Here is a 57,671-nt window from a genome sequence, read left to right as displayed (position 1 = left end):
ATAATACCCACGTCTTTACCCTGAGCTTCTGAACATTCACGGGTACAGCCGGAGACACCAAACTTCATTTTGTGCGGCGTACGGATGCCTTTGTAGCGGTTTTCCAGTTCCACGCCGAGGCCGACGCTGTCGCCAACGCCGTAGCGGCACCAGGTGCTACCCACGCAGGTTTTCGCCATACGCAGTGCTTTCGCATAGGCATGACCGGTTTCGAAGCCGGCTTCAATCAGCTGACGCCAGATCTCCGGCAGATCGTCTTTCTGTGCGCCAAACATCGCCAGGCGCTGGGAGCCGGTGATTTTGGTGTAGAGATTAAATTCACGCGCGATACGACCTACCGCCATCAGCCCTTCCGGGGTGATTTCACCGCCCGGAGAACGCGGGATCACCGAGTAGGTGCCGTCTTTCTGGATGTTAGCGAGGAAGTTGTCGTTAGAATCCTGCAGCGGAGTATGTTCCGGCTTCAGAATGTATTCGTTCCAGCAGGAGGCCAGCAGCGAACCGACGGTTGGTTTACAAACTTCACAACCGTAGCCTTTGCCGTGTTTCGCCAGCAGTTCTTCGAAGGTTTTAATGCCTTCAACGCGGATCAAATGGAACAGTTCCTGACGCGAATAAGCAAAGTGTTCGCACAGGTTGTTGTTAACTTCGATGCCCTGTTTCGCCAGTTCCGCGTTCAGTACCTGAGTGACCAGCGGGATACAGCCACCGCAGCCAGTACCTGCTTTGGTTTCGGCTTTCAGCGCCGCAACGGTGTGGCAGCCTTTGTTGATGGCAGCAATCAGGTCGCCTTTAGTGACGTCGAAGCAGGAGCAGATTTGCGCGCTGTCCGGCAGTTTATCAACACCGATAGACGGCTTACCGCTACCAGAGTGCGCTGGCAGGATCAGTGAATCCGGGTTTTCCGGCAGCTCGATAGCGTTCAGCACCAGTTGCAGCAGGTTACCGTAATCGCTGGTATCGCCCACCAGTACCGCACCGAGCAGGGTTTTGTTGTCTTCGCTGACAATCAGGCGTTTGTAGATCTCTTTGCTTTCGTCGAGGTAAACGTAGCTACGTGCGCCAGGCGTGCGACCGTGCGCATCACCAATACCGCCTACGTCTACGCCCAGCAGTTTCAGCTTGGCGCTAAGGTCAGCACCTTCAAAGGCGTTTTCGCTACCGAGAATATGGTCAACGGCGACCTGCGCCATTTTGTAGCCAGGTGCTACCAGACCAAATACACGGTTGTTCCAGCTTGCGCATTCACCGATGGCGTAGATATCCGGATCGGAAGTCTGGCAGGAATCATTAATGACGATACCCCCACGCGGCGCTACGTCCAGACCACACTGGGTTGCCAGCTTATCGCGCGGACGGATACCGGTAGAGAAGACGATAAAGTCAACTTCCAGCTCGCTGCCGTCGGCAAAACGCATGGTTTTACGCGCTTCGACACCTTCCTGCACAATCTCAAGGGTGTTTTTGCTGGTGTGAACGCGTACACCCATGCTCTCGATTTTGCGACGCAGCTGCTCGCCACCCATCTGATCAAGCTGTTCCGCCATCAGCATAGGGGCAAATTCGATAACGTGGGTTTCAATGCCTAAGTTTTTCAGCGCGCCAGCGGCTTCCAGACCTAACAGGCCGCCACCAACAACGGCACCGCGCTTGCTGCGACGGGCGCAGGATTCAATGGCGTTGAGGTCTTCAATGGTGCGATAGACAAAGCAGTCCTGAGTATCAGAACCTTTGATTGGCGGGATCCACGGATAGGAACCGGTCGCCATGATCAGCTTGTCATAAAAAACGGTACGCCCGGCGCTGGAGTGGATCACCTTCTCCTGACGGTTAATGGTGATAGCGCGTTCGCCGACCAGAACTTTGATGCCGTGTTTCTCGTAGAAGCCTTCGCGCACCAGCGACAGCTCTTCGGCGGTGTGGTGAGAGAAGTAAGACGAGAGGTGTACGCGGTCATAAGCGATGCGCGGTTCTTCACAGAAAACGGTAATATCAAAGTTGGCCGCATCAGATTTATCAAGAAGATCTTCGATAAAGCGATGGCCGACCATACCGTTACCGATAATTGCGAGTCTGACTTTGCTCATTTTTGCCTCGATTTCTTTTTTATTACCGCCTACCTTAACGATTCAGCAACCCCGCTTATTGATGTAAATCAAATTCACCTTTATATACTCCTTAAGTGGTATATTGCTGATTTGTATAAATTTTCTTAAGTCACGGAATTGTCTGACATTTCATGTTTGTGTAAAAAACACACAAAATGAAAGGTTTTATAGAGATGAAGGCACGTTGCGGGGGAAGAGAAGAAAAGGCCGGACGACGATAGCGCCGCCCGGCATGAGCAATTAATGAGAGGTCAGGGTGTTGTGCTGACGGTGACGGCTGACAAAACCTAACAGGAAGCACATCACGAATACCACAGCGTACAGACCGTTTGCAGTGAGCAGTGCTGCCTGTGGACCGCTATGTTCAACAATCGGTCCGGTAACCACAAAGGTCAACATGGTGCCGATGGTCCCGCAGGTCAGGACAAAGTTAACCAGTTTTGGCGACGGTACTTTGGTCTGCTGTGAACCCAGGGTGATGATGGTGGTATAGATCGCGCTGGAGAAGAAGCCCAGGGCGAGAATTGACCACGCCATATGTGCCGGTGTTCCGGTGTTAAAGACATACATCAGAATCGCAGCCAGACCAGCCAGTACGGTCAGAATGCGTTGCAGATCAAAGAAGCGAAGAATAAAGCTGAATGCCCACATGCCAACCATGTACGACATCCAGAAGTTGCTTACCAGCGTACCTGCATCGTTCAGGCTCATGCCCAGACCTTTGGCATACTCCGGCACCCAGGAGATAAAACCTAACTGGCCGAGGATGTAGCACAGTGCCGCAATGGAGAGAAACAGCACGCCGATCCCCCATTTTTCTTTCGCTACCGGAGCGTCAGTTTTTGGCGCATGTTTACCCAGTGCCGGGAACTCACAGCCGAAGGTCAGAATAAAGATAGCGACGTACACCAGCCCGATGCAGGCATAAACCCAGTACCACTCAATGCTGCGTGCCAGCAGATACGCGGCAATCATCGGGAAAATCATCCCGGCCATGCTGAAGAAGGAGTCGGTAAATAACAGGCGGGAACCGCGCTGACGTCCTTCATACATTTGCGTTATCAGGAACGTACCAATCGACATGGTGATGCCGCTAACCACCCCGAGAATGAACATCGCCGCCGAGAACAGCGCCAGGCTGTGGCTGAACATCAAACCGGCAACCGCCAGCACCATCAGGAGAAAGCCAAAACGTAACTGCGTTTTCAACGGGACGATTTCCATCAGCCAGGCGTTGAGGAAGATAGAGATTAAAATGCCGGCATTGAGGAAGGTGAAGGTATTACTCATACTGGAAACAGGCAGATTGAAATAATCGGCGATGTTTCCCATCACCATCCCGGTGACAATAACCAACGCACCGGTCAGTGCGTAGGAGAGAAAGCTAATCCATGTGAGCTTGATGCGATTGCTGTTAGTCATGATTGGCCTGCGTTAAAAGATAAAATGGCATAGTGGATATGCTGCGAGCGGGCGATTTTAGGTGATTTTGTGATCTGATTAAATATTTAATTGCAAACGGTTGCTAATTTGCAATATTTAAGGTGATTCTCATCACGAAATATACGTGATCATCAGGTTACATATATTTCAAATGCGTAAAATTAGGTAAAGGAATGGCCTTGTCATTGAAGGCTATTTAGAATCTCTCCACTTGCTTTTTTTCTGCTCTGTTAAGGAAATCTCATGTTCAAATCGACCCTGGCAGCTGTTGTAGCTGTTTTCGCTCTTTCTGCTCTCTCACCTGAAGCAATGGCAGCGAAAGGGGATCCGCACGTATTGTTAACAACCTCTGCTGGTAATATCGAACTGGAGCTGGATAGCCAGAAAGCGCCAGTATCAGTGCAAAATTTCGTCGATTATGTGAACAGCGGCTTTTATAACAACACCACTTTTCACCGGGTGATCCCGGGCTTTATGATTCAGGGTGGTGGATTTACCGAGCAGATGCAGCAGAAAAAACCGAATCCGCCGATCAAAAATGAGGCTGATAACGGTCTGCGTAACACCCGTGGCACCATCGCGATGGCGCGTACTGCCGACAAAGACAGCGCCACCAGCCAGTTCTTTATCAACGTTGCCGATAACGCCTTCCTCGACCACGGTCAGCGTGATTTCGGTTACGCGGTATTTGGTAAAGTGGTGAAAGGCATGGATGTTGCTGACAAGATTTCCCAGGTCCCAACCCATGATGTTGGCCCGTACCAGAATGTGCCGTCAAAACCGGTAGTTATCCTTTCCGCTAAAGTCCTGCCGTAAGGATTTCTCGCGCGGGTAATCTTGCCCGCGCCTCTGCTCTCCCGGCGTAACCTGGATTTGCCGCTTATACTTGTGGCAAACGGACACGTTCAGGGAGGCATCAAGTGAAGAAACTCACCGATAAGCAAAAGTTCCGTCTCTGGGAGCTTCAGCGTAATCGTAATTTCCAGGCCAGCCGCCGCCTTGAAGGCGTCGAGATGCCATTAGTCACTCTTACTGCCGCAGAGGCTTTAGCACGCCTTGAAGAGCTGAGGAGGCATTATGAGCGATAAATTTGGCGAAGGGCGCGACCCGTATCTTTATCCTGGCCTTGATATCATGCGTAATCGACTGAACATTCGCCAGCAGCAGCGTCTGGAACAGGCCGCTTACGAAATGACGGCACTGCGTGCCGCGACCATTGAGCTTGGTCCACTGGTGCGCGGTTTACCGCATTTGCGTGCTATTCACCGCCAGCTGTATCAGGATATTTTCGACTGGGCAGGGCAACTGCGTGAAGTTGATATTTATCAGGGCGATACGCCGTTCTGCCACTTTGCCTATATCGAAAAAGAGGGCAATGCCCTGATGCAGGATTTGGAGGAAGAAGGTTATCTGGTTGGCCTGGAGAAAGCGAAGTTCGTCGAGCGGCTGGCGCACTACTATTGTGAAATCAACGTCCTGCACCCATTCCGTGCGGGAAGTGGCCTGGCACAGCGGATCTTCTTCGAGCAACTGGCGATTCATGCCGGCTATCAACTGAACTGGCAAGGTATTGGTGAAGAGGCCTGGAATCAGGCGAATCAGAATGGGGCAATAGGGGACCTTACGGCTCTGCAGACGATATTTAGCAAAGTGGTAAGCGAAGCCGGGGAATCTGAGTAAAATAGCGCGGTTTTTTCGTACCGGAGCCGCCATGATCCTGCTTATTGATAACTACGATTCTTTCACCTGGAACCTCTACCAGTACTTTTGTGAACTGGGGGCCGATGTGCTGGTTAAGCGCAACGATGCGTTGACACTGGTGGATATCGACGCCCTTAAACCAAAAAAAATTGTCATATCACCCGGCCCCTGTACGCCAGATGAAGCCGGGATCTCCCTTGACGTTATTCGCCACTATGCCGGGCGCTTGCCGATTCTTGGCGTCTGCCTCGGTCATCAGGCGATGGCGCAGGCTTTTGGTGGCAAAGTTGTGCGTGCCGCAAAGGTCATGCACGGTAAAACCTCACCGATTACGCATAACGGCCAGGGCGTATTCCAGGGGCTGGCGAATCCACTCACCGTGACGCGCTACCATTCGCTGGTGGTGGAACCTGACTCATTGCCAGCGTGCTTTGACGTGACTGCCTGGAGCGAAACCGGGGAGATTATGGGGATTCGTCATCGCCAGTGGGATCTTGAAGGTGTGCAGTTCCATCCGGAAAGCATTCTCAGCGAGCAGGGGCATCAACTGCTGGCGAATTTTCTGCATCGCTGATTTCTGGTTGCTATCTGGTGATTTTTTATGCATATTTTGTGATTATAATTTCACATTGGTTTATGCGTAACAGGGTGATCATGAGATGGCAATTGAACAAATAGCAATTACACGCGCGACTTTCGATGAAGTGATCCTGCCGATTTATGCACCGGCAGAGTTTATTCCGGTAAAAGGTCAGGGCAGCCGAGTCTGGGATCAGCAAGGCAAGGAGTATGTCGATTTCGCGGGTGGAATTGCGGTAACGGCGTTAGGCCATTGCCATCCGGCGCTGGTGGAAGCGTTAAAAACCCAGGGGGAAACCCTGTGGCATATCAGCAACGTTTTCACCAATGAACCGGCGCTGCGTCTTGGGCGTAAACTGATTGAGACGACGTTTGCCGAACGCGTGGTGTTTATGAACTCCGGTACGGAAGCCAACGAAACCGCCTTTAAACTGGCGCGTCACTACGCCTGCGTACGTCATAGCCCGTTCAAAACCAAAATCATCGCCTTCCATAACGCCTTTCATGGTCGCTCGTTGTTTACCGTTTCTGTGGGCGGGCAGCCGAAATATTCCGACGGCTTTGGGCCAAAACCGGCAGATATTATCCACGTGCCTTTTAATGATCTTCACGCAGTGAAAGCGGTGATGGATGACCATACCTGCGCGGTGGTGGTTGAGCCGATTCAGGGCGAGGGCGGCGTGACGGCGGCGACGCCAGCGTTTTTGCAGGGCTTACGTGAGTTGTGCGATCAGCATCAGGTATTGCTGGTGTTTGATGAAGTGCAGTGCGGAATGGGGCGGACTGGCGATTTGTTTGCCTATATGCACTACGGCGTGACGCCAGATATTTTGACCACTGCGAAAGCCCTGGGCGGCGGCTTCCCGATTAGCGCCATGCTGACCACGGCGGAGATTGCTTCAGCGTTTCATCCTGGTTCTCACGGTTCCACCTACGGCGGTAATCCACTGGCCTGTGCGGTCGCGGGTGCGGCATTTGATATCATCAATACCCCTGAAGTGCTGGAAGACATTCAGGCGAAACGCCAGCGTTTTGTTGACCATTTGCAGAAGATCGATCAGCAGTTTGATGTGTTTAGCGATATTCGCGGCATGGGGTTGTTGATTGGCGCGGAGCTGAAACCTCAGTACAAAGGTCAGGCGCGTGATTTCCTTTATGCGGGCGCAGAGGCTGGCGTAATGGTGCTGAACGCCGGGCCGGATGTGATGCGTTTTGCGCCGTCGCTGGTGGTGGAAGATGCGGATATCGATGAAGGGATGCAACGTTTCGCCCACGCGGTGGCGAAGGTGGTCGGGGCGTAAATAAGACGCGTCAGCGTCGTATCAGGCAAAGGGTGTCGCTTCTGGCAATGAATTGATTACGCCTTCGAATCCCGCAACTTGCGACTCAACCAAATCCCGTGATGCGGTCGCTGACGCCACGCCATCGACGATATGGTGTGCATGGTATTCAGATGGCCAATAACCCGTTGTAAATGCTGTTCCAGGGTACCAGCCGCGCCTTCGTGCGGCAGCATCTCTGGCGCGTCTATGATATTGGCGTCACCAGACCCGCCCGGCTCGTCATATTCCAGCCGCTGTTGACAGCGTTGAATAGCGATTTCACAAGACTGCAAATACTCTTGCGCCAGCTCCTGTGGTAATGTCCGGTGTTCTCGCGCCAGCGTGGTCATGGCATTAATATGTTCAACAATAAACTGACTATGTGTTACCCACAGTTTCATGTCAGCCAGATAATGGCTGTTAAATGCGGGTTCCTGCATCGCCTGATTTAATGAGTTATACAGAGTGTTATGTGCCTGATTAACCCGCATTCGCTGCCAGGCCAGTGGTGTTGGTTGCGGATCTTTACTCAGGATCAGACGAATCGCTTCCTGGTAGGTTTCTAAAGCATCATGGGCGTTCTTACGCAATAACCCGCTCTGCCACTGCGGCCACAGCCATACCGTGCCACCGAAGGCAATCAAACAACCAATAATGGTATCGATAAGACGCGGAATGATGTATTGCTCGCCGTTCAGCCACAACAGTTGCAGGGTATACACCGCAGTAATGGTAAAGCCGACCGTTGCCCAGCCGTAGTTTTTGCGCAATATCAGGTAGCTGGCGAGGGTGGTAAACAGCATCAGCGTCAGGGTGTAACCTTCGGGAATTTTAAAGTGCAGCGCCACGCCCGCAATGATTAACCCGACCACGGTTCCCACGGAGCGATTCACAATCCTCAGACGGGTCGCGCCGTAACCATTTTGTGTCACCAGCAACACCGTCATCAGGATCCAATACGACTTCGGCAGATGCAGCGCGGTCCCCATCAAACTGGCGACGCTTAACATCACACTGAGTCGCCCGGCATTGCGCAGTGCCGGAGATTTCAATGAAAGATAACTTTTTAACGCCGGAAGTAATGGCATCCGCCGCTGTTTATCCGCCAGCAGATCGCGGGCATAGAGTGGTTTCTGGGTACGCAGCACACGAGCGATGCGGCTGAAGTGCCAGTAGCAGAATTGCCCAACAGGATTATCCGGGTGCTGACGGGCGATTTTCTCCAGTGCGCCAATTTGCTTCTCCATCGTAAAACGCGTCGGCAGGCGATGGTAAAGAATGTCATCAGCCAGCACGCGCAGGCGAGCGGCGACGGTTTGCGCATTCCAGCGGATAACTTCCTCCGCATGGCTACGCTCGACCAACTTTTGCACCTCTTCAGGTTGATGCAAACTGACCGAAATATGTTCCTGTAAATCCAGAGCTTCCTGGAAAATGCGCAACATCCGCTTGTAGTCAGTATTATTTTGCGCGGAAAGCATGTGCATTTGCTGATAGCACTGGGTAATTAAATCGACCGCTTTTTGCTGACGTACCAGTAGTGGCGGGAGCGCTTTTTCGGGATCGGTGTGCTGAGTGAGCAGACTGTATTTGATTTCACAGTAATCAGCCAGTTCACGGTAGAGCAGACTAAGTGATTCGCGTAGGGGTTGTTCGCGCCAGATCCAGAACCAAAACCAGTTAAACAGCCCGTACCAGAGTGTGCCTAACGCATAAATGAGCAATGGCTCCCATACCGGCATATATCCCGCCAGACTGAGGGTAAAAATGGCAGCCAGCAGCGATGCAGGAAGCAATTTTGCGTGTAATGGCCCAAGCTCGGCAGTGACGCCAAGTACCAGCGTTAACCCGGTCAGCAGAAAGGGCAGGGGGATATCTTTTTCCAACAGCAGCTGTGTCAATAAGCTACAGGTAGCAAACAGCGACGCGCCAATAATCAAGCGTTTGGAAAAAACGTTTATGGGGGGTATCAAGCCCCGCAATATTGCAACAGGCAGGGACGAGTGAAAACAGCAGGCCGAGTCTTAATTCGCCAAACAACAGACCAACGGCCACGGGCAAACATAGCACCAGTGTTTGTCGTAGTGCATAGTTGATATCAGGATGATAAATCAGTCTGCGCCACATCGGTTTAAACAAAATGGCGCGCTACCAGGTAACGCGCCACTCCGATGGGGTTAACGGGTGCCGTAAACGACGATGGTTTTCCCGTGTGCGGAGATCAGGTTCTGATCTTCCAGCATCTTCAGAATGCGCCCCACGGTTTCACGAGAACAGCCGACAATTTGACCAATTTCCTGACGGGTAATTTTAATTTGCATACCGTCCGGGTGAGTCATGGCATCGGGTTGTTTCGCCAGATTCAGCAGCGTCTGTGCGATGCGACCTGTAACGTCGAGGAAAGCGAGGTTGCCCACTTTCTCTGAAGTGACTTGCAGACGACGCGCCATCTGCGCGGAGAGACGCATCAGAATATCCGGGTTAACCTGAATTAATTGACGAAATTTTTTGTAGGAAATTTCAGCTACTTCACAGGCGGTTTTTGCACGTACCCATGCGCTACGTTCCTGGCCTTCTTCAAACAGGCCCAATTCGCCAATAAAATCACCCTGATTCAGATAGGAGAGGATCATTTCTTTACCCTCCTCGTCTTTGATCAGCACTGCCACAGAGCCTTTAACGATGTAGTACAGCGTTTCCGCTTTTTCACCCTGGTGAATAAGCGTGCTCTTGGATGGATACTTATGAATGTGGCAATGAGACAAGAACCATTCGAGAGTCGGGTCTGTTTGCGGTTTGCCAAGCACCATGCGCGGTTATCCTCTGTTATAAGCTTTCTCCAGAGCCAGAAAACGGCGCTGTCTCTGGGTTGCCGAAATGTGCTTCCCGCTACCTGGGAAGGGGCTATCAACTGAACTGCACGGTAATGTGACGTCCTTTACATACATGCAGTACATCAATGTATTACTGTAGCATCCTGACTGTTTTAGCATAGCTTTCGCTCTGTGTCTCCTGGTGTCTCGCTTCAGCATGACCCAGGTCGCCTTCCGTTGCGCGATTTGGTCAGTACGCGTACTCTGTCAGGAAAATTGACGCAATGGAGTTCCGATTATGCAAGCGCGTGTGAAGTGGGTTGAAGGGTTAACTTTTTTGGGCGAATCCGCCTCTGGTCACCAGATTTTAATGGATGGCAACTCCGGCGATAAAGCGCCCAGCCCGATGGAAATGGTGCTGATGGCGGCGGGTGGCTGTAGCGCCATTGATGTGGTTTCTATCCTGCAAAAAGGGCGTCAGGATGTGGTTGATTGTGAAGTAAAACTGACCTCTGAACGCCGCGAAGAGGCCCCGCGCCTGTTTACCCATATCAATTTGCATTTTATCGTCACAGGTCGCGACCTGAAGGACGCAGCGGTTGCGCGTGCGGTGGATCTCTCTGCTGAGAAATATTGTTCAGTGGCGCTGATGCTGGAAAAAGCCGTGAATATTACCCACTCGTATGAAGTGGTCGCCGCGTGATTTAACTACCCCGTTGTGACGCCGGATAGTATTTTATCCGGCTTATTAGCGGCGCTACTCGATTTTCTTCCCTTCCATCAGTCGTTGCACCAGCGGCAGCATAATTAACTCCATTGCCAGACCCATTTTGCCGCCCGGCACCACTAATGTATTGATGTGGGAAATGAATGAGCCCTGCAACATCGCCAGTAGCCAGGGGAAATCGATCCCTTCCAGATTACGAAAATGGATCACCACAAAGCTTTCATCCAGCGATGGAATGCCTTTTGCCGCGAACGGGTTTGAAGTGTCGACGGTGGGAACGCGCTGGAAGTTAAGATGGGTGCGGGAAAACTGCGGCGTGATGTAGTTGATATAGTCTTCCATTGAACGCACTACAGAGTCCATCACCGCTTCTCGTGAGTGCCCGCGCTCGCTGGTGTCGCGGATCAGTTTTTGAATCCACTCAAGGTTAACGATAGGCACCACGCCAACCAGTAAGTCTACATGCTGCGCAACGTTATGCTGTGGCGTGACTACGCCGCCGTGTAAACCTTCATAAAACAGTACATCAGTCGGTTCCGGTAAAGGTTGCCAGGGGGTGAATGTCCCCGGTACCTGATTCCACGGTACGGCTTCGTCGTAGGTATGCAGATATTTGCGAGATTTCCCTTTGCCGCTCTGGCCGTATTCAATAAAGGTCTGTTCCAGCAGGCCGAAGTCGTTGGCTTCGGGACCGAAGTAGCTGATATGCCGCCCGGCGTCGCGCGCTTTGCGGATCGCCATGTCCATTTCCGGGCGGGTGTAGCGGTGAAAACTGTCGCCTTCCACCTCGGCGGCTTGCAGATTTAACTGGGCGAATATTTTACGAAACGCGAGGCTGGTGGTAGTAGTCCCCGCGCCGCTGGATCCTGTTACCGCAATGACCGGATGTTTGGCAGACATAGTAACTCCATGACTTGGCTATCATTATTATTTCGTCCGCCGACGGTTGCAGGTTATTCGCGAAACTGACTGCGCGGCATGATATTGACCGTCTCGTGCAGTTCCGACCAGACCAGTACCGCTTCTCCGCACTGTAGCTGGCGTTTGACGTCGGCGACTTTCTGTTCAAGCGTACGCTCTTGTTCACCATAATCGGTGCCTTCACGTAACACAAAGCTTTCAATTAAATTTTCCAGCGTTTCAGGGGAGATGTCTTGCCAGGGAATCAACATGATTTCGCCTCCAGATACGTTGTTAACCAGTCAGGAATGCGTGACTCCAGCCACATTTGCGGGTGAAGTAATGTACCGCCAATAAAACCAACATGACCCCCATGTTCGGTCAGTTGATACTCTACTTGCGGAGGAAGATTTTCCGGTTTCGGGATCACCTGATGATCCATAAACGGATCGTCTTTGGCGTGAATAATCAGCGTCGGTTTAGCGATCCGATTGAGCATCGGCATGGCGCTACACTGACGATAATAGTCGATAGCGTCGGCGTAGCCGTGAATTCTGGCGGTGATCAGATCGTCAAATTCACGGATGCGACGTACCGATTTTAACTGTGCGAGATTAATCGGCAGCGTACCGGGGTAGGCCGCCAGCTTGCGCGCAGCATTGGCTTTTAGCAGGTTCAGCAAATAACGCTGATAAACGCGGGAAAAGCCCTTTTCCATATGGTAACTACAGGCTTCCAGCACAAACGGCGCAGAGACAATCACCGCCGCATCAATCGGGAGATCATTGCCTTCTTTTGCCAGCAAACAGGCCAGCATATTACCGCCGAGCGAATAGCCGACGGCAGCCGTTGGCGCATGACCAAACTCGCGTTGCAGCCAGCGTAAAAACCAACTGGCGTCTTCGGTTTCGCCCGAATGGTAAATGCGGTGCATGCGGTTAGGTTCACCGCTGCATCCGCGAAAATGCATCACCACACCCAGCCAGCCGCGCTTTTTCGCCGCATCAACCAGGCCGTGTGCGTAAGGGCTATTGAGGCTGCCTTCGAGCCCGTGAAACACCACTAAACGCGGTTTATGTCTCGCCTGTGCAGGATCTTCACTCCACGCGAGATCGACAAAATCGCCGTCGGGCAACTCCAGCCGCTGCCAGTGCGGAGTGAATTTCACCTGACGACGAAACAGACGCGGCAGCATGGTTTGTAGATGGCAATTGCTGAAACCACGCATAGGGATGAATTCAGCACTGCTGCTGAATTCATTGGCATCGGTCGTCGTTATCTGCGCCATCAGTTGCTTTGGCCTTCCTGCAGCATCTGCTCAAGCTGCTCCTGGGCCTCCAGCCATGCCATTTCGCACTCTTCCAGCCCGGATTTAGCGCTCGCTTGTTGTTGCAGGCAGGCGGTCAGTTCCGCTTTACGGCTCTGGTCGTACAGCTCGCTGTCGCCGAGTTTCTCTTCCGCCTGCGCCAGTTGCGCATTCAGCTTCTCCATCTCTTTTTCCAGACGGGCGATCTCTTTACGCAGTGGCTGGGTTTGCGCACGCAGCTCCGCTTCCCGACGCTTCTGATCTTTACGTGCCTGGGCGCTGTTCGCGTTCTCTTTTGGCGCGTCGTCGGTTTGGTTTTCTTGCTTTTGTACGTCGCTCAACCACTGTTGATAATCTTCCAGATCGCCGTCGAACGGTTCGACTTTACGATCGTGAACCAGATAGAGATCGTCAGTGGTGGAACGCAGCAAATGACGGTCGTGCGAAACGACAACCAGCGCGCCTTCAAACTCGATCAACGCTTCAGTCAGTGCCTGACGCATGTCGAGGTCAAGGTGGTTAGTCGGTTCGTCGAGCAGCAGCAGATTCGGACGCTGCCAGACGATTAATGCCAGCACCAGGCGGGCTTTTTCACCACCGGAAAAGCGGCGCGTTTCTTCCGTCACTTTATCGCCCTGGAAACCAAAGCCGCCGAGATAGTCACGCAGTTTTTGCTCCAGCTCCTGCGGCGCTAAACGTGCCAGATGTTGAATAGGCGATTCGTCGGCGCGCAGGTATTCAAGTTGATGCTGGGCGAAGTAGCCGAGCTTGATCCCTTTCGCCAGACCAATTTCACCGCTGACTGGCGCAAGTTCACCGGCTAACAGTTTGATTAATGTCGATTTACCCGCGCCGTTGCGGCCTAACAGACCAATGCGCGAGCCGGGGACCAGATTCAGTTTAATCGAGTCGAGAATAATGCGATCGCCATAGCCTGCGCTGACTTTTTCCATCTTCAGTAACGGATTTGGCAGACTTTCCGGCGCGCGGAAGCTAAAACGGAACGGGTTGTCGACGTGCGCCGGGGCAATCAGCTCCATACGCTCGAGCATCTTAATGCGGCTCTGGGCCTGCTTCGCTTTGGTGGCTTTGGCACGGAAACGGTCGATATAACTTTGCAGATGCGCTACGCGTTCCTGCTGGCTTTCATACATCGCTTGTTGCTGCGCCAGACGGGTGGCGCGCTGTACTTCAAACGAACTGTAGTTACCGGTGTACTCGAACATGCTTTGTTGTTCGATATGAATAATTTTATCCACTATCGGATCGAGGAAGTCGCGGTCGTGAGAGATCAGGATCAGCGTGCCCTGATAGCTCTTCAGCCATTTTTCCAGCCAGATAACGGCATCGAGATCGAGGTGGTTAGTCGGTTCGTCGAGCAGCAGCAAGTCTGAACGGCAAATCAGCGCCTGGGCAAGGTTAAGACGCATACGCCAGCCACCGGAGAAATCACTCACCGGGCGCTCCAGTTGTTCATTGCTGAAACCGAGGCCGTGCAGCAGGCTGGCGGCACGGGAACGAATACTCCATGCGTCAATAGCATCCAGCTTGCCATGAATGGTGGCGATGGCGTGTCCGTCGTTACGTTCGTTGGCGTCGTGTAGCTGCGCTTCCAGTTGGCGATATTCTCGGTCGCCATCAATGACATATTCCAGCGCCGCTTGCGGTAGCGCTGGTGTTTCCTGATTCACCCACGCCAGTTGCCAGCTTCCCGGAAAGGTGTAGCTGCCGCCGTCGGCGCTGATTTCATTTTTCAGCAATGCCAGCAGGGTAGATTTACCACAGCCGTTTTTACCCACCAGGCCGACTTTCTGCCCGGGGTTGATGGTGGCGGTGGCATTATCCAGCAGGACGCGCACGCCGCGACGAATTTGTAACGAGGAGAAAACAATCATAAGGCGCCGTATGTTCAGACTATGTTAACTTATCATTATGATAATGTAATGTATGGGCGAGCTGCCGCACCGGGCGCAATGGTAGCCCAAAACAGCGACTATACACAAAAACCATACCGGGAGGGGGATGATGTCTCAGCCAGCGAAAGTTTTGCTGCTGTATGCCCATCCGGAATCTCAGGACTCGGTGGCAAACCGGGTACTGCTTAAACCGGCCACGCAGCTCAGCAATGTTACCGTGCACGACCTTTACGCGCACTATCCCGATTTTTTTATTGATATCCCCCGTGAGCAGGCATTACTGCGCGAGCACGAGGTGATTGTCTTTCAGCATCCTCTTTATACCTATAGCTGCCCGGCGCTACTGAAAGAGTGGCTGGACCGGGTATTAAGTCGTGGTTTTGCCAGCGGGCCGGGGGGAAACCAACTGGCGGGAAAGTACTGGCGTAGCGTGATTACCACCGGCGAGCCGGAAAGTGCTTACCGTTATGACGCATTGAATCGCTACCCGATGAGCGATGTTCTGCGCCCCTTTGAACTGGCGGCGGGCATGTGCCGGATGCATTGGTTAAGCCCCATCATTATTTACTGGGCGAGACGGCAAAGCGCACAGGAGCTGGCGAGCCACGCCAGAGCCTACAGTGACTGGCTGGCAAATCCGCTGTCTCCAGGAGGCCGCTGATGGAAGGTTCCGATTTTTTACTCGCAGGAGTGCTGTTTCTCTTCGCGGCGGTGGCTGCGGTGCCGCTGGCATCGCGGCTGGGTATTGGCGCTGTGTTGGGATATTTGCTGGCAGGGATTGCAATTGGCCCGTGGGGGCTGGGGTTTATTAGCGACGTCGATGAGATCCTCCACTTTTCGGAACTCGGCGTGGTGTTCCTGATGTTTATCATCGGCCTGGAGTTGAATCCTTCCAAACTTTGGCAATTGCGACGCTCGATTTTTGGCGTAGGCGCGGCACAGGTGCTGTTAAGCGCGGCGTTGCTGGCGGGATTATTGATGCTGACGGATTTCGCCTGGCAGGCGGCAGTGGTCGGTGGCATTGGCCTTGCGATGTCTTCAACCGCAATGGCACTGCAACTGATGCGCGAAAAAGGGATGAATCGCAGCGAATCCGGGCAGTTAGGCTTCTCGGTGTTACTGTTTCAGGATCTGGCGGTGATCCCGGCACTGGCGTTAGTGCCGTTGTTGGCGGGATCGGCTGACGAACATTTCGACTGGATGAAGATCGGCATGAAGGTGCTGGCGTTTGTCGGCATGCTGATTGGCGGGCGCTATTTACTGCGTCCGGTATTCCGCTTTATTGCAGCTTCTGGCGTGCGGGAAGTGTTCACCGCCGCGACGCTGCTGCTGGTGTTGGGTTCCGCATTGTTTATGGATGCGCTGGGACTGTCGATGGCGCTCGGTACGTTTATTGCAGGCGTGCTGCTGGCGGAAAGTGAATATCGCCATGAACTGGAAACGGCTATCGATCCGTTTAAGGGGTTGCTGCTCGGGCTATTTTTTATCTCGGTCGGGATGTCGCTCAACCTCGGGGTGCTTTATACCCATCTGTTGTGGGTAGTGATAAGCGTGGTTGTGCTGGTGGCGGTGAAAATTCTCGTGCTGTATCTACTGGCGCGACTGTATGGCGTGCGTAGCTCAGAGCGAATGCAGTTTGCTGGTGTATTGAGTCAGGGTGGTGAGTTTGCCTTTGTACTCTTTTCTACCGCTTCTTCACAACGCTTATTCCAGGGCGACCAGATGGCGCTGTTGCTGGTGACGGTGACTCTTTCCATGATGACCACGCCGCTGCTGATGAAGCAGGTAGATAAATGGCTATCCCGCCAGTTTAACGGACCGGAAGAAGAAGACGAAAAACCGTGGGTCAACGATGATAAACCGCAGGTCATTGTCGTGGGCTTTGGGCGTTTTGGTCAGGTGATTGGTCGTTTGCTGATGGCAAATAAAATGCGCATTACTGTGCTGGAGCGGGATATCAGCGCTGTTAACCTGATGCGTAAATATGGCTACAAAGTTTATTACGGCGACGCCACGCAGGTAGATCTTTTACGTTCTGCGGGTGCAGAGGCCGCAGAGTCTATTGTCATTACCTGTAACGAGCCGGAAGACACCATGAAGCTGGTGGAGATTTGCCAGCAACACTTCCCGCATTTGCATATTCTTGCGCGAGCGCGCGGACGTGTGGAAGCGCATGAGTTATTACAGGCCGGGGTGACGCAGTTTTCCCGTGAGACATTCTCCAGTGCGTTAGAGCTGGGGCGCAAAACGCTGGTCACGCTTGGCATGCATCCGCATCAGGCGCAGCGCGCGCAACTGCATTTTCGTCGCCTGGATATGCGAATGCTGCGGGAGTTAATCCCGATGCATGCTGATACCGTACAAATTTCTCGCGCCAGGGAAGCCCGACGCGAACTGGAAGAGATTTTCCAGCGTGAGATGCAACAAGAACGACGCCAGCTGGACGGCTGGGATGAATTTGAGTAGAGGGTAAAGATGGCAATCCGAAAACGTTTTATCGCGGGCGCAAAATGCCCGGCCTGTCAGGCGCAAGATTCCATGGCGATGTGGCGCGAAAATAATATTGATATTGTTGAATGTGTTAAGTGCGGACACCAGATGCGTGAAGTCGATAAAGAAGCCCGCGATCACGTTCGCAAAGATGAGCAAGTGATCGGGATTTTTCATCCGGACTAGCGATATGCGCCGAGTTTTTTTAAGCTAGTGAGTACACGGCTGCAGAATTCCGCTACAATCTGCGCCACTATTCTTCCCATGCTCAGGAGATATCATGAAAGTAGCAAAAGACCTGGTGGTCAGCCTGGCCTATCAGGTACGTACAGAAGACGGTGTGTTGGTTGATGAGTCTCCGGTGAGTGCGCCGCTGGACTATCTGCATGGTCACGGTTCCCTGATCTCTGGCCTGGAAACAGCGCTGGAAGGTCATGAAGTTGGCGATAAATTTGATGTCGCTGTTGGCGCGAACGACGCTTACGGTCAGTACGACGAAAACCTGGTGCAGCGCGTTCCTAAAGACGTATTTATGGGCGTTGATGAACTGCAGGTAGGTATGCGTTTCCTGGCTGAAACCGACCAGGGTCCAGTACCGGTTGAAATCACTGCGGTTGAAGACGATCACGTTGTGGTTGACGGTAACCACATGCTGGCTGGTCAGAATCTGAAATTCAACGTTGAAGTTGTGGCGATTCGCGAAGCGACCGAAGAAGAACTGGCTCATGGTCACGTTCACGGTGCGCACGATCATCACCACGATCACGACCACGACGGTTGCTGCGGCGGTCATGGCCACGATCACGGTCATGAACACGGTGGCGAAGGCTGCTGTGGCGGTAAAGGTAACGGCGGTTGCGGTTGCCACTAATACCGAAAAAGTGACAAAAAAGCGGGGAATCCCCGCTTTTTTTACGCCTCAATAATGTGGCGGTGGCGTTTCTTCAGCCTGCGACGCGATGTTCGACGGCTGGCTGGCTTTTAACTTCTCGGTCAGCAGACGCAGATGATCGCGCAGTTTCGCCATCTCCATTTCATGAGCGGTCACCGTGACGTTCAGTTCTTCAATGGTGATTTCCTGAAAAGCCAGCCGGCTCTCCAGTTCTGCCAGGCGTGCTTCCAATGTTAAATCCTGCATGATTCACCTCTTTTGTCGAATGGTCGCCGCGGATTCTACTTAACTTTGCTGCCCGAGACAGCACTCATTTCGAAGTCATCGAAACTAATTTAAACAAAAAGAGTCTGAAAATAGATGATAATAGGGCGTATCTGTATGTAGATTTGTTCGACAACGTTTTATAGTACCTTTCTGATAATAGTTAACCCAGGGGTGAGATGCCCCGATCCTGGAGATATGGATGAAATCACTGTTTAAAGTAACGCTGCTGGCGACCACAATGGCCGTTGCCCTGCATGCACCAATCACTTTTGCTGCCGAAGCGGCGAAACCAACTGCAACTGCTGACAGCAAAGCAGCGTTCAAAAATGACGATCAGAAATCAGCTTACGCGCTGGGTGCTTCGCTCGGTCGTTACATGGACAATTCTCTGAAAGAACAAGAAAAGCTGGGCATCAAACTGGATAAAGATCAGCTAATCGCGGGTGTTCAGGATGCATTTGCTGATAAAAGCAAACTCTCCGATCAAGAGATCGAACAGACTCTGCAAGCGTTTGAAGCACGCGTGAAGTCCTCCGCTCAGGCGAAGATGGAAAAAGATGCTGCTGATAACGAAGCGAAAGGTAAAGAGTACCGCGAGAAATTTGCCAAAGAGAAAGGTGTTAAAACCTCTTCAACTGGCCTGGTTTATCAGGTAGTGGAAGCCGGTAAAGGTGAAGCACCGAAAGACAGCGATACTGTAGTAGTGAACTACAAAGGTACGCTGATCGACGGTAAAGAGTTCGATAACTCATACACCCGTGGTGAACCGCTCTCGTTCCGTCTGGACGGCGTGATCCCTGGCTGGACTGAAGGTCTGAAGAACATCAAGAAAGGCGGTAAGATCAAACTGGTTATTCCACCAGAGCTGGCTTACGGCAAAGCGGGCGTTCCGGGGATCCCACCGAACTCTACTCTGGTATTTGACGTAGAACTGCTGGATGTGAAACCAGCACCGAAGGCTGATACGAAGCCAGAAGCAGATGCTAAAGCAGCAGATTCTGCTAAAAAATAAGCATTAAAAACCGCCGCCTGACCAGGCGGCGGTTTTTTTATTGCAGGCCGGATATAATTAGTGCTGGAAAGCGGAACCTCCGCTGTATTAATTTAATTACCCGCATCATTAATGAGCCTGCCCTGAAAAGTTAACGACAGGCTCCTGAAAAGGAGTGTTTTTTTTCATGTCCAGGTCGCTTTTAACCAACGAAACCAGTGAGTTGGATTTACTGGATCAACGTCCTTTCGACCAGACCGATTTTGATATTCTGAAATCCTACGAAGCGGTGGTGGACGGGTTAGCGATGCTCATTGGTTCCCACTGTGAAATCGTTTTGCACTCTTTGCAGGATTTAAAATGTTCAGCCATTCGTATTGCCAACGGCGAACATACAGGCCGGAAGATTGGCTCGCCAATTACCGATCTGGCACTGCGAATGCTGCACGACATGACGGGAGCGGATAGCAGCGTTTCTAAATGCTACTTTACTCGCGCCAAAAGCGGCGTATTAATGAAGTCCCTGACCATCGCGATTCGTAACCGCGAACAGCGTGTAATTGGTCTGCTGTGCATCAATATGAATCTTGATGTTCCTTTCTCGCAGATTATGAGCACTTTTGTGCCGCCAGAAACCCCGGACGTCGGTTCAAGTGTCAACTTTGCGTCTTCGGTTGAAGATCTGGTTACCCAAACACTGGAGTTCACCATTGAAGAAGTGAACGCCGATCGTAATGTTTCTAATAACGCCAAAAATCGTCAAATCGTGTTGAATCTTTACGAGAAAGGCATTTTCGATATCAAAGATGCGATCAACCAGGTTGCTGATCGTCTCAACATCTCCAAACATACTGTTTATCTCTATATCCGTCAGTTCAAGAGCGGTGATTTCCAGGGGCAAGATAAGTAATGCGTTTTGCCATCGTGGTAACCGGGCCAGCATACGGAACGCAACAGGCGAGTAGTGCTTTTCAGTTTGCACAGGCGCTGATAGCAGAAGGCCATGAGTTGAGTAGCGTCTTTTTCTACCGGGAAGGGGTCTATAACGCTAACCAATTGACCTCACCGGCAAGCGACGAATTTGACCTTGTGCGCGGCTGGCAACAGTTGAACGCGCAACATGGTGTGGCGCTGAATATCTGCGTAGCGGCAGCGTTACGCCGCGGTATCGTCGATGAAACTGAAGCAGGAAGACTGGGGCTGGCCTCGTCAAACCTTCAGCCGGGATTTACCTTAAGCGGACTTGGCGCTCTGGCAGAAGCCTCGCTAACCTGTGACAGGGTGGTACAGTTCTGATGAAACGAATAGCGTTTGTCTTTTCTACTGCGCCTCATGGCACCGCGGCTGGTCGTGAGGGATTAGATGCTTTACTCGCAACTTCCGCTTTAACTGACGATCTCGCCGTCTTCTTTATCGCCGATGGCGTTTTTTCAGCTTCTGCCAGGACAAAAGCCCGATGCGGTGCTGGCGCGTGATTACATTGCCACTTTTAAATTGCTGGGTCTGTATGACATTGAACAGTGCTGGGTTTGTGCGGCTTCTCTGCGCGAACGAGGGTTAGGTCCGCAGACACCCTTTGTTGTCGAAGCCACGCCGCTCGAAGCAGATGCCTTACGCCGCGAACTCGCCAACTACGATGTTATTTTGAAATTTTTGAGGCGTACATGTTGCACACATTACATCGCTCTCCCTGGCTGACAGATTTTCCTGCGTTGCTGCGTCTGCTCAGTGAGGGTGACGAACTGCTGTTATTACAGGATGGCGTAACTGCTGCAGTTGACGGCAACCGCTACCTTGAAAGTCTGCGTAATGCCCCCATTAAGGTTTATGCCCTGAACGAAGACCTCATTGCCCGCGGTTTGACTGCTCAAATTTCGAACGATATCATCCCAATTGACTATACTGATTTCGTCAGACTTACGGTTAAGCACACCAGCCAGATGGCCTGGTGACGGCGGGATCGTTGTATATTTCTTGACACCTTTTCGACACCGCCCTAAAATTCGGCGTCCTCATATTGTGTGAGGACGTTTTATTACGTGTTTACGAAGCAAAAGCTAAAACCAGGAGCTATTTAATGGCAACAGTTAACCAGCTGGTACGCAAACCACGTGCTCGCAAAGTTGCGAAAAGCAACGTGCCTGCGCTGGAAGCATGCCCGCAAAAACGTGGCGTATGTACCCGTGTATATACTACCACCCCTAAAAAACCGAACTCCGCACTGCGTAAAGTATGCCGTGTTCGTCTGACTAACGGTTTCGAAGTGACTTCCTACATCGGTGGTGAAGGTCACAACCTGCAGGAGCACTCCGTGATCCTGATCCGTGGCGGTCGTGTTAAAGACCTCCCGGGTGTTCGTTACCACACCGTACGTGGTGCGCTTGACTGCTCCGGCGTTAAAGACCGTAAGCAGGCTCGTTCCAAGTATGGCGTGAAGCGTCCTAAGGCTTAATGGTTCTCCGTTAAGTAAGGCCAAACGTTTTAACTTAAATGTCAAACTAAACTCGTAGAGTTTTGGACAATCCTGAATTAACAACGGAGTATTTCCATGCCACGTCGTCGCGTCATTGGTCAGCGTAAAATTCTGCCGGATCCGAAGTTCGGATCAGAACTGCTGGCTAAATTTGTAAATATCCTGATGGTAGATGGTAAAAAATCTACTGCCGAATCTATCGTATACAGCGCGCTGGAGACCCTGGCTCAGCGCTCTGGTAAATCTGAACTGGAAGCATTCGAAGTAGCTCTCGAAAACGTGCGCCCGACTGTAGAAGTTAAGTCTCGCCGCGTTGGTGGTTCTACTTATCAGGTACCAGTTGAAGTCCGTCCGGTTCGTCGTAATGCTCTGGCAATGCGTTGGATCGTTGAAGCTGCTCGTAAACGCGGTGATAAATCCATGGCTCTGCGCCTGGCGAACGAACTTTCCGATGCTGCAGAAAACAAAGGTACTGCAGTTAAGAAACGTGAAGACGTTCACCGTATGGCCGAAGCCAACAAGGCGTTCGCACACTACCGTTGGTAATCCCTTCGGAGTTTTAGTCACCAGGCGGGCGCTTCCAGTAAGCAGCCCGCTTTGGGCTACTTAAATTGAACGCCTAAAAGATAAACGAGGAAACAAATGGCTCGTACAACACCCATCGCACGTTACCGTAACATCGGTATCAGTGCGCACATCGACGCCGGTAAAACCACTACTACCGAACGTATTCTGTTCTACACCGGTGTAAACCATAAAATCGGTGAAGTTCATGACGGCGCTGCAACCATGGACTGGATGGAGCAGGAGCAGGAACGTGGTATTACCATCACTTCCGCTGCAACTACTGCATTCTGGTCTGGTATGGCTAAGCAGTATGAGCCGCATCGCATCAACATCATCGACACCCCGGGGCACGTTGACTTCACAATCGAAGTAGAACGTTCCATGCGTGTTCTCGATGGTGCGGTAATGGTTTACTGCGCAGTTGGTGGTGTTCAGCCGCAGTCTGAAACCGTATGGCGTCAGGCAAACAAATATAAAGTTCCGCGCATTGCGTTCGTTAACAAAATGGACCGCATGGGTGCGAACTTCCTGAAAGTTGTTAACCAGATCAAAACCCGTCTGGGCGCGAACCCGGTTCCGCTGCAGCTGGCGATTGGTGCTGAAGAACATTTCACCGGTGTTGTTGACCTGGTGAAAATGAAAGCTATCAACTGGAACGACGCTGACCAGGGCGTAACCTTCGAATACGAAGATATCCCGGCAGACATGGTTGAACTGGCTAACGAATGGCACCAGTACCTGATCGAATCCGCAGCTGAAGCTTCTGAAGAGCTGATGGAAAAATACTTGGGTGGTGAAGAACTGACTGAAGCAGAAATCAAAGGTGCTCTGCGTCAGCGCGTTCTGAACAACGAAATCATCCTGGTAACCTGTGGTTCTGCGTTCAAGAACAAAGGTGTTCAGGCGATGCTGGATGCGGTAATTGATTACCTGCCATCCCCGGTTGACGTACCTGCGATCAACGGTATCCTGGACGACGGTAAAGACACTCCGGCTGAACGTCACGCAAGTGATGACGAGCCGTTCTCTGCACTGGCGTTCAAAATCGCTACCGACCCGTTTGTTGGTAACCTGACCTTCTTCCGTGTTTACTCCGGTGTGGTTAACTCTGGTGATACCGTACTGAACTCCGTGAAAGCTGCACGTGAGCGTTTCGGTCGTATCGTTCAGATGCACGCTAACAAACGTGAAGAGATCAAAGAAGTTCGCGCGGGCGACATCGCTGCTGCAATCGGTCTGAAAGACGTAACCACTGGTGACACCCTGTGTGACCCGGATGCGCCGATCATTCTGGAACGTATGGAATTCCCTGAGCCGGTAATCTCCATCGCAGTTGAACCGAAAACCAAAGCTGACCAGGAAAAAATGGGTCTGGCTCTGGGCCGTCTGGCTAAAGAAGACCCGTCTTTCCGTGTATGGACTGACGAAGAATCTAACCAGACCATCATCGCGGGTATGGGCGAACTGCACCTCGACATCATCGTTGACCGTATGAAGCGTGAATTCAACGTTGAAGCGAACGTAGGTAAACCGCAGGTTGCTTACCGTGAAACTATCCGCCAGAAAGTTACCGATGTTGAAGGTAAACACGCGAAACAGTCTGGTGGTCGTGGTCAGTATGGTCATGTTGTTATCGACATGTACCCGCTGGAGCCGGGTTCAAACCCGAAAGGCTACGAGTTCATCAACGACATTAAAGGTGGTGTAATCCCTGGCGAATACATCCCGGCCGTTGATAAAGGTATCCAGGAACAGCTGAAAGCAGGTCCGCTGGCAGGCTACCCGGTAGTAGACATGGGTATTCGTCTGCACTTCGGTTCTTACCATGACGTTGACTCCTCTGAACTGGCGTTTAAACTGGCTGCTTCTATCGCCTTTAAAGAAGGCTTTAAGAAAGCGAAACCAGTTCTGCTTGAGCCGATCATGAAGGTTGAAGTAGAAACTCCTGAAGAGAACACCGGTGACGTTATCGGTGACTTGAGTCGTCGTCGTGGTATGCTCAAAGGTCAGGAATCTGAAGTTACTGGCGTTAAGATCCACGCTGAAGTACCGCTGTCTGAAATGTTCGGATACGCAACTCAGCTGCGTTCTCTGACCAAAGGTCGTGCATCATACACCATGGAATTCCTGAAGTATGATGAAGCGCCGAGTAACGTTGCTCAGGCCGTAATTGAAGCCCGTGGTAAATAAGCCTAAGGGTTAATACCAAAGTCCCGTGCTCTCTCCTGAAGGGGAGAGCACTATAGTAAGGAATATAGCCGTGTCTAAAGAAAAATTTGAACGTACAAAACCGCACGTTAACGTTGGTACTATCGGCCACGTTGACCACGGTAAAACTACTCTGACCGCTGCAATCACCACCGTACTGGCTAAAACCTACGGCGGTGCTGCTCGTGCATTCGACCAGATCGATAACGCGCCGGAAGAAAAAGCTCGTGGTATCACCATCAACACTTCTCACGTTGAATATGACACCCCGACCCGTCACTACGCACACGTAGACTGCCCGGGGCACGCCGACTATGTTAAAAACATGATCACTGGTGCTGCTCAGATGGACGGCGCGATCCTGGTAGTTGCTGCGACTGACGGCCCGATGCCGCAGACTCGTGAGCACATCCTGCTGGGTCGTCAGGTAGGCGTTCCGTACATCATCGTGTTCCTGAACAAATGCGACATGGTTGATGACGAAGAGCTGCTGGAACTGGTTGAAATGGAAGTTCGTGAACTTCTGTCTCAGTACGACTTCCCGGGCGACGACACTCCGATCGTTCGTGGTTCTGCTCTGAAAGCGCTGGAAGGCGACGCAGAGTGGGAAGCGAAAATCCTGGAGCTGGCTGGCTTCCTGGATTCTTACATTCCGGAACCAGAGCGTGCGATTGACAAGCCGTTCCTGCTGCCGATCGAAGACGTATTCTCCATCTCCGGTCGTGGTACCGTTGTTACCGGTCGTGTAGAACGCGGTATCATCAAAGTTGGTGAAGAAGTTGAAATCGTTGGTATCAAAGAGACTCAGAAGTCTACCTGTACTGGCGTTGAAATGTTCCGCAAACTGCTGGACGAAGGCCGTGCTGGTGAGAACGTAGGTGTTCTGCTGCGTGGTATCAAACGTGAAGAAATCGAACGTGGTCAGGTACTGGCTAAGCCGGGCACCATCAAGCCGCACACCAAGTTCGAATCTGAAGTGTACATTCTGTCCAAAGATGAAGGCGGTCGTCATACTCCGTTCTTCAAAGGCTACCGTCCGCAGTTCTATTTCCGTACTACTGACGTGACTGGTACCATCGAACTGCCGGAAGGCGTAGAGATGGTAATGCCGGGCGACAACATCAAAATGGTTGTTACCCTGATCCACCCGATCGCGATGGACGACGGTCTGCGTTTCGCAATCCGTGAAGGCGGCCGTACCGTTGGCGCGGGCGTTGTAGCAAAAGTTCTGAGCTAATTGCCGATAACATTTGACGCAATGCGCACTAAAAGGGCATCATTTGATGCCCTTTTTGCACGCTTTCGTACCAGAACCTGGCTCATCAGTGATTTTCTTTGTCATAATCATTGCTGAGACAGGCTCTGTTGAGGGCGTATAATCCGAAAAGCTAATACGCGTTTCGATTTGGTTTGCCTCGCGATCGCGGGGTGAAAATGTTTGTAGAATACTTCTGACAGGTTGGTTTATGAGTGCGAATACCGAAGCTCAAGGAAGCGGGCGCGGCCTGGAAGCGATGAAGTGGGTCGTTGTGGTGGCATTGCTCCTGGTGGCAATTGTCGGCAACTACCTTTATCGCGACATTATGCTGCCGCTGCGTGCGCTGGCCGTAGTAATTCTGATTGCTGCAGCGGGTGGTGTCGCGCTGTTAACGACAAAAGGTAAAGCAACCGTTGCTTTTGCCCGTGAAGCGCGTACCGAAGTCCGTAAGGTCATTTGGCCGACTCGCCAGGAAACATTGCACACCACGCTGATTGTGGCTGCGGTTACCGCAGTAATGTCACTGATCCTGTGGGGACTGGATGGTATTCTGGTTCGCCTGGTATCCTTTATCACTGGCCTGAGGTTCTGAGATGTCTGAAGCTCCTAAAAAGCGCTGGTACGTCGTTCAGGCGTTTTCCGGTTTTGAAGGCCGCGTAGCAACGTCGCTGCGTGAGCATATCAAATTACATAACATGGAAGATTTGTTTGGTGAAGTCATGGTACCAACCGAAGAAGTGGTTGAAATCCGTGGCGGTCAGCGTCGCAAAAGCGAACGCAAATTCTTCCCTGGCTACGTCCTCGTTCAGATGGTGATGAACGACGCGAGCTGGCACCTGGTGCGCAGCGTACCGCGTGTGATGGGCTTCATCGGCGGTACTTCCGATCGTCCTGCGCCAATCAGCGATAAAGAAGTCGATGCGATTATGAATCGACTGCAGCAGGTTGGTGATAAGCCGCGTCCGAAAACGCTGTTTGAACCGGGTGAAATGGTCCGTGTTAATGATGGTCCGTTCGCTGACTTCAACGGTGTTGTTGAAGAAGTGGATTACGAGAAATCGCGTCTGAAAGTGTCTGTTTCTATCTTCGGTCGTGCGACCCCGGTAGAGCTGGACTTCAGCCAGGTTGAAAAAGCCTAACCCAGCGATCAAAAAAGCGGCGATTTAATCGTTGCACAAGGCGCGAGATTGGAATACAATTTCGCGCCTTTTGTTTTTATGGGCCGTGCCCGTAAAACGATTTTTTATATCACGGGGAGCCTCTCAGAGGCGTTATTACCCAACTTGAGGAATTTATAATGGCTAAGAAAGTACAAGCCTATGTCAAGCTGCAGGTTGCAGCTGGTATGGCTAACCCGAGTCCGCCAGTAGGTCCGGCTCTGGGTCAGCAGGGCGTAAACATCATGGAATTCTGCAAAGCGTTCAACGCAAAAACTGATTCCATCGAAAAAGGTCTGCCGATTCCGGTAGTAATCACCGTTTACGCTGACCGTTCTTTCACTTTCGTTACCAAGACTCCGCCGGCAGCAGTTCTGCTGAAAAAAGCGGCTGGTATCAAGTCTGGTTCCGGTAAGCCGAACAAAGACAAAGTGGGTAAAATTTCCCGCGCTCAGCTGCAGGAAATCGCGCAGACCAAAGCTGCCGACATGACTGGTGCCGACATTGAAGCGATGACTCGCTCCATCGAAGGTACTGCACGTTCCATGGGCCTGGTAGTGGAGGACTAAGAAATGGCTAAACTGACCAAGCGCATGCGTGTTATCCGCGAGAAAGTTGATGCAACCAAACAGTACGACATCAACGAAGCTATCGCTCTGCTGAAAGAGCTGGCGACTGCTAAATTCGTAGAAAGCGTGGACGTAGCTGTTAACCTCGGCATCGACGCTCGTAAATCTGACCAGAACGTACGTGGTGCAACTGTACTGCCGCACGGTACTGGCCGTTCCGTTCGCGTAGCCGTATTTACCCAGGGTGCAAACGCTGAAGCTGCTAAAGCTGCAGGTGCTGAACTGGTAGGTATGGAAGATCTGGCTGACCAGATCAAGAAAGGCGAAATGAACTTTGACGTTGTTATTGCTTCTCCGGATGCAATGCGCGTTGTTGGCCAGCTGGGCCAGGTTCTGGGTCCGCGCGGCCTGATGCCAAACCCGAAAGTGGGTACTGTAACGCCGAACGTTGCTGAAGCGGTTAAAAACGCTAAAGCTGGCCAGGTTCGTTACCGTAACGACAAAAACGGCATCATCCACACCACCATCGGTAAAGTGGACTTTGACGCTGACAAACTGAAAGAAAACCTGGAAGCTCTGCTGGTTGCGCTGAAAAAAGCAAAACCGACTCAGGCGAAAGGCGTGTACATCAAGAAAGTTAGCATCTCCACCACCATGGGTGCAGGTGTTGCAGTTGACCAGGCTGGCCTGAGCGCTTCTGTAAACTAATGCCTTTACGTGGGCGGTGATTTTGTCTACAATCTTACCCCCACGTATAATGCTTAATGCAGACGTATATCCGAGAGCTTCGGATTGTGGCAAGGCGGCAACTGAGTGAGTCGCCAGGAGCATAGCTAACTATGTGACTGGTGCGAACGAAGAAAGCCAACGCCGCCACAAGCTGAATAGCGACGGATAGAAAAGATTTGTTCGTTGGAGCCTGGCCTATCCAGGCCTCCGTCGAAGACCGCAGGAGTTTCGCAAGAAACTTAATCCCCTGCGTAGACGGTGACAGAACGCTAAGATTATTCTTTTATATTCTGGCTTGTTTCTGCTCACCGTAATTAAGACGCTCTCTCCATTTGGAGGAGTGAAGTGAGTTCCAGAGATTTTCTCTGGCAAACATCCAGGAGCAAAGCTAATGGCTTTAAATCTTCAAGACAAACAAGCGATTGTTGCTGAAGTCAGCGAAGTAGCCAAAGGCGCGCTGTCTGCAGTAGTTGCGGATTCCCGTGGCGTAACTGTAGATAAAATGACTGAACTGCGTAAAGCAGGTCGCGAAGCTGGCGTATACATGCGTGTTGTTCGTAACACCCTGCTGCGCCGTGCTGTTGAAGGTACTCCGTTCGAGTGCCTGAAAGACGCGTTTGTTGGTCCGACCCTGATTGCATACTCTATGGAACACCCGGGCGCTGCTGCTCGTCTGTTCAAAGAGTTCGCGAAAGCGAATGCAAAATTTGAGGTCAAAGCCGCTGCCTTTGAAGGTGAGCTGATCCCGGCGTCTCAGATCGACCGCCTGGCAACTCTGCCGACCTACGAAGAAGCAATTGCACGCCTGATGGCAACCATGAAAGAAGCTTCGGCTGGCAAACTGGTTCGTACTCTGGCTGCTGTACGCGATGCGAAAGAAGCTGCTTAATCGCAGTTATCTTTTTAACGCATTCGCTTACGTATAAACTTATTCTGATATTCAGGAACAATTTAAATGTCTATCACTAAAGATCAAATCATTGAAGCAGTTGCAGCTATGTCTGTAATGGACGTTGTAGAACTGATCTCTGCAATGGAAGAAAAATTCGGTGTTTCCGCTGCTGCTGCTGTAGCTGTAGCTGCTGGCCCGGTTGAAGCTGCTGAAGAAAAAACTGAATTCGACGTAATTCTGAAAGCTGCTGGCGCTAACAAAGTTGCTGTTATCAAAGCAGTACGTGGCGCAACTGGCCTGGGTCTGAAAGAAGCTAAAGACCTGGTAGAATCTGCACCGGCTGCTCTGAAAGAAGGCGTGAGCAAAGACGACGCAGAAGCACTGAAAAAATCCCTGGAAGAAGCTGGCGCTGAAGTTGAAGTTAAATAAGCCAACCCTTCCGGTTGCAGCCTGAGAAATCAGGCTGATGGCTGGTGACTTTTTGGTCACCAGCCTTTTTGCGCTGTAAGGCGCCAGTAGCGTTTCACACTGTTTGACTACTGCTGTGCCTTTCAATGCTTGTTTCTATCGACGACTTAATATACTGCGACAGGACGCCCGTTCTGTGTAAATCGCAATGAAATGGTTTAAGCGTGATAGCAACAGGCATTGCGGAAAGTGTTCCATTTTCCGGTCAACAAAATAGTGTTGCACAAACTGTCCGCTCAATGGACAGATGGGTCGACTTGTCAGCGAGCTGAGGAACCCTATGGTTTACTCCTATACCGAGAAAAAACGTATTCGTAAGGATTTTGGTAAACGTCCACAAGTTCTGGATGTACCTTATCTCCTTTCTATCCAGCTTGACTCGTTTCAGAAATTTATCGAGCAAGATCCTGAAGGGCAGTATGGTCTGGAAGCTGCTTTCCGTTCCGTATTCCCGATTCAGAGCTACAGCGGTAATTCCGAGCTGCAATACGTCAGCTACCGCCTTGGCGAACCGGTGTTTGACGTCCAGGAATGTCAAATCCGTGGCGTGACCTATTCCGCACCGCTGCGCGTTAAACTGCGTCTGGTGATCTATGAGCGCGAAGCGCCGGAAGGCACCGTAAAAGACATTAAAGAACAAGAAGTCTACATGGGCGAAATTCCGCTCATGACAGACAACGGTACCTTTGTTATCAACGGTACTGAGCGTGTTATCGTTTCCCAGCTGCACCGTAGTCCGGGCGTCTTCTTTGACTCCGACAAAGGTAAAACCCACTCTTCGGGTAAAGTGCTGTATAACGCGCGCATCATCCCTTACCGTGGTTCCTGGCTGGACTTCGAATTCGATCCGAAGGACAACCTGTTCGTACGTATCGACCGTCGCCGTAAACTGCCTGCGACCATCATTCTGCGCGCCCTGAACTACACCACAGAGCAGATCCTCGACCTGTTCTTTGAAAAAGTTATCTTTGAAATCCGTGATAACAAGCTGCAGATGGAACTGGTGCCGGAACGCCTGCGTGGTGAAACCGCATCTTTTGACATCGAAGCTAACGGTAAAGTGTACGTAAGAAAAAGGCCGCCGTATCACTGCGCGCCACATTCGCCAGCTGGAAAAAGACGACGTCAAACTGATCGAAGTCCCGGTTGAGTACATCGCAGGTAAAGTGGTTGCTAAAGACTATATTGATGAGTCTACCGGCGAGCTGATCTGCGCAGCGAACATGGAGCTGAGCCTGGATCTGCTGGCTAAGCTGAGCCAGTCTGGTCACAAGCGTATCGAAACGCTGTTCACCAACGATCTGGATCACGGCCCATATATCTCTGAAACCTTACGTGTCGACCCAACTAACGACCGTCTGAGCGCATTGGTAGAAATCTACCGCATGATGCGCCCTGGCGAGCCGCCGACTCGTGAAGCAGCTGAAAGCCTGTTCGAGAACCTGTTCTTCTCCGAAGACCGCTATGACTTGTCTGCGGTTGGTCGTATGAAGTTCAACCGTTCTCTGCTGCGCGAAGAAATCGAAGGTTCCGGTATCCTGAGCAAAGACGACATCATTGATGTTATGAAAAAGCTCATCGATATCCGTAACGGTAAAGGCGAAGTCGATGATATCGACCACCTCGGCAACCGTCGTATCCGTTCCGTTGGCGAAATGGCGGAAAACCAGTTCCGCGTTGGCCTGGTACGTGTAGAACGTGCGGTGAAAGAGCGTCTGTCTCTGGGCGATCTGGATACCCTGATGCCTCAGGATATGATCAACGCCAAGCCGATTTCTGCAGCAGTGAAAGAGTTCTTCGGTTCCAGCCAGCTGTCTCAGTTTATGGACCAGAACAACCCGCTGTCTGAGATTACGCACAAACGTCGTATCTCCGCACTCGGCCCAGGCGGTCTGACCCGTGAACGTGCAGGCTTCGAAGTTCGAGACGTACACCCGACTCACTACGGTCGCGTATGTCCAATCGAAACCCCTGAAGGTCCGAACATCGGTCTGATCAACTCTCTGTCCGTGTACGCACAGACTAACGAATACGGCTTCCTTGAGACTCCGTATCGTAAAGTGACCGACGGTGTTGTAACTGACGAAATTCACTACCTGTCTGCTATCGAAGAAGGCAACTACGTTATCGCCCAGGCGAACTCCAACCTGGATGAAGAAGGCCACTTCGTAGAAGACCTGGTAACTTGCCGTAGCAAAGGCGAATCCAGCTTGTTCAGCCGCGACCAGGTTGACTACATGGACGTATCCACCCAGCAGGTGGTATCCGTCGGTGCGTCCCTGATCCCGTTCCTGGAACACGATGACGCCAACCGTGCATTGATGGGTGCGAACATGCAACGTCAGGCCGTTCCGACTCTGCGTGCTGATAAGCCGCTGGTTGGTACGGGTATGGAACGTGCTGTTGCCGTTGACTCCGGTGTAACTGCGGTAGCCAAACGTGGTGGTGTCGTTCAGTACGTGGATGCTTCCCGTATCGTTATCAAAGTTAACGAAGACGAGATGTATCCGGGTGAAGCAGGTATCGACATCTACAACCTGACCAAATACACCCGTTCTAACCAGAACACCTGTATCAACCAGATGCCGTGTGTGTCTCTGGGTGAACCGGTAGAACGTGGCGACGTGCTGGCAGACGGTCCGTCCACCGACCTCGGTGAACTGGCGCTTGGTCAGAACATGCGCGTAGCGTTCATGCCGTGGAATGGTTACAACTTCGAAGACTCCATCCTCGTATCCGAGCGTGTTGTTCAGGAAGACCGTTTCACCACCATCCACATTCAGGAACTGGCGTGTGTGTCCCGTGACACCAAGCTGGGGCCGGAAGAGATCACCGCTGACATCCCGAACGTGGGTGAAGCTGCGCTCTCCAAACTGGATGAATCCGGTATCGTTTACATTGGTGCGGAAGTGACCGGTGGCGACATTCTGGTTGGTAAGGTAACGCCGAAAGGTGAAACTCAGCTGACCCCAGAAGAAAAACTGCTGCGTGCGATCTTCGGTGAGAAAGCGTCTGACGTTAAAGACTCTTCTCTGCGCGTACCAAACGGTGTATCCGGTACGGTTATCGACGTTCAGGTCTTTACTCGCGATGGCGTAGAAAAAGACAAACGTGCGCTGGAAATCGAAGAAATGCAGCTCAAACAGGCGAAGAAAGACCTGTCTGAAGAACTGCAGATCCTCGAAGCGGGTCTGTTCAGCCGTATCCGTGCTGTGCTGGTAGCCGGTGGCGTTGAAGCTGAGAAGCTCGACAAACTGCCGCGCGATCGCTGGCTGGAGCTGGGCCTGACCGACGAAGAGAAACAAAATCAGCTGGAACAGCTGGCTGAGCAGTATGACGAACTGAAACACGAGTTCGAGAAGAAACTCGAAGCGAAACGCCGCAAAATCACTCAGGGCGACGATCTGGCACCGGGCGTGCTGAAGATTGTTAAGGTATATCTGGCGGTTAAACGCCGTATCCAGCCTGGTGACAAGATGGCAGGTCGTCACGGTAACAAGGGTGTAATTTCTAAGATCAACCCGATCGAAGATATGCCTTACGATGAAAACGGTACGCCGGTAGACATCGTACTGAACCCGCTGGGCGTACCGTCTCGTATGAACATCGGTCAGATCCTCGAAACCCACCTGGGTATGGCTGCGAAAGGTATCGGCGACAAGATCAACGCCATGCTGAAACAGCAGCAAGAAGTCGCGAAACTGCGCGAATTCATCCAGCGTGCGTACGATCTGGGCGCTGACGTTCGTCAGAAAGTTGACCTGAGTACCTTCAGCGATGAAGAAGTTATGCGTCTGGCTGAAAACCTGCGCAAAGGTATGCCAATCGCAACGCCGGTGTTCGACGGTGCGAAAGAAGCAGAAATTAAAGAACTGCTGAAACTTGGCGACCTGCCGACTTCTGGTCAGATCCGCCTGTACGACGGCCGCACTGGTGAACAGTTCGAACGCCCGGTAACCGTTGGTTACATGTACATGCTGAAACTGAACCACCTGGTCGACGACAAGATGCACGCGCGTTCCACCGGTTCTTACAGCCTGGTTACTCAGCAGCCGCTGGGTGGTAAGGCACAGTTCGGTGGTCAGCGTTTCGGGGAGATGGAAGTGTGGGCGCTGGAAGCATACGGCGCAGCATACACCCTGCAGGAAATGCTCACCGTTAAGTCTGATGACGTGAACGGTCGTACCAAGATGTATAAAAACATCGTGGACGGCAACCATCAGATGGAGCCGGGCATGCCAGAATCCTTCAACGTATTGTTGAAAGAGATTCGTTCGCTGGGTATCAACATCGAACTGGAAGACGAGTAATTCTCGCTCAAACAGGTCACTGCTGTCGGGGTAAAACCCGGCAGCGGATTGTGCTAACTCCGACGGGAGCAAATCCGTGAAAGATTTATTAAAGTTTCTGAAAGCGCAGACTAAAACCGAAGAGTTTGATGCGATCAAAATTGCTCTGGCTTCGCCAGACATGATCCGTTCATGGTCTTTCGGTGAAGTTAAAAAGCCGGAAACCATCAACTACCGTACGTTCAAACCAGAACGTGACGGCCTTTTCTGCGCCCGTATCTTTGGGCCGGTAAAAGATTACGAGTGCCTGTGCGGTAAGTACAAGCGCCTGAAACACCGTGGCGTCATCTGTGAGAAGTGCGGCGTTGAAGTGACCCAGACTAAAGTACGCCGTGAGCGTATGGGCCACATCGAACTGGCTTCTCCGACTGCGCACATCTGGTTCCTGAAATCGCTGCCGTCCCGTATCGGCCTGCTGCTCGATATGCCGCTGCGCGATATCGAACGCGTACTGTACTTTGAATCCTATGTGGTTATCGAAGGCGGTATGACCAACCTGGAGCGTCAGCAGATCCTGACTGAAGAACAGTATCTGGACGCGCTGGAAGAGTTCGGTGACGAATTCGACGCGAAAATGGGTGCGGAAGCAATCCAGGCTCTGCTGAAGAGCATGGATCTGGAGCAAGAGTGCGAACAGCTGCGTGAAGAGCTGAACGAAACCAACTCCGAAACCAAGCGTAAAAAGCTGACCAAGCGTATCAAACTGCTGGAAGCGTTCGTTCAGTCTGGTAACAAACCAGAGTGGATGATCCTGACCGTTCTGCCGGTACTGCCGCCAGATCTGCGTCCGCTGGTTCCGCTGGATGGTGGTCGTTTCGCGACTTCTGACCTGAACGATCTGTATCGTCGCGTCATTAACCGTAACAACCGTCTGAAACGTCTGCTGGATCTGGCTGCGCCGGATATCATCGTACGTAACGAAAAACGTATGCTGCAGGAAGCGGTAGACGCCCTGTTGGATAACGGTCGTCGCGGTCGTGCAATCACCGGTTCTAACAAGCGTCCTCTGAAATCTTTGGCCGACATGATCAAAGGTAAACAGGGTCGTTTCCGTCAGAACCTGCTCGGTAAGCGTGTTGACTACTCCGGTCGTTCTGTAATCACCGTAGGTCCATACCTGCGTCTGCATCAGTGCGGTCTGCCGAAGAAAATGGCGCTGGAGCTGTTCAAACCGTTCATCTACGGCAAGCTGGAACTGCGTGGTCTTGCTACCACCATTAAAGCTGCGAAGAAAATGGTTGAGCGCGAAGAAGCTGTCGTTTGGGATATCCTGGACGAAGTTATCCGCGAACACCCGGTACTGCTGAACCGTGCACCGACTCTGCACCGTCTGGGTATCCAGGCATTTGAACCGGTACTGATCGAAGGTAAAGCTATCCAGCTGCACCCGCTGGTTTGTGCGGCATATAACGCCGACTTCGATGGTGACCAGATGGCTGTTCACGTACCGCTGACGCTGGAAGCCCAGCTCGAAGCGCGTGCGCTGATGATGTCTACCAACAACATCCTGTCCCCGGCGAACGGCGAACCAATCATCGTTCCGTCTCAGGACGTTGTACTGGGTCTGTACTACATGACCCGTGACTGTGTTAACGCCAAAGGCGAAGGCATGGTGCTGACTGGCCCGAAAGAAGCAGAACGTCTGTATCGCTCTGGTCTGGCTTCTCTGCATGCGCGCGTTAAAGTGCGTATCACCGAGTATGAAAAAGATGCAAACGGTGAATTAGTAGCGAAAACCAGCCTGAAAGACACGACTGTTGGCCGTGCCATTCTGTGGATGATTGTACCGAAAGGTCTGCCTTACTCCATCGTCAACCAGGCGCTGGGTAAAAAAGCAATCTCCAAAATGCTGAACACCTGCTACCGCATTCTCGGTCTGAAACCGACCGTTATTTTTGCGGACCAGATCATGTACACCGGCTTTGCATATGCAGCGCGTTCTGGTGCATCTGTTGGTATCGATGACATGGTCATCCCGGAGAAGAAACACGAAATCATCTCCGAGGCAGAAGCAGAAGTTGCTGAAATTCAGGAGCAGTTCCAGTCTGGTCTGGTAACTGCGGGCGAACGCTACAACAAAGTTATCGATATCTGGGCTGCGGCGAACGATCGTGTATCCAAAGCGATGATGGATAACCTGCAAACTGAAACCGTTATTAACCGTGACGGTCAGGAAGAGAAGCAGGTTTCCTTCAACAGCATCTACATGATGGCCGACTCCGGTGCGCGTGGTTCTGCGGCACAGATTCGTCAGCTTGCTGGTATGCGTGGTCTGATGGCGAAGCCGGATGGCTCCATCATCGAAACGCCAATCACCGCGAACTTCCGTGAAGGTCTGAACGTACTCCAGTACTTCATCTCCACCCACGGTGCTCGTAAAGGTCTGGCGGATACCGCACTGAAAACTGCGAACTCCGGTTACCTGACTCGTCGTCTGGTTGACGTGGCGCAGGACCTGGTGGTTACCGAAGACGATTGTGGTACCCATGAAGGTATCATGATGACTCCGGTTATCGAGGGTGGTGACGTTAAAGAGCCGCTGCGCGATCGCGTATTGGGTCGTGTAACTGCTGAAGATGTTCTGAAGCCGGGTACTGCTGATATCCTCGTTCCGCGCAACACGCTGCTGCACGAACAGTGGTGTGACCTGCTGGAAGAGAACTCTGTCGACGCGGTTAAAGTACGTTCTGTTGTATCTTGTGACACCGACTTTGGTGTATGTGCGCACTGCTACGGTCGTGACCTGGCGCGTGGCCACATCATCAACAAAGGTGAAGCAATCGGTGTTATCGCGGCACAGTCCATCGGTGAACCGGGTACACAGCTGACCATGCGTACGTTCCACATCGGTGGTGCGGCATCTCGTGCGGCTGCTGAATCCAGCATCCAGGTGAAAAACAAAGGTAGCATCAAGCTCAGCAACGTGAAGTCGGTTGTGAACTCCAGCGGTAAACTGGTTATCACTTCCCGTAACACCGAACTGAAACTGATCGACGAATTCGGTCGTACCAAAGAAAGCTACAAAGTACCTTACGGTGCGGTACTGGCGAAAGGCGATGGCGAACAGGTTGCTGGCGGCGAAACCGTTGCAAACTGGGACCCGCACACCATGCCGGTTATCACCGAAGTAAGCGGTTTTGTACGCTTTACTGACATGATCGACGGCCAGACCATTACTCGTCAGACCGACGAACTGACAGGTCTGTCTTCGCTGGTGGTTCTGGATTCCGCAGAACGTACCGCAGGTGGTAAAGATCTGCGTCCGGCACTGAAAATCGTTGATGCTCAGGGTAACGACGTTCTGATCCCAGGTACCGATATGCCTGCGCAGTACTTCCTGCCGGGTAAAGCGATTGTTCAGCTGGAAGATGGCGTACAGATCAGCTCTGGTGACACCCTGGCGCGTATTCCGCAGGAATCCGGCGGTACCAAGGACATCACCGGTGGTCTGCCGCGCGTTGCGGACCTGTTCGAAGCACGTCGTCCGAAAGAGCCGGCAATCCTGGCTGAAATCAGCGGTATCGTTTCCTTCGGTAAAGAAACCAAAGGTAAACGTCGTCTGGTTATCACCCCGGTAGACGGTAGCGATCCGTACGAAGAGATGATTCCGAAATGGCGTCAGCTCAACGTGTTCGAAGGTGAACGTGTAGAACGTGGTGACGTAATTTCCGACGGTCCGGAAGCGCCGCACGACATTCTGCGTCTGCGTGGTGTTCATGCTGTTACTCGTTACATCGTTAACGAAGTACAGGACGTATACCGTCTGCAGGGCGTTAAGATTAACGATAAACACATCGAAGTTATCGTTCGTCAGATGCTGCGTAAAGCTACCATCGTTAACGCGGGCAGCTCCGACTTCCTGGAAGGCGAACAGGTTGAATACTCTCGCGTCAAGATCGCAAACCGCGAACTGGAAGCGAACGGCAAAGTGGGTGCAACTTACTCCCGCGATCTGCTGGGTATCACCAAAGCGTCTCTGGCAACCGAGTCCTTCATCTCCGCGGCATCGTTCCAGGAGACCACTCGCGTGCTGACCGAAGCAGCCGTTGCGGGCAAACGCGACGAACTGCGCGGCCTGAAAGAGAACGTTATCGTGGGTCGTCTGATCCCGGCAGGTACCGGTTACGCGTACCACCAGGATCGTATGCGTCGCCGTGCTGCGGGTGAAGCTCCGGCTGCACCGCAGGTGACTGCAGAAGACGCATCTGCCAGCCTGGCAGAACTGCTGAACGCAGGTCTGGGCGGTTCTGATAACGAGTAATCGTTAATCCGCAAATAACGTAAAAACCCGCTTCGGCGGGTTTTTTTATGGGTGTAGTTCAGGGGAAGAGCATTTGTCAGAATATTTAATGAATTTCTGGATACTCATAATCAATGTAGAGATGGCTAATATCCTGAAACTGACTGAACTAATTAAGTCAAACTCGGCAAGGATTCGATACTATTCCTGTGTAACTTTCTTAAGGAACGAGAATGAAACAGGAAGTGGAGAAGTGGCGACCTTTTGGACATCCGGATGGTGATATTCGTGATTTATCGTTTCTTGATGCTCATCAGGCTGTCTACGTTCAGCATCATGAGGGCAAAGAGCCTTTAGAGTATCGCTTTTGGGTTACCTACTCTCTTCACTGCTTCACAAAAGATTATGAACATCAGACGAACGAAGAAAAACAATCGTTAATGTACCACGCGCCTAAAGAATCTCGTCCCTTCTGCCAGCACCGTTATAACTTAGCGCGCACACACTTAAAAAGAACTATTTTGTCGCTGCCAGAAAGCAACGTTATTCATGCCGGGTATGGTAGCTATGCCGTGATTGAGGTGGACTTAGACGGAGGAGATAAGGCATTTTACTTTGTTGCGTTCAGGGCTTTCAGGGAAAAGAAAAAACTCCGTTTGCATGTAACTAGCGCTTATCCCATTTCTAAAAAACAGAAAGGTAAGTCAGTGAAATTTTTCACCATTGCCTGCAACTTATTGAGAAATAAGCAGCTTCCTCAGCCCTGAAAATAACAAAACCCACCTTAAGGTGGGTTTCGCCAGAGAATTATCTCTGGTATTCAGAACGCCATTACCGGACTTTGCCTTGACCTTGCGATAATCGCAGGTTGCGGGATGTCTGAATTTCTTCAGTCTGCTGCATCCTGGAAGATGAGAACATGTGTTCTTATTTTCGTCTCTATCATAGTTGAGTATTTACTCTCTTACAATCAGATCTCTTTCATTGCTCAACAGGCGATGGCTTCAGACTTTGCATTACGGAATTTTTAAGAAAGGCAGGGCGAAACGAGGAAGAAGCTTTTCGCCCTGGACAACATTCCTGCTGACGGCACTAACATAAAAAAACACAACGCTTTCAACAACCTTGCGTTTTTCATCTTCCGTAGCGGCTCGGAATAAATTTACGTCCTTACATTCCGTCTCATAGTCTTTGCGAGGCGCGTCCCAGATAGCTGTCCCAGTCTTTCCATACCGGCTGCAAACCCTGAGCGGTTAACGCGGCAGCAACCGCTTCTGGTCTGCGATCGTCGTGCGGTGAGAACTGTTCCAACTCGGGGTGATTATCGGCATAGCCACCGGGCTGCGTTTTCGAAAAAGCGCTGACGTTATTAATTGCCAGCGGAATCACGCGATCGCGAAACCACGGTGATTCCCGCGTGGAGAGTGACAGTTCAATCTCCGGTGCAAGCAGCCGGAAGGCGCAGATGGTTTGCACTAAATGGCGTTCATCCATAATCGACGCAGGCTCAATGCCGCCAGTACATGGGCGCAGGCGCGGGAAGGAGACAGAGTAACGGCTTTGCCAGTAATGCTGTTGCAACCATAGCAAATGTTCGGCAACCATATAGCAGTCAACGCGCCAGCTGTCGGAAAGGCCAATTAGCGCGCCGAGGCCTATCTTATCAATCCCCACGCGACCCAGCCGATCCGGCGTTTCCAGCCGCCAGAAGAAGTCCTGTTTTTTGCCTTTCAGATGATGGCGGGCATATGTCGCCTCGTGATACGTCTCCTGATAAACCATCACGCCATCCAGACCAAGCTGTTTTAGCTCGGCGTATTCCGCCTCCGCCAGCGGTTGTACTTCCATCTGTAGTGAAGAGAACTGTTCACGCAGGGCAGGGAGATGACGACGAAAGTAATCCATCCCCACTTTTGCCTGATGTTCACCAGTGACTAATAGCAGATGTTCAAAGCCCATCTCCCGTATAGCGGCGCTTTCCCTGGCAATATCCGCTTCATCCAGCGTTTTGCGCTTGATGCGATTGCTCATGGAAAATCCGCAGTACGTGCAGTCGTTAGCGCAAAGATTGGAAAGATAAAGCGGGACGTAGAAACTAACTGTGTTGCCAAATCGCTGACGGGTCAGGCGCTGCGCCCGTTGGGCCAGTGGTTCCAGATAGCCACTGGCAGCTGGCGATAACAGCGCCATCATATCGTCGCGGGTGAGTTGCGAGGCATTTAGCGCTCGCTCTACGTCAGCAGCCGTTTTGCCGTTGATACGCAGGCGGATGTCATCCCAGTCCAGTTGTCGCCAGCGATCGCTGAAGGTTTTCATGCCGATGCCTCCAGAAATCCAGTCAGCGGGCTGGTGGCATGAGCAAAATGACTGCGGCTGCCCGGTCCGGACTGACGAGCCAGCAGGCCTGCTTCTACTGCCAGACGAAATGCCTTCGCCATGTTGACGGGATCGTCCGCGACGGCAATCGCCGTATTCACTAACACCGCGTCGGCCCCCATTTCCAGCGCCTGTGCGGCATGGCTGGGAACGCCGATGCCAGCATCAACGACCACCGGAACAGTGGCTTGCTGGATAATAATCTCCAGCATGGCACGGGTTTCCAGTCCCTGATTCGAGCCAATCGGCGCGCCGAGCGGCATCACCGCTGCACAGCCGACTTCTTCCAGACGTTTACACAATACCGGATCGGCCCCGCAGTAAGGCAGCACGACAAATCCCTGTTGTACCAGCGTTTCGGCGGCTTTCAGGGTTTCGATGGGATCGGGCAACAGCCAGCGAGCGTCAGGGTGAATCTCTAATTTTAACCAGTTTGTGCCTAACGCTTCACGAGCCAGATGGGCGGCGAAAATGGCTTCTTCCGCGGTTTTCGCCCCGGATGTATTCGGCAGCAGGGTCACACCCGCCGCGATAAGCGGTTCGAGGATAGCGTCGTTGTGCTGGCGCAAGTCGACACGTTTCATCGCCAGCGTCACCAGTTGGCTGCCGCAAGCGCGGATCGCCTCCACCATCAGTTGTGAAGAGGCGAATTTCCCTGTGCCGGTAAAAAGATGTGAATCAAACGTTTTGTCCGCAATACGTAACATCTCAACCCCCTGCAATAACCTGAAAAAGCAGGATCTGGTCGCCATCCTGCACGATATGTTGCGTCCACTGCTCACGCGGGACGATTTGCTGATTAATCGCCAGAGCCGCGCCCGCTTGTCGTTGGTCGAGTTGCTCCAGTAGTTCGTGAACAGTTTGCCCGGCGGTGCACTGCATCGGTTGATCGTTAAACAGGATCTGCATTGCGTCCTCCGCATACCGGGCAACCACTGGCGCGGCGCAACGCCAGGCTGCGCCACTGGCTCGATTTACCGTCGAACAGTCGGAGTTCTCCCGCCAGCGTCTCTATACCGCTTAATAACTTAATGGCTTCCAGTGCCTGCAAAGTGCCCATAACCCCGACCACCGGGCCAACCACGCCCGCCGTGCGGCAGTTGCGTTCTGGCTCCTGGTTATCTGGCCACAGGCAGCGGTAACACCCCTGCTCCCAGGGCGGCGTCAGTACCATCAACTGACCGCCAAATCCGACCGCGCTGGCGGTGATAAGCGGCGTGTTGAGTGCCACGCAGGCGGCATTAATCTCCTGACGAGTCGCCATATTGTCGGTACAGTCGAGCACCACATCGGCTTGTGCAACCGCATCTTTTAACGCCTCACCCGTTAACCGTTGTTGTAATGCTGTCAGTTGAATGTCGGGATTCAACTGTGTCAGTCGCTGTTGGCTGACCTGCGATTTCGGGCGATCGATATCTTCAGTGGTAAAGAGGATTTGTCGTTGCAGATTGCTTAAATGCACATCGTCGTCATCTGCCAGCACCAGCGTCCCGACGCCAGCACCCGCCAGGTACAACGCAGCGGGCGTACCCAGCCCGCCAAGGCCGATAATCAGTACCTGGCTGTCGAGCAGTTTTTGCTGCCCTTCAATGGCAATATCATCGAGCAGGATTTGACGGCTGTAACGCATAAAGTCACGGTCATTCATCGCCAACTCCTGCAATTTCCAGCAGCTGTGCCGTTGCCAAACGCCAGTCTGCCGCTTGGGTAATGGCACTGACGACGGCGATACTGCCGACACCCGTTGCTATCACCGCAGGCGCGCGTGCCAGACTGATACCGCCAATCGCCACGGTGGGATAATCCGCCAGTCGCTCAATATGCCGTGCCAGTTGCTCCAGTCCCTGCGGTGCAGAAGGCATCTGTTTGGTTTGTGTCGGGAACACATGTCCCAGCGCGATATAAGAAGGGCGTGCTGCCAGCGCGACGTCGATTTCCATATCGTCATGGGTCGAAACGCCCAGCCGCAGGTCTGCCGCGCGGATGGCCTCAAGATCGGTAGATTGCAAATCTTCCTGCCCCAAATGGACGCCATACGCCTGATGCTTGATCGCCAGCCGCCAGTAATCATTAATAAACAGCCGCGCGTTATAGCGGCGGCCCAGCGCAATTGCCGCCACGACATCGGCTTCCACTTCTTCATCGCGTTGATCTTTGATGCGTAGCTGGAGAGTACGTACGCCTGCATCCAACAGACGTTCGATCCACTGTACGCTGTCCACCACCGGGTACAGTCCTAAACGAAAAGGTACAGGAGGAAAATTAGGCTGATACATCATGCTTCCTCCTTACGCAGGTAGATTTCTCCGCCTCTGGCGCGGAAGTTTTCCGACATATCCGCCATTCCCACTTCAATGGTTTGCGCGGCGGCGTAATCACGTACTTCCTGGCTGATTTTCATCGAGCAGAATTTCGGCCCACACATGGAGCAAAAATGGGCGACCTTGCCGGACTCTTGCGGCAGGGTTTCATCGTGATAAGCGCGGGCGGTAAACGGGTCGAGGGCCAGATTAAACTGGTCTTCCCAGCGAAATTCGAAGCGGGCTTTTGACATGGCGTTATCGCGAATTTGCGCGCCCGGATGCCCTTTCGCCAGGTCGGCGGCGTGGGCGGCAATCTTATAGGTGATAAGCCCCTGCTTAACATCTTCTTTATTAGGCAGACCCAGATGCTCTTTTGGCGTTACGTAACAGAGCATCGCGCAGCCAAACCAGCCAATCATCGCCGCACCAATCCCTGACGTGAAGTGGTCATAGCCCGGCGCGATATCGGTAGTTAGCGGCCCCAGAGTGTAAAACGGCGCTTCGTGGCAGTGCTCTAACTCCTCGGTCATATTGCGGCGAATCATCTGCATCGGCACGTGGCCTGGGCCTTCAATCATCACCTGTACGTCATATTCCCAGGCGATTTTGGTCAGTTCGCCCAGCGTATGCAGTTCGGCAAACTGCGCTTCATCGTTGGCGTCCTGAATAGAACCGGGGCGCAGGCCGTCGCCCAGCGACAGCGAAACGTCATAAGCGGCACAGATTTCACAAATTTCGCGGAAGTGTTGATAGAGGAAATTTTCCTGATGATGGGAGAGGCACCATTTCGCCATAATCGAACCGCCACGAGAGACGATACCGGTCAGGCGTTTCGCGGTCATCGGCACGTAGCGCAGCAGCACGCCCGCATGGATAGTGAAGTAATCCACACCTTGCTCGGCCTGTTCCAGCAGCGTGTCGCGGAACGCTTCCCAGGTAAGATCTTCGGCGATCCCGTTAACCTTCTCCAGCGCCTGGTAGATCGGCACAGTACCGATCGGCACCGGGCTGTTACGCAAAATCCACTCGCGGGTTTCGTGAATATAGCGACCTGTGGAGAGATCCATCACCGTATCCGCTCCCCAGCGCGTGGACCATACCAGCTTTTCCACTTCTTCTTCGATGGAAGAGGTGACCGCCGAGTTGCCGATATTGGCGTTAACTTTTACCAGGAAGTTGCGACCAATAATCATCGGCTCCGATTCCGGATGATTAATGTTGGCCGGGATAATCGCACGTCCGGCAGCAACTTCATCACAGACAAATTCCGCAGTGATATTTTCCGGCAGACGTGCGCCAAAGCTCATTCCCGGATGCTGGTGGCGTAAAACTTCGCTACGGATGCGCTCGCGGCCCATATTCTCGCGGATGGCGATGAACTCCATCTCCGGCGTGATGATGCCCTGGCGGGCGTAGTGCAGTTGTGTGACACGGCGTCCTGCTTTGGCGCGTTTTGGCGTTAATACGCCGCTAAAACGCAGCTCGTCGAGGCCATCATCTGCCAGTCGCGCTTTAGTGTAATCGGAACTGCGCACGGTAAGTACTTCGGTATCGCCGCGTGCATCGATCCACGGCTGGCGTAGTTTTGCCAGCCCTTGCTGCACGTTAATGGCGATTTGCGGATCGCCATACGGGCCGGAGGTGTCGTAGACCGGAATCGCTTCGTTTTCTTCGTACTGCGGCTGTTCTTTGCTGCCGCCAATTAGCGTCGGGCTAAGCTGGATCTCACGCATCGGCACGCGCACGCCGGGGTGTGTGCCTGTGATGTAAATGCGTTTTGAGTTCGGAAAGGCGGTGCCTTCCAGGGTGTCGATAAAATGTTGGGCCTGGGCGCGCTGTTCGCGGCGGGTGAGTTTTGTTGCAGACATAGCTCATTCCAAAAGTTAAGGACGTGGCTTGTCAGACGACGGATGAAGCAAGAGACGATCGCCGCAAAGGCGATGCGATAGCAGATTAACTCTTGTTCCCTTCGCAGGTATTAGCCTGATCAGGTTCCGCGGATCCCGAATAAACGGTCTCAGCCAGTTAAGGCACTCCGACAAGAAATTAGCCCCGCAAACGGGGCGTTGAATGTAAATTACGCGTTAACAGCGCAGAACTCAAGCAGGATGTTTGACGCGGGCGGCGTCAAGCACCAGCAGAATCAGCTTATCTTCCAGCACAAAGCGTGCTTCCAGCGCCTCGCCGATGTCAGATAAAACCTGTTGAAACTCAAGGTAATTATCATGATCGATGGCGGTTTCCAGGCTGGAATCGTAGTAATCCATAATCTGTTGCGTGTTGGCTTCGAGTTGCGGCCAAATCTTCGCGGCATGAGCGAGTTGCCCGTTGCCTTCCAGTTTATGAAGAATGCGTTCATAAATACTGAAATGTCCGGCAGACAGGTAGTCGACCAGACTCTGGCAAAAATCATCAAGGGCTTTTTCATTCAGCCTCATGTACGATTCTTTGCCAGGCTTAATGCCAACCAGATTGTAGTAAGCCACGAGCAGATGCTTACGTACATGTAGCCAGCGATCAACCAGTTTGTTACTTCCTCTGACGTGCTCCGTCAGGTTATCGAGCTGGTTAAGCATGATTGACTCCGCAAGTTTGTATTCAAAAACTGCTCAGTGAGAAATGTAAAAACCATGTTAAACATGCCAGTGATGCAAAGGTAGTGCAAGAGCTATGGATCGTATAATTGAAAAATTAGATCACGGCTGGTGGGTAGTCAGTCATGAACAAAAATTATGGTTGCCGAAGGGAGAATTACCATACGGCGAAGCGGCAAATTTCGATCTTGTGGGTCAGCGCGCACAACAAATCGGCGAATGGCAGGGAGAACCTGTTTGGCTAGTGCAACAGCAGCGTCGTCACGATATGGGCTCGGTGCGCCAGGTCATTGATCTGGATGTCGGGCTGTTTCAATTAGCCGGACGTGGTGTGCAACTGGCGGAGTTTTATCGCTCGCATAAATACTGCGGTTACTGCGGGCATGACATGTATCCGAGCAAAACCGAATGGGCGATGCTATGCAGCCACTGCCGTGAGCGTTACTACCCACAAATCGCTCCCTGCATTATCGTTGCCATCCGTCGCGATGATTCAATCCTACTTGCTCAGCATACCCGGCATCGTAACGGTGTCCATACGGTACTCGCCGGATTCGTCGAAGTGGGCGAAACCCTCGAACAGGCAGTCGCGCGGGAAGTGATGGAAGAGAGTGGCATCAAAGTCAAAAACTTGCGTTACGTGACTTCCCAGCCGTGGCCGTTTCCTCAGTCTTTAATGACCGCGTTTATGGCGGAATATGACAGCGGCGAGATCGTGATCGACCCGAAAGAATTGCTCGAGGCGAACTGGTATCGCTATGACGATTTGCCGTTACTTCCGCCGCCCGGCACCGTAGCGCGCCGTCTGATAGAAGATACGGTGGCGATGTGTCGGGCAGAGTATGAGTGATGATACACTGACCGCCTGACGCACTAAGGAACAGCCAAAATGACCGAACTTAAAAACGATCGTTATCTGCGGGCGCTGCTGCGCCAGCCCGTTGATGTCACTCCAGTATGGATGATGCGCCAGGCGGGCCGCTATCTACCGGAATATAAAGCCACGCGCGCCCAGGCGGGCGATTTTATGTCGCTGTGCAAAAACGCCGAGCTGGCGTGCGAAGTGACTTTGCAACCGCTGCGTCGCTACCCGCTGGATGCGGCGATCCTCTTTTCCGATATCCTCACCGTGCCGGACGCGATGGGGTTAGGGCTCTATTTTGAAGCCGGAGAAGGTCCGCGTTTTACCTCGCCAGTCACCTGCAAAGCCGACGTCGATAAACTGCCAATTCCGGACCCGGAAGATGAGCTGGGTTACGTGATGAACGCGGTGCGTACCATTCGTCGCGAACTGAAAGGCGAAGTGCCGCTGATTGGTTTTTCCGGCAGTCCGTGGACGCTGGCGACCTATATGGTGGAAGGCGGCAGCAGCAAAGCGTTCACCGTGATTAAAAAAATGATGTATGCCGATCCGCAGGCGCTGCACGCGCTACTCGATAAACTGGCGAAAAGCGTCACTCTGTACCTGAATGCGCAGATTAAAGCCGGTGCTCAGGCAGTGATGATTTTCGACACCTGGGGCGGCGTGCTCACCGGGCGCGATTATCAACAGTTCTCGCTCTATTACATGCATAAAATTGTTGATGGTTTACTGCGTGAAAACGACGGTCGCCGCGTGCCGGTCACGCTGTTTACCAAAGGCGGCGGACAGTGGCTGGAAGCCATGGCAGAAACCGGTTGCGATGCGCTGGGCCTCGACTGGACAACGGATATCGCCGATGCACGCCGCCGCGTGGGTGATAAAGTCGCGCTGCAGGGCAATATGGACCCGTCAATGTTGTACGCGCCGCCTGCCCGTATTGAAGAAGAAGTGGCGACAATCCTTGCCGGTTTCGGTCACGGTGAAGGCCACGTCTTTAACCTCGGCCACGGTATCCATCAGGATGTGCCGCCAGAACATGCTGGCGTATTTGTGGAGGCAGTGCATCGCCTGTCTGCGCCTTATCATCAGTAAGGAGTGGTTATGGATCTCGCGTCATTACGCGCTCAACAACTTGAACTAGCTTCTTCTGTGATCCGCGAGGATCGACTCGATAAAGATCCGCCGGATCTGATCGCTGGAGCCGATGTCGGGTTTGAGCAGGGCGGAGAAGTGACGCGAGCGGCGATGGTGCTGCTGAAATACCCCTCGCTTGAGCTGGTGGAGTATAAAGTGGCCCGCATCGCTACTACCATGCCTTACATTCCAGGTTTTCTTTCCTTCCGCGAATATCCTGCGCTGCTGGCCGCGTGGGAGATGCTGTCGCAAAAGCCGGATTTAGTGTTTGTCGATGGTCACGGGATCTCGCATCCGCGCCGTCTTGGCGTCGCCAGCCATTTTGGCTTATTGGTGGATGTGCCGACCATTGGCGTAGCGAAAAAACGGCTCTGCGGTAAATTCGAAGCGCTCTCCAGCGAACCGGGCGCGCTGGCCCCTCTGATGGATAAAGGCGAGCAGCTGGCCTGGGTCTGGCGCAGCAAAGCGCGCTGTAACCCTCTGTTTATTTCTACCGGCCATCGGGTCAGTGTGGATAGCGCGCTGGCGTGGGTACAACGCTGCATGAAAGGCTATCGTCTGCCGGAGCCAACGCGCTGGGCGGACGCGGTGGCCTCGGAACGTCCGGCGTTCATGCGCTATACAGCAAATCAGCCCTAATTCAGGTAAACTGCGGATAATTTCCGTATTTGAGAACTCAACATGTTACAAAACCCGATTCATCTGCGTCTGGAGCGCCTGGAAAGCTGGCAGCATGTCACTTTCATGGCTTGCTTATGCGAACGCATGTACCCCAATTACGCCATGTTCTGCCAGCAAACTGGTTTTGGTGATGGGCAAATTTATCGGCGTATTCTCGATCTCATCTGGGAAACGCTGACCGTTAAAGACGCAAAAGTAAATTTCGACAGCCAACTGGAGAAATTTGAAGAAGCGATCCCGTCAGCCGACGATTTCGATCTGTACGGCGTTTATCCGGCAATTGATGCCTGCGTGGCGTTAAGTGAACTGGTTCATTCGCGTTTGAGTGGCGAAACGCTCGAACACGCGGTGGAAGTGAGTAAGACCTCTATTACCACCGTTGCGATGCTGGAAATGACTCAGGCTGGTCGCGAAATGAGCGATGAAGAGCTGAAAGAAAACCCAGCTGTAGAGCAAGAATGGGACATTCAGTGGGAAATATTCCGACTTTTAGCCGAGTGTGAAGAACGCGATATCGAGCTGATAAAAGGGCTTAGAGCAGACCTGCGTGAGGCGGGTGAGAGCAATATTGGTATAATTTTTCAGCAATAAGACCAGAAAACGTGAATTAACGCCTGATTTGTCGTACCTGGAGTCTTCCCTTTCGCCCCCCGTCTGGTCTACATTTGGGGGGCGAAAAAAAAGTGGCTATCGGTGCGTGTATGCAGGAGAGTGCTATTCTGGCATTTCCGTCGCACTCGATGCTTAGCAAGCGATAAACACATTGTAAGGATAACTTATGAACAAGACTCAACTGATTGATGTAATTGCAGAGAAAGCAGAACTGTCCAAAACCCAGGCTAAAGCTGCTCTGGAGTCCACTCTGGCTGCAATTACTGAGTCTCTGAAAGAAGGCGATGCTGTACAACTGGTTGGTTTCGGTACCTTCAAAGTGAACCACCGCGCTGAGCGTACTGGCCGCAACCCGCAGACCGGTAAAGAAATCAAAATCGCCGCTGCGAACGTACCGGCATTTGTTTCTGGCAAGGCACTGAAAGACGCAGTTAAGTAAGATTGCGTGGCAGTGAACAGTTTTAACGAAGGGGTGGTTTCACCCCTTTTGTCTTTCTGGCGTCGCTCATTGATGCTGGCAGGCGCGCTGTTTCTTACTGCTTGTAGCCATAACTCCTCACTTCCTCCCTTTACCGCCAGTGGATTTGCTGAAGATCAGGGCGCGGTACGCATCTGGCGAAAAGACAGCGGCGATAATGTCCATCTGCTTGCTGTATTTAGCCCGTGGCGCAATGGCGATACCACGACGCGAGAGTATCGCTGGCAGGGCGATAACCTCACGCTTATCAATATCAATGTTTACAGCAAACCGCCGGTGAACATTCGCGCGCGTTTTGACGATCGCGGCGATCTGAGCTTTATGCAACGTGAATCCGACGGGGAAAAGCAGCAGCTTTCTAACGACCAAATTGATTTATATCGTTATCGTGCTGACCAAATCCGCCAGATTAGCGATGCCTTACGTCAGGGGAGAGTCGTGCTGCGTCAGGGGCGCTGGCATGCGATGGAACAGACCGTGACCACCTGCGAAGGGCAAACCATTAAACCTGATTTAGATTCGCAGGCGATAGCGCATATCGAGCGCCGCCAGAGCCGCTCTTCTGTTGATGTCAGCGTGGCATGGCTGGAAGCGCCCGAAGGTTCGCAATTACTGTTAGTGGCAAACTCTGATTTCTGTCGCTGGCAACCCAACGAGAAAACGTTCTGATTTACCAGTGGCCCATTCCCATATGACCGCCACCACCACCGCAGCCGCTGTAACCCATGCCCATTCCGGTACCGCGCGGAATACCCGCTTCAGCCATCGCAATATCCCGTTTCACCCGTAACTCATCTAACGACTGACGCAAAGCCTCCATCTCTTTGGCGACCGCGTTAATTTTGCTGCTATCCGGTGGGTTCGCGGCTAACAGGGCATTGTATTCATAACGCTTCGTCACCAGTTGCTGTTGCAGTGCGCTGCTTTGAGCGTAAAAGTCATTATGGATTTTCTGCCACGCTGTCTGTTGTTCGCTGGTCAAAGGCGCGGCATTTTGTTGCCACATCCCGTGTCCGCCGTGAGCAAATGCAGATGTCGATCCCATCGCCATTGCTGAAAGCGCCATCATCACCAGGGCAATTTTCGTGTTCCGTTTCATGGTTAATCCTCCAGTGGTTGTCTTACTTTGGGTATTGCATCTTTCGTGCCAACGACGAAACGCTGATATGACGGGCAATCTGGCGTGATAAGCGAGTAAAAATGACTCGCCTGCTGTGGTTAGCGAGTCATTTTTACTCATTGAAACTTAAGTCTTTGTGTTACAGCGCAGGGTAAGCGCTGCTAAAAGATGGCATGATTTCTGCTGTCAAAAAGGGATGAACAGGCAAAGAAGAAGATACGTTTTATGCAACGTTCAAAAGACACCTTAGCCAAATGGTTAAGCACGATCCTCCCCATTGTCATTGTTGGGCTGGTGGGATTGTTTGCGGTAACTGTGATTCGTGATTATGGGCGGGCAAGTGAGGCTGACCGTCAGGCATTACTGGAAAAAGGTAATGTGCTCATTCGCGCTCTGGAGTCAGGAAGCCGCGTAGGGATGGGGATGCGAATGCACCATGTGCAGCAACAGGCGCTTCTGGAAGAGATGGCAGGCCAGCCTGGGGTGTTGTGGTTTGCGGTCACCGATGCGCAGGGCATCATCATTCTTCACAGTAACCCCGAAATGGTTGGGCGTGCACTCTATTCGCCGGATGAAATGCAGCAGTTAAAGCCAGAGGAAAACTCCCGCTGGCGACTGCTTGAGAAAGCGGAAACTGCGCCTGCGCTTGAGGTCTATCGTTTGTTCCAGCCAATGTCATCGCCCTGGCGGCATGGCATGCACAATATGCCGCGCTGTAACGGCAAAGCTGTGCCACAGGCAGAAGCACAACAGGCTATTTTCATCGCCGTTGACGCCAGCGATCTGGTTGCAACCCAGAGTGGGGAAAAGCGCAATACCCTGATTATCCTCTTCGCCCTGGCGACGGTCTTGCTGGCAAGCGTGTTGTCATTCTTCTGGTATCGCCGGTATCTGCGCTCGCGCCAGCTGTTGCAGGATGAAATGAAGCGCAAAGAGAAGCTGGTGGCGCTGGGGCATCTGGCGGCAGGCGTTGCCCACGAAATCCGTAACCCACTTTCCTCGATTAAAGGGCTGGCGAAATACTTTGCTGAACGCGCGCCAGCAGGGGGAGAAGCTCATCAACTGGCGCAGGTGATGGCGAAAGAAGCCGACCGTTTAAACCGCGTGGTAAGCGAGCTGCTGGAACTGGTTAAACCAACGCATCTGGCTTTGCAGGCGGTGGATCTCAACACTCTGATTAACCACTCATTACAGCTGGTAAGCCAGGATGCAAACAGCCGGGAGATCCAGTTACGCTTTACCGCCAACGACACATTACCGGAAATTCAGGCAGACCCGGACCGATTGACCCAAGTCCTGTTGAATCTCTATCTCAACGCTATTCAGGCGATTGGTCAGCATGGCGTGATTAGCGTGACGGCCAGCGAAAGCGGCGCAGGCGTGAAAATTAGCGTTACTGATAGCGGTAAGGGAATTGCGGCGGACCAGCTTGAAGCTATCTTCACCCCGTACTTCACCACCAAAGCCGAAGGCACCGGGCTGGGGCTGGCGGTCGTGCATAATATTGTTGAACAACACGGTGGTACAATTCAGGTCGCAAGCCAGGAGGGAAAAGGCTCAACGTTCACCCTCTGGCTTCCGGTCAATATTACGCGTAAGGACCCACAAGGATGACGCACGATAATATCGATATTCTGGTGGTAGATGATGACATTAGCCACTGCACTATTTTGCAGGCATTGCTGCGCGGCTGGGGCTATAACGTCGCGCTGGCGAACAGCGGGCGACAGGCGCTGGAGCAGGTGCGGGAACAGGTTTTTGATCTTGTGCTTTGCGATGTGCGAATGGCGGAGATGGACGGCATTGCCACGCTAAAAGAGATCAAAACGTTAAACCCGGCGATTCCGGTACTGATTATGACCGCTTACTCCAGCGTCGAGACGGCGGTAGGGGCACTGAAAACCGGGGCGCTGGATTATCTCATCAAGCCGCTGGATTTCGATAACCTGCAGGCGACGCTGGAAAAGGCGCTCGCGCATACGCACAGTGTCGATGCTGAAATACCTGCGGTGTCCGCCAGCCAGTTCGGTATGGTCGGTAAAAGCCCGGCGATGCAAAACCTGCTCAGTGAAATCGCCCTTGTCGCGCCATCGGAAGCCACGGTGCTGATCCACGGCGATTCCGGTACCGGTAAAGAGCTGGTCGCCAGGGCGATTCACGCCAGTAGCGCACGTTGCGAAAAGCCGTTGGTAACGCTCAACTGCGCGGCACTCAACGAATCCTTACTGGAATCTGAATTGTTCGGTCACGAAAAAGGGGCGTTTACCGGAGCCGACAAACGGCGGGAAGGGCGCTTTGTTGAAGCGGACGGCGGCACGTTGTTCCTCGATGAAATTGGCGATATCTCGCCGATGATGCAGGTCCGTCTGCTACGTGCGATTCAGGAGCGCGAAGTTCAGCGTGTCGGTAGCAACCAGACTATTTCGGTTGATGTCCGGCTGATTGCCGCGACCCATCGCGATCTTACCGCAGAGGTAAATGCCGGACGTTTTCGCCAGGATCTCTACTATCGCCTGAACGTGGTGGCGATTGAAATCCCGTCGCTGCGTCAGCGGCGGGAGGATATTCCTCTGCTGGCTGGCCATTTTCTTCAGCGCTTTGCCGAACGTAATCGCAAGGCGGTAAAAGGCTTTACGCCCCAGGCGATGGATTTGCTGATTCATTACGACTGGCCGGGAAATATTCGCGAGCTGGAAAACGCGGTGGAACGAGCGGTGGTGCTGCTGACCGGGGAATATATTTCCGAACGCGAGCTGCCGCTGGCGATTGCCAGTACGCCGATCCCGCTGGTCCAAAGTCAGGATATTCAGCCGCTGGTGGAAGTGGAAAAAGAGGTGATTCTGGCGGCGCTGGAGAAAACGGGCGGCAACAAAACCGAAGCCGCCCGTCAGTTAGGGATCACGCGCAAAACGCTATTGGCAAAACTGTCGCGTTAGTTCTGCTCGCGTTCGATAGCGCGCCAGCCGATATCTTTCCGGCAGAAGCAGTCGTCCCAGTGGATATCGGTCATTAAGGCATAGGCGCGTTTCTGCGCTTCAGCTACGGTATGGCCAAGCGCGGTGACGCACAGTACGCGCCCGCCGCTGGTTACCACCTGCTCGTTATCCGCCAGTTTCGTGCCCGCGTGGAACACTTTGCCGCCTGCCACTTCTTCCAGCGGCAGGCCGTGGATCACATCGCCGGTGCGGTAATCGCCCGGATATCCACCCGCAGCCATCACCACGCCGAGAGAAGCACGTTCATCCCACTCGGATGTTTTCTCGTCCAGCTTCCCTTCACAGGCCGCCAGGCAGAGTTCAACCAGATCGGACTTCATGCGCAGCATAATCGGTTGGGTTTCTGGATCGCCAAAGCGGCAGTTAAATTCAATAACCTTCGGGTTGCCCTGTTTGTCGATCATCAGGCCCGCGTAGAGAAAACCGGTGTAGGTGTTACCTTCCGCCGCCATACCTTTCACGGTTGGCCAGATGATACGTTCCATGGTGCGCTGATGAACGTCATCGGTTACTACCGGCGCAGGGGAGTAAGCGCCCATCCCGCCAGTGTTTGGCCCGGTATCTTTATCGCCTACGCGTTTGTGATCCTGGCTGGTGGCCATCGGCAGCACATGCTCGCCGTCCACCATCACGATAAAGCTCGCTTCTTCGCCATCGAGGAACTCTTCGATAACAATGCGATGACCCGCGTCGCCAAACGCGTTGCCCGCCAGCATATCGTGAACAGCCGCTTCCGCTTCTTCCAGCGTCATCGCTACGATAACGCCTTTCCCGGCAGCCAGACCGTCAGCTTTAATGACGATTGGCGCGCCTTTCTCACGCAGATACGCCAGCGCAGGTTCTACCTCGGTGAAGTTCTGGTATTCCGCCGTAGGGATCTTATGGCGGGCCAGGAAATCTTTGGTAAACGCTTTCGAACCTTCCAGTTGCGCAGCACCTGCGGTTGGGCCGAAGATTTTCAGCCCGGCGGCGCGGAAGGTATCAACCACGCCTTTCACCAGCGGCGCTTCCGGGCCGACGATGGTTAGATCTACCTTTTCGTTTTGCGCGAAATCCAGCAGCGCCGGGATATCGGTCACGCCGATAGCGACGTTTTGCAGCGTGGGTTCCAGCGCAGTGCCTGCGTTACCCGGAGCAACAAAAACAGTCTCAACCAGCGGCGACTGGGCCGCTTTCCAGGCCAGCGCGTGCTCGCGCCCGCCGTTACCAATCACTAATACTTTCATCTATTGCTCCATTAATGGCGGAAGTGGCGCATGTCGGTGAAGAGCATCGCAATACCGTGTTCATCGGCGGCGGCAATCACTTCGTCATCACGGATAGAACCGCCAGGCTGGATTACACAGGTCACGCCCGCAGCGGCGGCGGCATCAATACCGTCGCGGAACGGGAAGAACGCGTCAGAAGCCATCGAGGAACCTTTCACTTCCAGGCCTTCATCGGCAGCTTTAATACCGGCGATTTTCGCGGAGTACACGCGGCTCATCTGGCCCGCGCCAATACCGATGGTCATATTATTTTTGGCATAGACGATAGCGTTGGATTTCACGAACTTCGCCACTTTCCAGCAGAACAGCGCATCACGCAGTTCCTGTTCGGTCGGCTGGCGTTTGGTGACGACGCGCAGTTCTTCCGCGCCGACCATCCCCAGGTCACGATCCTGAACCAGCAAACCGCCGTTCACGCGTTTGAAATCAAGACCCGGAGCACGCTCGCCCCACTGACCGCAGATCAGGACGCGAACGTTCTGCTTGGCGGCGGTGATTTTCAGGGCTTCTTCGCTGGCGGACGGCGCAATAATCACTTCAACAAACTGACGAGAAATGATGGCCTGCGCGGTTTCCGCATCCAGCTCGCGGTTAAAGGCAATGATGCCGCCGAATGCGGAGGTTGGGTCGGTTTTGTACGCGCGATCGTAAGCATCAAGAATGGAATTGCCGATAGCCACGCCGCAAGGGTTGGCGTGCTTCACAATCACACATGCTGGCTCGGCGAACTCTTTCACGCACTCCAGCGCCGCATCGGTATCGGCGATGTTGTTATAAGAGAGGGCTTTACCCTGAACCTGGGTTGCGGTGGCAACAGAGGCTTCTTTCACATTCTCTTCTATATAGAAGGCGGCCTGCTGGTGGCTGTTCTCGCCGTAGCGCATATCCTGCTTCTTAATGAAGTTCAGGTTCAGCGTGCGTGGGAAGCGACCGGCGGCTTCTTTGCTTTCACCGTGGTAAGCCGGAACCATGCTGCCGAAGTAGTTGGCAATCATGCTGTCGTAGGCGGCAGTGTGTTCGAAGGCTTTGATGGCGAGGTCGAAACGGGTTGCAAGCGTCAGCGATCCTTCGTTGGCATCCATCTCTTTAATAATGGCGTCATAGTCGCTGCTCTTCACCACGATTGCGACATCTTTATGGTTCTTGGCGGCGGAGCGCACCATCGTTGGGCCGCCGATATCGATGTTCTCAACCGCATCTTCCAGCGAGCAGCCTTCACGAGCGACGGTCTGGGCGAACGGATACAGGTTAACAACCACCATATCGATAGGCTGGATCTGATGTTCTTCCATAATGGCATCGTCCTGGCCGCGACGGCCCAGAATGCCACCATGTACTTTCGGATGCAGGGTCTTCACGCGTCCATCCATCATCTCCGGGAAACCGGTGTAATCGGAAACTTCGGTTACCGGCAGACCTTTTTCTGCTAACAGACGGGCAGTGCCCCCTGTAGACAGCAGCTCCACACCGCGTGCGGAAAGTGCCTGGGCGAATTCGACGATACCGGCTTTGTCAGAAACACTGAGCAGAGCGCGGCGGACTGGACGACGTTGTTGCATGGTAAATCCCCTGGATTTGACTATTACAGAGAGCGTTAGCTGAATTTTTCGCGAAAAACTCAGCTAACGCCCCTAACGGGGCATCCTTATTTTTCGCCCGCATTGTAACGAAAACGTTTGCGCAACGCTCGCGAATTTTTCTCTTTCAATGGCGATCACAATTTTGACAGTGGTTACCGTGGGAAAAATACAGAAATTACATTGATAATTGTGGATAACTCTGTGCGTAAAAAGGTATAAAGCGAGGTTTTGCTGGGGAATGCAGCAGTCAGTCATTTTTTTTGCAATTTTTTCTATTGCGGCCTACGGAGAACTCCCTATAATGCGCCTCCATCGACACGGCGGATGTGAATCACTTCACACAAACAGCCGGTTCGGTTGAAGAGAAAAATCCTGAAATTCAGGGTTGACTCTGAAAGAGGAAAGCGTAATATACGCCACCTCGCGACAGTGAGCTGAAAGCCGCGTCGCAACTGCTCTTTAACAATTTATCAGACAATCTGTGTGGGCACTCGAAGATACGGATTCTTAACGTCGCAAGACGAAAAATGAATACCAAGTCTCAAGAGTGAACACGTAATTCATTACGAAGTTTAATTCTTTGAGCATCAAACTTTTAAATTGAAGAGTTTGATCATGGCTCAGATTGAACGCTGGCGGCAGGCCTAACACATGCAAGTCGAACGGTAACAGGAAGAAGCTTGCTTCTTTGCTGACGAGTGGCGGACGGGTGAGTAATGTCTGGGAAACTGCCTGATGGAGGGGGATAACTACTGGAAACGGTAGCTAATACCGCATAACGTCGCAAGACCAAAGAGGGGGACCTTCGGGCCTCTTGCCATCGGATGTGCCCAGATGGGATTAGCTAGTAGGTGGGGTAACGGCTCACCTAGGCGACGATCCCTAGCTGGTCTGAGAGGATGACCAGCCACACTGGAACTGAGACACGGTCCAGACTCCTACGGGAGGCAGCAGTGGGGAATATTGCACAATGGGCGCAAGCCTGATGCAGCCATGCCGCGTGTATGAAGAAGGCCTTCGGGTTGTAAAGTACTTTCAGCGGGGAGGAAGGGAGTAAAGCTAATACCTTTGCTCATTGACGTTACCCGCAGAAGAAGCACCGGCTAACTCCGTGCCAGCAGCCGCGGTAATACGGAGGGTGCAAGCGTTAATCGGAATTACTGGGCGTAAAGCGCACGCAGGCGGTTTGTTAAGTCAGATGTGAAATCCCCGGGCTCAACCTGGGAACTGCATCTGATACTGGCAAGCTTGAGTCTCGTAGGAGGGGGTAGAATTCAGGTGTAGCGGTGAAATGCGTAGAGA

General features: G+C 52.6%; 52 protein-coding genes, 1 rRNA gene, 3 pseudogenes and 1 riboswitch (1 of these 57 running past the window's edge). Of the genes and pseudogenes, 37 read left to right on the top strand and 19 right to left on the bottom strand.

Annotated elements, in window-relative coordinates:
• Together nirB and tsgA are read right to left on the bottom strand one after the other, a co-directional pair.
• Positions 1–2,087, bottom strand: partial view of an NADPH-nitrite reductase large subunit gene (gene nirB, locus CRI63_RS09875; RefSeq protein WP_000049213.1) — the 5' portion only. 457 nt of this gene lie to the left of the window's left edge; only the first 2,087 of its 2,544 coding nucleotides appear in the window; it begins with the start codon at positions 2,085–2,087; its stop codon lies off the left edge, out of view.
• A 261-nt stretch (positions 2,088–2,348) separates the two neighbouring features.
• Positions 2,349–3,530 (bottom strand): MFS transporter TsgA, encoded by a 1,182-nt coding sequence (gene tsgA, locus CRI63_RS09870; protein WP_130208935.1) that lies wholly within the window; start codon positions 3,528–3,530, stop codon positions 2,349–2,351.
• A gap of 264 nt (positions 3,531–3,794) precedes the next feature.
• Here tsgA and ppiA point away from each other — a divergent pair, with 264 nt between their 5' ends.
• From ppiA to argD, 5 genes are all read left to right on the top strand, one after another.
• A complete protein-coding gene (gene ppiA, locus CRI63_RS09865) occupies positions 3,795–4,367 on the top strand; it encodes a peptidylprolyl isomerase A (protein ID WP_064527557.1) in 573 nt (190 codons plus the stop codon).
• A 104-nt stretch (positions 4,368–4,471) separates the two neighbouring features.
• Complete coding sequence (locus tag CRI63_RS09860) at positions 4,472–4,639, top strand: YhfG family protein (protein ID WP_135519397.1); 168 nt, start codon at positions 4,472–4,474, stop codon at positions 4,637–4,639.
• The gene (locus CRI63_RS09855; protein ID WP_135519395.1) at positions 4,629–5,231 is read left to right on the top strand and encodes a putative adenosine monophosphate-protein transferase Fic; all 603 of its coding nucleotides are present in this window, start codon (positions 4,629–4,631) and stop codon (positions 5,229–5,231) included. Before CRI63_RS09860 ends, CRI63_RS09855 begins: the two co-directional genes overlap by 11 nt.
• Before the next feature lie 31 nt (positions 5,232–5,262).
• On the top strand, positions 5,263–5,826 hold the full coding sequence (gene pabA, locus CRI63_RS09850) for an aminodeoxychorismate synthase component 2 (RefSeq protein WP_135519393.1): 564 nt from the start codon (positions 5,263–5,265) through the stop codon (positions 5,824–5,826).
• 85 nt (positions 5,827–5,911) lie between these two features.
• Positions 5,912–7,132, top strand: coding sequence for a bifunctional acetylornithine/succinyldiaminopimelate transaminase (argD, locus tag CRI63_RS09845; RefSeq protein WP_135519391.1), 1,221 nt, complete (start codon positions 5,912–5,914; stop codon positions 7,130–7,132).
• Between the two features lie 56 nt (positions 7,133–7,188).
• Here the strand turns inward: argD and CRI63_RS09840 are convergent.
• Together CRI63_RS09840 and crp are read right to left on the bottom strand one after the other, a co-directional pair.
• A pseudogene (locus tag CRI63_RS09840) lies at positions 7,189–9,280 on the bottom strand (YccS/YhfK family putative transporter).
• Between the two features lie 50 nt (positions 9,281–9,330).
• Complete coding sequence (crp, locus tag CRI63_RS09835) at positions 9,331–9,963, bottom strand: cAMP-activated global transcriptional regulator CRP (protein WP_000242755.1); 633 nt, start codon at positions 9,961–9,963, stop codon at positions 9,331–9,333.
• Between the two features lie 301 nt (positions 9,964–10,264).
• On the opposite strand from crp, the gene CRI63_RS09830 reads away from it, so the two are divergent.
• Entirely contained in the window at positions 10,265–10,669 is a 405-nt protein-coding gene (locus CRI63_RS09830) for an OsmC family protein (RefSeq protein WP_001148908.1), read from the top strand.
• Between the two features lie 54 nt (positions 10,670–10,723).
• On the opposite strand, the gene CRI63_RS09825 is transcribed toward CRI63_RS09830, so the two are convergent.
• From CRI63_RS09825 to CRI63_RS09810, 4 genes are read right to left on the bottom strand one after another with little or no spacing between them, the layout of a single operon-like run.
• A complete protein-coding gene (locus CRI63_RS09825; protein ID WP_130208927.1) occupies positions 10,724–11,593 on the bottom strand; it encodes a phosphoribulokinase in 870 nt (289 codons plus the stop codon).
• A gap of 53 nt (positions 11,594–11,646) precedes the next feature.
• Complete coding sequence (locus CRI63_RS09820; protein WP_064527543.1) at positions 11,647–11,865, bottom strand: YheU family protein; 219 nt, start codon at positions 11,863–11,865, stop codon at positions 11,647–11,649.
• Positions 11,859–12,881, bottom strand: coding sequence for a hydrolase (locus CRI63_RS09815; protein WP_130258679.1), 1,023 nt, complete (start codon positions 12,879–12,881; stop codon positions 11,859–11,861). Before CRI63_RS09815 ends, CRI63_RS09820 begins: the two co-directional genes overlap by 7 nt.
• A complete protein-coding gene (locus CRI63_RS09810) occupies positions 12,881–14,794 on the bottom strand; it encodes an ABC transporter ATP-binding protein (protein ID WP_130208923.1) in 1,914 nt (637 codons plus the stop codon). The genes CRI63_RS09815 and CRI63_RS09810 overlap by 1 nt, the downstream gene beginning before the upstream one ends.
• Positions 14,795–14,924: 130 nt before the next feature.
• Between CRI63_RS09810 and kefG the strand changes: the two genes are divergently transcribed.
• From kefG to slyD, 4 genes are all read left to right on the top strand, one after another.
• Complete coding sequence (kefG, locus tag CRI63_RS09805) at positions 14,925–15,476, top strand: glutathione-regulated potassium-efflux system ancillary protein KefG (RefSeq protein WP_130258761.1); 552 nt, start codon at positions 14,925–14,927, stop codon at positions 15,474–15,476.
• On the top strand, positions 15,476–17,281 hold the full coding sequence (kefB, locus tag CRI63_RS09800; protein WP_135519389.1) for a glutathione-regulated potassium-efflux system protein KefB: 1,806 nt from the start codon (positions 15,476–15,478) through the stop codon (positions 17,279–17,281). The genes kefG and kefB overlap by 1 nt, the downstream gene beginning before the upstream one ends.
• A 9-nt stretch (positions 17,282–17,290) precedes the next feature.
• Positions 17,291–17,491, top strand: coding sequence for a YheV family putative zinc ribbon protein (locus tag CRI63_RS09795; RefSeq protein ID WP_001007734.1), 201 nt, complete (start codon positions 17,291–17,293; stop codon positions 17,489–17,491).
• Between the two features lie 94 nt (positions 17,492–17,585).
• Complete coding sequence (slyD, locus tag CRI63_RS09790) at positions 17,586–18,176, top strand: peptidylprolyl isomerase (RefSeq protein ID WP_000861334.1); 591 nt, start codon at positions 17,586–17,588, stop codon at positions 18,174–18,176.
• A 48-nt stretch (positions 18,177–18,224) separates the two neighbouring features.
• On the opposite strand, the gene CRI63_RS09785 is transcribed toward slyD, so the two are convergent.
• Positions 18,225–18,443 (bottom strand): protein SlyX, encoded by a 219-nt coding sequence (locus tag CRI63_RS09785; protein WP_064527535.1) that lies wholly within the window; start codon positions 18,441–18,443, stop codon positions 18,225–18,227.
• 220 nt (positions 18,444–18,663) lie between these two features.
• Between CRI63_RS09785 and fkpA the strand changes: the two genes are divergently transcribed.
• The 18 genes and pseudogenes from fkpA to CRI63_RS09695 all read left to right on the top strand — a co-directional run bounded on the left by fkpA (position 18,664) and on the right by CRI63_RS09695 (position 39,132).
• Positions 18,664–19,476 (top strand): FKBP-type peptidyl-prolyl cis-trans isomerase, encoded by an 813-nt coding sequence (fkpA, locus tag CRI63_RS09780; RefSeq protein ID WP_130208921.1) that lies wholly within the window; start codon positions 18,664–18,666, stop codon positions 19,474–19,476.
• 166 nt (positions 19,477–19,642) lie between these two features.
• On the top strand, positions 19,643–20,365 hold the full coding sequence (locus CRI63_RS09775) for a transcriptional regulator (protein WP_000091466.1): 723 nt from the start codon (positions 19,643–19,645) through the stop codon (positions 20,363–20,365).
• Positions 20,365–20,751 carry a sulfurtransferase complex subunit TusD gene (gene tusD / locus CRI63_RS09770; protein ID WP_001209689.1) on the top strand — a complete coding sequence of 129 codons (387 nt, stop codon included), beginning with the start codon at positions 20,365–20,367 and terminating at the stop codon, positions 20,749–20,751. The genes CRI63_RS09775 and tusD overlap by 1 nt, the downstream gene beginning before the upstream one ends.
• Positions 20,751–21,153, top strand: a pseudogene (gene tusC, locus CRI63_RS09765) (sulfurtransferase complex subunit TusC). Before tusD ends, tusC begins: the two are co-directional and overlap by 1 nt.
• Positions 21,120–21,407, top strand: a complete 288-nt coding sequence (gene tusB / locus CRI63_RS09760) for a sulfurtransferase complex subunit TusB (RefSeq protein ID WP_130217612.1) — start codon at positions 21,120–21,122, stop codon at positions 21,405–21,407. The pseudogene tusC and the gene tusB overlap by 34 nt, the downstream one beginning before the upstream one ends.
• Before the next feature lie 125 nt (positions 21,408–21,532).
• Positions 21,533–21,907 (top strand): 30S ribosomal protein S12, encoded by a 375-nt coding sequence (gene rpsL / locus CRI63_RS09755; RefSeq protein WP_000246815.1) that lies wholly within the window; start codon positions 21,533–21,535, stop codon positions 21,905–21,907.
• Positions 21,908–22,003: 96 nt separating this feature from the next.
• The gene (gene rpsG, locus CRI63_RS09750; protein ID WP_001138043.1) at positions 22,004–22,474 is read left to right on the top strand and encodes a 30S ribosomal protein S7; all 471 of its coding nucleotides are present in this window, start codon (positions 22,004–22,006) and stop codon (positions 22,472–22,474) included.
• A 96-nt stretch (positions 22,475–22,570) separates the two neighbouring features.
• Positions 22,571–24,685, top strand: coding sequence for an elongation factor G (fusA, locus tag CRI63_RS09745; protein WP_135519386.1), 2,115 nt, complete (start codon positions 22,571–22,573; stop codon positions 24,683–24,685).
• Positions 24,686–24,755: 70 nt separating this feature from the next.
• On the top strand, positions 24,756–25,940 hold the full coding sequence (tuf, locus tag CRI63_RS09740) for an elongation factor Tu (RefSeq protein ID WP_000031784.1): 1,185 nt from the start codon (positions 24,756–24,758) through the stop codon (positions 25,938–25,940).
• 229 nt (positions 25,941–26,169) lie between these two features.
• Positions 26,170–26,553: a preprotein translocase subunit SecE gene (gene secE / locus CRI63_RS09735; RefSeq protein ID WP_001275702.1), complete on the top strand. Its 384-nt coding sequence runs from the start codon at positions 26,170–26,172 to the stop codon at positions 26,551–26,553.
• Between the two features lies 1 nt (position 26,554).
• The gene (gene nusG, locus CRI63_RS09730) at positions 26,555–27,100 is read left to right on the top strand and encodes a transcription termination/antitermination protein NusG (RefSeq protein WP_001287516.1); all 546 of its coding nucleotides are present in this window, start codon (positions 26,555–26,557) and stop codon (positions 27,098–27,100) included.
• A 158-nt stretch (positions 27,101–27,258) separates the two neighbouring features.
• Positions 27,259–27,687, top strand: a complete 429-nt coding sequence (rplK, locus tag CRI63_RS09725) for a 50S ribosomal protein L11 (protein WP_001085926.1) — start codon at positions 27,259–27,261, stop codon at positions 27,685–27,687.
• Between the two features lie 3 nt (positions 27,688–27,690).
• Positions 27,691–28,395, top strand: coding sequence for a 50S ribosomal protein L1 (gene rplA / locus CRI63_RS09720; RefSeq protein ID WP_001096684.1), 705 nt, complete (start codon positions 27,691–27,693; stop codon positions 28,393–28,395).
• Between the two features lie 412 nt (positions 28,396–28,807).
• Complete coding sequence (gene rplJ, locus CRI63_RS09715) at positions 28,808–29,305, top strand: 50S ribosomal protein L10 (RefSeq protein WP_001207201.1); 498 nt, start codon at positions 28,808–28,810, stop codon at positions 29,303–29,305.
• Between the two features lie 66 nt (positions 29,306–29,371).
• The gene (rplL, locus tag CRI63_RS09710; protein WP_000028879.1) at positions 29,372–29,737 is read left to right on the top strand and encodes a 50S ribosomal protein L7/L12; all 366 of its coding nucleotides are present in this window, start codon (positions 29,372–29,374) and stop codon (positions 29,735–29,737) included.
• Positions 29,738–30,056: 319 nt separating this feature from the next.
• Positions 30,057–34,086 (top strand): annotated as a pseudogene (rpoB, locus tag CRI63_RS09705) (DNA-directed RNA polymerase subunit beta).
• Between the two features lie 76 nt (positions 34,087–34,162).
• The gene (rpoC, locus tag CRI63_RS09700; protein WP_000653944.1) at positions 34,163–38,386 is read left to right on the top strand and encodes a DNA-directed RNA polymerase subunit beta'; all 4,224 of its coding nucleotides are present in this window, start codon (positions 34,163–34,165) and stop codon (positions 38,384–38,386) included.
• A 212-nt stretch (positions 38,387–38,598) separates the two neighbouring features.
• Positions 38,599–39,132, top strand: coding sequence for a stationary phase growth adaptation protein (locus CRI63_RS09695; protein WP_135519383.1), 534 nt, complete (start codon positions 38,599–38,601; stop codon positions 39,130–39,132).
• A 415-nt stretch (positions 39,133–39,547) separates the two neighbouring features.
• Here the strand turns inward: CRI63_RS09695 and thiH are convergent, their stop codons facing one another.
• From thiH to CRI63_RS09660, 7 genes are all read right to left on the bottom strand, one after another.
• A complete protein-coding gene (thiH, locus tag CRI63_RS09690) occupies positions 39,548–40,681 on the bottom strand; it encodes a 2-iminoacetate synthase ThiH (protein ID WP_135519380.1) in 1,134 nt (377 codons plus the stop codon).
• Positions 40,678–41,448 carry a thiazole synthase gene (gene thiG, locus CRI63_RS09685; protein ID WP_052920584.1) on the bottom strand — a complete coding sequence of 257 codons (771 nt, stop codon included), beginning with the start codon at positions 41,446–41,448 and terminating at the stop codon, positions 40,678–40,680. The genes thiH and thiG overlap by 4 nt, the downstream gene beginning before the upstream one ends.
• A gap of 1 nt (position 41,449) precedes the next feature.
• Positions 41,450–41,650 carry a sulfur carrier protein ThiS gene (thiS, locus tag CRI63_RS09680; protein ID WP_112793987.1) on the bottom strand — a complete coding sequence of 67 codons (201 nt, stop codon included), beginning with the start codon at positions 41,648–41,650 and terminating at the stop codon, positions 41,450–41,452.
• On the bottom strand, positions 41,634–42,389 hold the full coding sequence (gene thiF, locus CRI63_RS09675; RefSeq protein ID WP_135519377.1) for a thiazole biosynthesis adenylyltransferase ThiF: 756 nt from the start codon (positions 42,387–42,389) through the stop codon (positions 41,634–41,636). The genes thiS and thiF overlap by 17 nt, the downstream gene beginning before the upstream one ends.
• Complete coding sequence (gene thiE / locus CRI63_RS09670) at positions 42,382–43,017, bottom strand: thiamine phosphate synthase (protein WP_135519592.1); 636 nt, start codon at positions 43,015–43,017, stop codon at positions 42,382–42,384. Before thiE ends, thiF begins: the two co-directional genes overlap by 8 nt.
• Positions 43,017–44,912 (bottom strand): phosphomethylpyrimidine synthase ThiC, encoded by a 1,896-nt coding sequence (thiC, locus tag CRI63_RS09665; RefSeq protein ID WP_135519374.1) that lies wholly within the window; start codon positions 44,910–44,912, stop codon positions 43,017–43,019. Before thiC ends, thiE begins: the two co-directional genes overlap by 1 nt.
• A gap of 79 nt (positions 44,913–44,991) precedes the next feature.
• A riboswitch (TPP riboswitch) is annotated at positions 44,992–45,092 on the bottom strand.
• A 51-nt stretch (positions 45,093–45,143) separates the two neighbouring features.
• Positions 45,144–45,620: an Rsd/AlgQ family anti-sigma factor gene (locus CRI63_RS09660; RefSeq protein ID WP_064530412.1), complete on the bottom strand. Its 477-nt coding sequence runs from the start codon at positions 45,618–45,620 to the stop codon at positions 45,144–45,146.
• 94 nt (positions 45,621–45,714) lie between these two features.
• Between CRI63_RS09660 and nudC the strand changes: the two genes are divergently transcribed.
• The 6 genes from nudC (at position 45,715) to CRI63_RS09630 (ending at position 50,074) form a co-directional block, all read left to right on the top strand.
• A complete protein-coding gene (gene nudC, locus CRI63_RS09655) occupies positions 45,715–46,488 on the top strand; it encodes an NAD(+) diphosphatase (RefSeq protein ID WP_130259137.1) in 774 nt (257 codons plus the stop codon).
• Positions 46,489–46,527: 39 nt separating this feature from the next.
• Positions 46,528–47,592 carry a uroporphyrinogen decarboxylase gene (hemE, locus tag CRI63_RS09650; RefSeq protein ID WP_130216331.1) on the top strand — a complete coding sequence of 355 codons (1,065 nt, stop codon included), beginning with the start codon at positions 46,528–46,530 and terminating at the stop codon, positions 47,590–47,592.
• 9 nt (positions 47,593–47,601) lie between these two features.
• Positions 47,602–48,273: a deoxyribonuclease V gene (gene nfi / locus CRI63_RS09645; RefSeq protein WP_130222638.1), complete on the top strand. Its 672-nt coding sequence runs from the start codon at positions 47,602–47,604 to the stop codon at positions 48,271–48,273.
• A 42-nt stretch (positions 48,274–48,315) separates the two neighbouring features.
• Positions 48,316–48,906 (top strand): YjaG family protein, encoded by a 591-nt coding sequence (locus CRI63_RS09640; protein WP_000940106.1) that lies wholly within the window; start codon positions 48,316–48,318, stop codon positions 48,904–48,906.
• A gap of 187 nt (positions 48,907–49,093) precedes the next feature.
• A complete protein-coding gene (gene hupA / locus CRI63_RS09635) occupies positions 49,094–49,366 on the top strand; it encodes a nucleoid-associated protein HU-alpha (RefSeq protein ID WP_001044513.1) in 273 nt (90 codons plus the stop codon).
• 12 nt (positions 49,367–49,378) lie between these two features.
• Entirely contained in the window at positions 49,379–50,074 is a 696-nt protein-coding gene (locus CRI63_RS09630; protein ID WP_032147960.1) for a DUF1481 domain-containing protein, read from the top strand.
• A gap of 1 nt (position 50,075) precedes the next feature.
• Here the strand turns inward: CRI63_RS09630 and zraP are convergent, their stop codons facing one another.
• Positions 50,076–50,504, bottom strand: a complete 429-nt coding sequence (gene zraP, locus CRI63_RS09625; RefSeq protein WP_130222640.1) for a zinc resistance sensor/chaperone ZraP — start codon at positions 50,502–50,504, stop codon at positions 50,076–50,078.
• A gap of 237 nt (positions 50,505–50,741) precedes the next feature.
• Here zraP and zraS point away from each other — a divergent pair, with 237 nt between their 5' ends.
• Positions 50,742–52,139 (top strand): two-component system sensor histidine kinase ZraS, encoded by a 1,398-nt coding sequence (gene zraS, locus CRI63_RS09620; protein WP_135519371.1) that lies wholly within the window; start codon positions 50,742–50,744, stop codon positions 52,137–52,139.
• Positions 52,136–53,461, top strand: a complete 1,326-nt coding sequence (gene zraR, locus CRI63_RS09615; RefSeq protein WP_135519368.1) for a sigma-54-dependent response regulator transcription factor ZraR — start codon at positions 52,136–52,138, stop codon at positions 53,459–53,461. The genes zraS and zraR overlap by 4 nt, the downstream gene beginning before the upstream one ends.
• Here zraR and purD read toward each other — a convergent pair.
• The gene (purD, locus tag CRI63_RS09610; RefSeq protein ID WP_135385202.1) at positions 53,458–54,747 is read right to left on the bottom strand and encodes a phosphoribosylamine--glycine ligase; all 1,290 of its coding nucleotides are present in this window, start codon (positions 54,745–54,747) and stop codon (positions 53,458–53,460) included. The two genes, zraR and purD, sit on opposite strands and share 4 nt — an antisense overlap.
• 11 nt (positions 54,748–54,758) lie before the next feature.
• The gene (purH, locus tag CRI63_RS09605; protein ID WP_135519365.1) at positions 54,759–56,348 is read right to left on the bottom strand and encodes a bifunctional phosphoribosylaminoimidazolecarboxamide formyltransferase/IMP cyclohydrolase; all 1,590 of its coding nucleotides are present in this window, start codon (positions 56,346–56,348) and stop codon (positions 54,759–54,761) included.
• 618 nt (positions 56,349–56,966) lie between these two features.
• Here purH and CRI63_RS09600 point away from each other — a divergent pair.
• A 16S ribosomal RNA gene (locus CRI63_RS09600) occupies positions 56,967–57,671 on the top strand; the annotation flags it as partial.

Source organism: Escherichia sp. E2661 (assembly GCF_004745185.1).
GTDB lineage: Bacteria > Pseudomonadota > Gammaproteobacteria > Enterobacterales > Enterobacteriaceae > Escherichia.
Note: the sequence above shows the minus strand (reverse complement) of the source record. Positions and strands in the feature narration are given on the sequence as shown.

Excerpts from the sequence above, each read along its gene's own strand:
- slyD (WP_000861334.1), top strand. The coding sequence starts at position 17,586 with ATGAAAGTAGCAAAAGACCTGGTGGTCAGCCTGGCCTATCAGGTACGT.
- CRI63_RS09795 (WP_001007734.1), top strand. The coding sequence starts at position 17,291 with ATGGCAATCCGAAAACGTTTTATCGCGGGCGCAAAATGCCCGGCCTGT.
- rplJ (WP_001207201.1), top strand. The coding sequence starts at position 28,808 with ATGGCTTTAAATCTTCAAGACAAACAAGCGATTGTTGCTGAAGTCAGC.
- thiC (WP_135519374.1), bottom strand. The coding sequence starts at position 44,912 with ATGTCTGCAACAAAACTCACCCGCCGCGAACAGCGCGCCCAGGCCCAA.
- purD (WP_135385202.1), bottom strand. The coding sequence starts at position 54,747 with ATGAAAGTATTAGTGATTGGTAACGGCGGGCGCGAGCACGCGCTGGCC.
- rplL (WP_000028879.1), top strand. The coding sequence starts at position 29,372 with ATGTCTATCACTAAAGATCAAATCATTGAAGCAGTTGCAGCTATGTCT.
- CRI63_RS09695 (WP_135519383.1), top strand. The coding sequence starts at position 38,599 with ATGAAACAGGAAGTGGAGAAGTGGCGACCTTTTGGACATCCGGATGGT.
- hemE (WP_130216331.1), top strand. The coding sequence starts at position 46,528 with ATGACCGAACTTAAAAACGATCGTTATCTGCGGGCGCTGCTGCGCCAG.
- CRI63_RS09810 (WP_130208923.1), bottom strand. The coding sequence starts at position 14,794 with ATGATTGTTTTCTCCTCGTTACAAATTCGTCGCGGCGTGCGCGTCCTG.
- tsgA (WP_130208935.1), bottom strand. The coding sequence starts at position 3,530 with ATGACTAACAGCAATCGCATCAAGCTCACATGGATTAGCTTTCTCTCC.
- rplK (WP_001085926.1), top strand. The coding sequence starts at position 27,259 with ATGGCTAAGAAAGTACAAGCCTATGTCAAGCTGCAGGTTGCAGCTGGT.
- hupA (WP_001044513.1), top strand. The coding sequence starts at position 49,094 with ATGAACAAGACTCAACTGATTGATGTAATTGCAGAGAAAGCAGAACTG.
- thiE (WP_135519592.1), bottom strand. The coding sequence starts at position 43,017 with ATGTATCAGCCTAATTTTCCTCCTGTACCTTTTCGTTTAGGACTGTAC.
- CRI63_RS09815 (WP_130258679.1), bottom strand. The coding sequence starts at position 12,881 with ATGGCGCAGATAACGACGACCGATGCCAATGAATTCAGCAGCAGTGCT.
- nudC (WP_130259137.1), top strand. The coding sequence starts at position 45,715 with ATGGATCGTATAATTGAAAAATTAGATCACGGCTGGTGGGTAGTCAGT.
- nfi (WP_130222638.1), top strand. The coding sequence starts at position 47,602 with ATGGATCTCGCGTCATTACGCGCTCAACAACTTGAACTAGCTTCTTCT.
- ppiA (WP_064527557.1), top strand. The coding sequence starts at position 3,795 with ATGTTCAAATCGACCCTGGCAGCTGTTGTAGCTGTTTTCGCTCTTTCT.
- CRI63_RS09820 (WP_064527543.1), bottom strand. The coding sequence starts at position 11,865 with ATGTTGATTCCCTGGCAAGACATCTCCCCTGAAACGCTGGAAAATTTA.
- secE (WP_001275702.1), top strand. The coding sequence starts at position 26,170 with ATGAGTGCGAATACCGAAGCTCAAGGAAGCGGGCGCGGCCTGGAAGCG.
- purH (WP_135519365.1), bottom strand. The coding sequence starts at position 56,348 with ATGCAACAACGTCGTCCAGTCCGCCGCGCTCTGCTCAGTGTTTCTGAC.
- CRI63_RS09660 (WP_064530412.1), bottom strand. The coding sequence starts at position 45,620 with ATGCTTAACCAGCTCGATAACCTGACGGAGCACGTCAGAGGAAGTAAC.
- crp (WP_000242755.1), bottom strand. The coding sequence starts at position 9,963 with ATGGTGCTTGGCAAACCGCAAACAGACCCGACTCTCGAATGGTTCTTG.
- thiG (WP_052920584.1), bottom strand. The coding sequence starts at position 41,448 with ATGTTACGTATTGCGGACAAAACGTTTGATTCACATCTTTTTACCGGC.
- kefB (WP_135519389.1), top strand. The coding sequence starts at position 15,476 with ATGGAAGGTTCCGATTTTTTACTCGCAGGAGTGCTGTTTCTCTTCGCG.
- argD (WP_135519391.1), top strand. The coding sequence starts at position 5,912 with ATGGCAATTGAACAAATAGCAATTACACGCGCGACTTTCGATGAAGTG.
- tusD (WP_001209689.1), top strand. The coding sequence starts at position 20,365 with ATGCGTTTTGCCATCGTGGTAACCGGGCCAGCATACGGAACGCAACAG.
- tusB (WP_130217612.1), top strand. The coding sequence starts at position 21,120 with ATGTTGCACACATTACATCGCTCTCCCTGGCTGACAGATTTTCCTGCG.
- kefG (WP_130258761.1), top strand. The coding sequence starts at position 14,925 with ATGTCTCAGCCAGCGAAAGTTTTGCTGCTGTATGCCCATCCGGAATCT.
- CRI63_RS09825 (WP_130208927.1), bottom strand. The coding sequence starts at position 11,593 with ATGTCTGCCAAACATCCGGTCATTGCGGTAACAGGATCCAGCGGCGCG.
- pabA (WP_135519393.1), top strand. The coding sequence starts at position 5,263 with ATGATCCTGCTTATTGATAACTACGATTCTTTCACCTGGAACCTCTAC.
- thiH (WP_135519380.1), bottom strand. The coding sequence starts at position 40,681 with ATGAAAACCTTCAGCGATCGCTGGCGACAACTGGACTGGGATGACATC.
- fusA (WP_135519386.1), top strand. The coding sequence starts at position 22,571 with ATGGCTCGTACAACACCCATCGCACGTTACCGTAACATCGGTATCAGT.
- rplA (WP_001096684.1), top strand. The coding sequence starts at position 27,691 with ATGGCTAAACTGACCAAGCGCATGCGTGTTATCCGCGAGAAAGTTGAT.
- rpsG (WP_001138043.1), top strand. The coding sequence starts at position 22,004 with ATGCCACGTCGTCGCGTCATTGGTCAGCGTAAAATTCTGCCGGATCCG.
- thiS (WP_112793987.1), bottom strand. The coding sequence starts at position 41,650 with ATGCAGATCCTGTTTAACGATCAACCGATGCAGTGCACCGCCGGGCAA.
- zraR (WP_135519368.1), top strand. The coding sequence starts at position 52,136 with ATGACGCACGATAATATCGATATTCTGGTGGTAGATGATGACATTAGC.
- fkpA (WP_130208921.1), top strand. The coding sequence starts at position 18,664 with ATGAAATCACTGTTTAAAGTAACGCTGCTGGCGACCACAATGGCCGTT.
- CRI63_RS09640 (WP_000940106.1), top strand. The coding sequence starts at position 48,316 with ATGTTACAAAACCCGATTCATCTGCGTCTGGAGCGCCTGGAAAGCTGG.
- zraP (WP_130222640.1), bottom strand. The coding sequence starts at position 50,504 with ATGAAACGGAACACGAAAATTGCCCTGGTGATGATGGCGCTTTCAGCA.
- CRI63_RS09775 (WP_000091466.1), top strand. The coding sequence starts at position 19,643 with ATGTCCAGGTCGCTTTTAACCAACGAAACCAGTGAGTTGGATTTACTG.
- CRI63_RS09855 (WP_135519395.1), top strand. The coding sequence starts at position 4,629 with ATGAGCGATAAATTTGGCGAAGGGCGCGACCCGTATCTTTATCCTGGC.
- nusG (WP_001287516.1), top strand. The coding sequence starts at position 26,555 with ATGTCTGAAGCTCCTAAAAAGCGCTGGTACGTCGTTCAGGCGTTTTCC.
- CRI63_RS09785 (WP_064527535.1), bottom strand. The coding sequence starts at position 18,443 with ATGCAGGATTTAACATTGGAAGCACGCCTGGCAGAACTGGAGAGCCGG.
- CRI63_RS09830 (WP_001148908.1), top strand. The coding sequence starts at position 10,265 with ATGCAAGCGCGTGTGAAGTGGGTTGAAGGGTTAACTTTTTTGGGCGAA.
- rpsL (WP_000246815.1), top strand. The coding sequence starts at position 21,533 with ATGGCAACAGTTAACCAGCTGGTACGCAAACCACGTGCTCGCAAAGTT.
- thiF (WP_135519377.1), bottom strand. The coding sequence starts at position 42,389 with ATGAATGACCGTGACTTTATGCGTTACAGCCGTCAAATCCTGCTCGAT.